We start from the raw sequence: 57,671 nt of genomic DNA on the forward strand, positions 1-57,671 counted from the left end.
TGCCAGGTAGTGGAAGCCATCACCCGGGCCACCCACGAGCGCCAGTTGATCACCCTGGTGGTGGTCCACGACATCAACCTGGCCCTGGGTTTCAGCCAGCAGGTGGTGGTGCTGCACCATGGCCGCCTGGCCGCCGCCGGGCCGGCCCTGGAGGTGATCAACCCACAACTGCTGCGCGACGTCTACGGCGTCGACGCCAGCCTGGAACAGGTACGCGGTCGACCGCTGGTGATGGTCGACGGCCGCCTGCCCTCTCACTCAGCCCTGGGATAAACCATGACCAACGCTCAACAGTTGCCCCTCGACACCCTGGACACGCCCCAGGCCGCCCCGGCCTTCGACCTGCGCCCGCTGCTGGTGGCCAACCTGGCCTGCACCATGGCGATGATGGCGTTCGTTTCGCTGATCGGCCCCATTGCGCGGATTCTCGGCCTGGCCACCTGGCAGGCGGGGATGGCGGTGACCGTCTCCGGGGTGATCTGGATGCTCCTGGCCCGCCCCTGGGGCCGGGCCAGCGATCGCCTCGGTCGGCGGCGCATCCTGCTGCTGGGCACCGGCGGCTTCACCCTGGCCTTTCTCGCCCTCAGCCTGTTTATCGACGTGGCGCTGCACGCCCTGCCTTCGGCGCTGCTGGCGTTTGCCGGGTTGCTGCTGGGGCGAGGCCTGATCGGGGTGTTCTATGCGGCAATCCCGGTTGGCGGCTATGCGCTGATCGCCGACAACATCGAACCCGAGCATCGCGCCCGGGCCATGGCGTCCCTGGGGGCGGCCAACGCCTGCGGGCTGGTCCTGGGGCCGGCGCTTGCCGCGCTGCTGGCGCGCCACAGCCTGAGCCTGCCGTTCTATGCGCTGGCGGTGCTGCCGCTGCTGGGCTTCGCCTTCCTCAAGGCACGGCTGCCGCGCCAGGAACTGCACCTCAAGCAGCCGCCCAAGCCGGTGAGCCTGGGCGACCCGCGCCTGCGCCGGCCGCTGGTGGTGGCGTTCGTCTCGATGCTGTGCGTGGCCATGGCGCAGATCACCGTGGGCTTCTTCGCCCTCGACCGCCTGGGCATGAGCCCGGCCGATGCGGCGCAGACCGCCGGCATTTCCCTGACCCTGGTGGGGGTGGCGCTGATCGCCTCGCAACTGGTGGTGCGCAAACTGGAATGGCCGCCGCTGCGGATGATCCGCATCGGCGCCCTGGTGGCGGCGCTGGGCTTTGTCACCAGCATTCTCGCGGCCCACGCCTGGGTGCTGTGGCTGGGGTTCTTTGTTTCGGCCGCCGGCATGGGCTGGATCTTCCCCTCCTTCGCCGCCCTGGCCAGCAACTCGGTGGACGCCGCCGAACAAGGCGCCACAGCCGGCTCCATCGGCGCGGCCCAGGGCCTGGGGGTAGTGGTCGGGCCCCTGGCCGGGACCCTGATCTACGGGCTGGAGCCACGCCTGCCCTACCTGCTGGCGGCGCTGCTGCTCGTACTGGTCGCCTGCTGGCCCGTAGCCCGACGCCGGTAACCTTCGGGCGAACGACGCGCATTATCGAAACCCTGCGGCCCTGTAGCCGCTGCCGAGCCTGCGGCGAGGCTGCGAAAAGGTCCGCAGGACCTTGCTTGACGATCGACCGCCGAACCTCTATCGGCCTCAAGATCGCCGCGCCCCTGCGACGGAGTGCCGCCCAGACCGTTCGCAGCCTGCGGCAGCGGCTACACGCTGGTGCGGCTCATGCGGCCCAGGGCCAGGCTGTACAACAGCAAGGCCAGGGTCGCCAGGGCGCCACCCGCCAGGCCGACATAGGCAAAGCCCAGCTGCCCGCCGACCCAACTGCCCAGCAGCGCACCGCCGCCAATGCCGATGTTGTAGATGCCGGAGAACATCGCCATGGCCACGTCGGTGGCGTCCGGCGCCAGCACCAGTACCTTGGATTGCAGGGCCAGGCCGAAGCCCATGATCGCCATGCCCCAGAACACACTCAGGGCCACCAGCGACCAGACGTGGCCATTGAGCGGCAACAGCAGGCTCAGGCACAGCGCCAGCAGCGCCACCGCGGTCAGTAGAAACCCCTGGGGGCTGTGGCGGTGCAGCCAGCTGAACAGCAGCGAGCCGATGATCCCGGCGCCGCCGAACACCAGCAGGACCAGGGTCACCACTTCGCCCCCCAGGCCCGCCGCCACCTTGATGAAGGGCTCGATGTAGCTGTAGGCGGTGAACTGCGCCGTCACCACCAGGGCGGTAAGCACATAGATCGCCACCAGCGCCGGGCGCTTGAACAGCAGCGGCAGGCTGCGCAGGGAACCGGAGTTCTGGCTCGGCAGCAGCGGCAAGGTGCGTATCAGCCACAGCACCAGCAGGCCGGCCATGGCCGCGATCACGCTGAACGTGGTGCGCCAGCCCAGGGCCTCGCCCAGCAAGCGGCCCAGGGGAATGCCCAGGACCATGGCCAGTGAGGTGCCGGTGGCCAGCAGCCCGAGGGCCTGCACCTGCTTGCCCGGCGGCGCCAGGCGCACCGCCAGGGACGCGGTGATGGACCAGAACAGTGCATGGGCCAGGGCCACGCCGATGCGGCTGAGCATCAGCAGGCCGAAGTTGCTGGCCAGGCTGGAGAACACATGGCTGACGATAAACAGCCCGAACAGCACCGTGAGCAGCTTGCGCCGTTCGATGTTGCGGGTCAGCAGCATCACCGGCAGCGAGGTCAGGGACACGATCCAGGCGTAGATGGTGAGCATCAGCCCGACCCGCTCGGTGGGCAGGTCGAAGCTGGCGCCAATGGCGCTGAGCAGGCCCACCGGCACGAACTCGGTGGTGTTGAAGACAAAGGCCGCCAGCGCCAGCGCGATGACCGGCTGCCAGTTGCCTTGGGGTGTCGCCGCGGAATCACTCATGGGGGGGCGTCATACTCTTTCGATGATGGAACGGGTCCGGGACCCGCTGGAAAAATGCACAACCCGGGCCAGCATCGCTGCTCCCGGATTGCGGGCAAAGGCTCCCAGGCGGAGCCAGGGTGCAGCGCCGCTTCAATTCCCTTGGGCGGTTCGCGCAAAGACCTGCATGGCCAGCGCCACGCCCTGCAGCAGGCGCGCCGCACTGACGCCGTCGCGGGCTTGCACCGACAGCCCGTGGAGCACCGTAGAGTAATAATCGCCCAGGGAAGTTGCATCGCTGTGGCCGGGCAATTCACCCGCCTGCTGCGCGGCTTCCAGGCGCTGGATAATGCTTGCGGTACGCGCCCGGCGATGTTCGGCCAGCCATTCGCGCACGCTGTCGTTGTCGCTTGAGCAGTTCACCGCCGAGGCCACCACCATGCAGCCACGGGGGCCGTCGGCCCGGGTGTAGAGTGCCACCGCTTCTTGCAGCATGCGCTCGATGGCGACGTAGGCGCAGGGCTCTTGCAGGGCCAGGTCGGCGAAACCGCCTTCCTGGCTTTCGTACAGCTCGATGGCCTCGCGAAACAACGCCTCCTTGGAGCCGAAGGCGGCATAGATGCGCGCCGAGGCGATGCCCAGGGCCGCCACCAGGTCGGCCATGGAGGTGGTTTCGAAACCACGGCGCCAGAACAGTTCGAGCGCCTGGCGCAGTGCCTGGTGACGGTCGAATTCGCGGGGTCTTCCAGCCATGGGGGTCGGGTATCTCGTCGGGACAGGGAAGGCGTTCGGTTGAGCCCGAACAGCCGGTTGGCGCAGGGCGCCGGGACGAAATGATATTAGATTTGCGCCGGCCGCGGCCAATTTCCGTGGCCGCGGCCTTGCCTGCGCCCTGCCTCAGTCACGGCCCTCCTGCAGAAACGGCAGCAGCAGCGCGAGAAATTCCTCCGGTGCCTCTTCCATGATGAAGTGCCCGCAGTCCTCGACAATGGCCCCGCGCAGGTCATTGGCATGGCCCTGCAGGGTCAGCAGAGGTGCATCGTTGGTGGCGTGCTCGGCACCAATGGCCAGCACCGGCATGGTCAGCGGCCGCTGCGCGCGCAGCTGATTCTGGCGCACCGTCTCGGGGATCGCCCGGTAATAGGCGAAGCCTGCGCGCAACCCGCCCGGGGCAGCGTAGGCCTCGATGTAGACTTCGGCGGCCACCGCCTCGCGGCGATGGGACCAGTGGTCGAAGATGTAATTCAGATAGGCCCGCTCGCGCCCGGCGATCAAGGCTTCCGGCAAATCCCGCAGCTGGTTGAACATGAAGTGCCAGAGAAAGATGTTCTGCTCCGGCGCGACGAAAATCGGTGGTGCATCCGCCAGCCCGGGGATCACCGCCTCGGTCAGCGCCAGGCGCTCCACCGCCTGCGGATGGTCGCTGGCCAAGGCGTAGGCGATCCACATGCCGACGTCGTGGCCGACCACGCTGTAGCGCTCGAAACCCAACTGCCCCATCACCTGGTGCAGCACCCCGGCCACATGGCCGGTGTCGTAGCCGTGCTCAGGGCGGTCGGACTGGCCGCTGCCCGGCGGGTCCACGGCAATGGCCTGGAAGCCTTGGGCAGCCAGGGCCTGGATCACCTGACGCCAGGCGTACCAGGTCTGCGGCCAGCCGGGAATCAGCAGCACCGGCCGGCCCGTGCCGGCGGTGACACAGTGGATGCGCTGGCCATCGACGCGCACGTAACGGTGAACCAGGTCGAGGCTGTCGGCCTGGAGGGTGTCAGTCAAAGCATTCATGGTGTGTTCTCGATGAAGGGTTTCAGGCAATGCCGAGCATGGCGTTGATCTGTTGGCGGTCGATCTGCGCGCCGGCGAAGTCGTCGAAGATGCGCTGGGTGACCTGGATCATGTGCCGGTTGATGAAGGCCACGCCTTCCCGGGCACCGTCTTCCTGGTCCTTGAGGCAGCACTCCCACTCCAGGGTCGCCCAGCCCGGGTAGTCATATTGCGCCAGCTTGGAAAAGATCCCCTTGAAGTCCACCTGGCCATCGCCCAGGGAGCGGAAGCGCCCGGCGCGCTCGACCCAGGCGCTGTAGCCGCCGTAGATGCCCTGGCGGCCGCTGGGATTGAACTCGGCATCCTTGACGTGAAACATGCGGATGCGCTCGTGGTAGATGTCCAGGTAACTCAGGTAGTCCAGCTGTTGCAGCACGAAGTGGCTGGGGTCGAAGAGGATGTTGCAACGCGGGTGATGGTCCACCAATTCATAGAAGCGTTCGAAGCTGGTGCCGTCGTGCAGGTCCTCGCTGGGGTGGATCTCGTAGCACAGGTTGACCCCCTGCTCGTCGCAGGCATCGAGGATCGGCCGCCAGCGCCGCGCCAGCTCGTCGAACGCTGTCTCGATCAGGCCTTCGGGGCGCTGGGGAAAGGGAAACAGATAAGGCCAGGCCAGGGACCCGGAAAAGGTCCCCAGCTCACTCAGCCCCAGGCGGCGCGAAGCCTTGGCCGCCAGCTTCATCTGCTCCATGGCCCAGGCCGTTCTGGCTTGCGGATTGCCCCGCAGCGCTGGCGGCGCGAAGTTGTCGCACATCGCGTCGTAGGCCGGGTGCACCGCCACCAGCTGGCCGAAGATATGGCTGGTCAGCTCGCTGATCTGCAGGCCCTTCTGCGCCAACTGGCCCTTGAGTTCATCGCAGTAGTCCTGGCTCTCGGCCGCCGTGGCGACGTCGAACAACCGCGCATCCCAGGCAGGGATCTGCAGCGCCTTGAAACCCAGGTCGGCGGCCCATTGGGCAATCGCCGGCAAATTGTGGAACGGCGCCGTCTCGGCGCTGAATTGCGCCAGATGCAGGCTGGGACCCTTGAGGGTTTTCATCGAACTGCTCCCTATTCTTTGTCGGTCGACAAAGAATAGGGATACGCTCTGGCCACGTCAATCATCGCCGTGCAGAAAAGTGTTTGGCCGTGAGGCCGTTCGCCCGTAGGCGCTGGCTTGCCAGCGAAGGCGTCGCAGTGGTCGACAAGGCAAAAAAAAGCCCGCGATGAAGATCGCGGGCCCGGCCGGTATCCATGCAGCATCACGGCCGGCTATACACCTCACGCCCGGCAAAGTAGGTCTTGAGCACCTGGGTTTGCGCCAGTTGCTCCTGGGGCACCTGGAACACATCGCGGTCAAGAACGATCAGGTCGGCCTGCTTGCCCGGGGCCAGGCTGCCGATCTGCTGCTCCAGGCCAATGGCCCGCGCGGCGTTGCGGGTGTAGGCGTAGAACATGGTTTCCCGGTCGATGCCTTCGTCCTTGTTCAACACGCCCTTGGGCCCCTTGCGGCTGATGGCCTGGGCGATGGCCTTCCAGGGTTCCGGGGTGCTTACCGGCCAGTCGCTGGCCCCGGCGATGGTGGCGCCGTTCTTCAGCAGCGAGCGGGCCGGGTACATGAACTGGAACTGCATGGCGCTGATGTAGGGCTGGAGCAAATCGATGCTCAGCTCATCGGCGGCGGCCCAGTACAGCTGCATGGAGGCAATCACGTCCAGTGGCTTGAAGCGGGCGAACTCCTTGGGGCTGACCATCTGCAAGTGGGTGATGGAGTGCACCACCCCACTCTGGCGATCACGTCGCGCCTGCTCGATGCCGTTGAGGGATTCGCGCACCGCGCGGTCGCCAATGGCATGCACATGCACCAGCCAGCCACGGGCATCGGCGGCGCTGACCAGCTCGCCGAAATGCGCCGGGTCGATCAGCAGTTCGCCATCCTTCTTCGAGTTCTTGTAGGGGGTCAGCAGGGAAGCGGTTTGCGCCGGAAACTCGGCGACACCGTCGGCGAAGATCTTGATCCCCGGCAGGCTCAGGTTCGGCACCCCGAGGAACTGCTGGCGCACCTGCTCCAGCACCTCCAGGTCCGCCGGGCGGCTCTTGGGATTGGCCACCATCAGGGCCGCGACCCGCTGGGTCAGCTCGCCCTTCTGCGCCAGCGCCTTGTACACCGGCAGCACACCGACGGTCTGGGCCGTGGGATGCATGGCGAACAGCGCGTCGCCCGGGGTGGCGTTGGCCGCCGGGTCCATCAGCGCGGTGATGCCCAGGCTCAGGTTGAGGTCGCGGGCGGCGCGCCCGGCGTCGAGCAACTGCTCGAAGCTCGGCGGCGGCAGCTGCGAGGTCAGGGCCGAGAGCCCGGCATCGGCGACAAAACCGTTGGGGCTGCTGTCCGGGTGATGGCCGATGGTGGCCTGGGCCTCGCCCTGCAGCGCCTTGACCCGCGCGGCGTCTATGCCGCCGCGCTTGAGCATGGCGCGGTTGGCCCAGCCGGTGTGGTAGTCCCAGCCAACGAACAGAATCGGTACATCGGCCCATTCGCCCTGGTTGAAGCGCTGTTCCAGGGCGTCCACCTGGCTCCAGTAGGTCGAGGGAAAACCGCTGACGCTGAGGATCTCGCCATGCCGCGCCTTGCCGTCATCGCGCCAGCCGCGCAGGCGCTGCTCCAGCTCGTCCAGGGGCAGCTGCCGGGTTTCCAGGTCGGCGGCCTTGAGCTTCAGGCCCCCGAAGATGGCATGACTGTGGCTGTCGATGAACCCCGGCATCAGCACCTTGCCCTGCAGGTCGATGACCTGGGTGCCCGGGGCCTTCAGCGCCAGCACCTGGGCATCGCTGCCGACCATGACGATACGCCCCTGCTCCACCGCCACCGCCTGTTGCAGGGGCTGGCCCTGCTCGGCGGTGAACACCTTGGCGTTGTGCAGCACCAGGTCCACCGCGGCCAGGCTGTGCAGCGAGACCAGGGCCAGGGCCGAGGCCAGCGTGATATTCAGCGTCTTTTTCATGGTTGTTCGCACCCTTGGCTCAGAATGCGCCAGAGACTAGCCAAGTCACCGGTGCTTAAGAATACTGCTTCGCGCAACCCATCCTTTCCAAAGAGGCAAGACTGCAATGGACCAGCTGGGCGCCATCACCATGTTCGTGACCACGGTCGATCAGGGCAGCTTCACCCGCGCCGCCGCGTGCCTGGGCAAGACCACCTCGGCCCTGACCAAGGCAGTGAGCCACCTGGAGAGCCAGCTCGGCACCCGCTTGCTGGAGCGCTCCACACGCCGGATCGCCCTCACCGAGGCCGGGCATATCTACCTGGCCAGCGCCCGGCAGGTATTGCGCCAACTGCAACAGGCCGGGGAAGACATCGAGCGCCTGCAGCAGGAAATGTGCGGCACCCTGCGCCTGGTGGCGCCGCCCTCCTTCGCCCCGGCCTTTCTCAATGGCGCCTGCTACGGCTTTCTTGAGCAGTACCCACAGATGCGCCTGGACGTGGAGCTCACCGACGAATTCGTCGACCTGCAAAGTGGCGGCTATGACCTGGCCGTGCGCGACGGGCCGGTGGAGCTGCCGGACCTGATCGCCCGCCCGCTGACGGCCAACCGCATCCTGCTCTGCGCCAGCCCGCGCTATCTGCAGCGCCAGCCCTTGCCGGTGACCCCGGCGCATTTTGCCGAGCATGACTGGCTGATCTTCCGTCACCCGGCACTGAACCCGCATTTCTGGCGCTTCACCTTGAATGGCGAGCAGCAGCGTGTGCCCCAGCCGGTGCCGCGGCTGGCCAGTGACAATTACGATTTCCTGTTCGGTGCCCTACTGGCCGGGCTGGGCCTGCAACTGTGCCCGCAGTGGAGCGCCGCGCCCTACCTGCGTCGCGGCGAGCTGGTGCAACTGCTGCCCGAGGCGCAGCTGGACCCGGAGCAGTTCGGCCCGAGGATCCATGTGATCTACCCCGCCCACCGGCGCCAGACCCGCAAGCACCAGGCGTTCATCGAATGCCTGAACCGCTACCTGGACGAGCAGCAATTGCATTGATGGGCCAGCTCCCGGCCCATCTGGCACTGGCGGCCCTGTCGAGTGCTGCCGCAGCCACCACGGGTCGGATTGCGCCAGAGCCCAGGCACACCCTCAACCAGTGGTTTGGCCGGGCAATGAATACTGGGACAAATAAGCTTTTGCGATTGAGTGAATATCTCATCATGAATGTGACTAAAGACCTGGTGAAATCAATTCATTAGTACTCAATTAATAGCTCGACATAAGATGCGCCTCAATAATAGACAACATAAAGACTACCGAGCAAAAGCAGCCAGGAACAAAGCTGGAAAGCACTGAAAGCCAACAAACAAGTTCAGGACTTATCTCGGAAATCAGGATGCCAGATCACAATGAACAACGACTTCACATTCACCATCAAGAGCATTTGCTTCGACGAAGATTATCACCCGTCCGAGAATACGCGCATCACCACCAACTTTGCCAACCTGGCCAGGGGCAAGAGTCGCCAAGAGAACTTGCGCAATACCTTGAGGATGATTGACAACCGCTTCAATGCCTTGGCGCATTGGGATAACCCCAAGGGCGATCGTTATGCAGTCGAGCTTGAAATCATCTCCGTGGAGATGGACATCGACACTCAAAGCAGTGGCCATGCCATCCCCCTGATTGAAATATTGAAAACCAATATTTTCGATCGAAAGACCAACGAACGCTTTGAGGGCGTTGTAGGAAACAACTTTTCCTCTTACGTACGGGACTACGACTTCAGCGTGCTGTTGCCGGAGCACAACAGGGAGCGACCAAAGTTCAGCATTCCGGAAAACTTCGGAGAGCTGCATGGAAAGCTATTCAAGCACTTCATCAACTCCAGCACTTACAAGGAAAACTTCAACAAGCCACCGGTGATCTGCCTGAGCGTTTCGAGCAGCAAGACCTACCATCGGACTGAAAACCAGCACCCTGTACTGGGCATTGAATACCAGCAGGACGAATATTCTCTAACAGATGAATACTTCAACAAGATGGGGTTGAAAGTTCGCTACTTCATGCCGTCCAACAGCGTTGCGCCTTTGGCTTTCTACTTTGCCGGCGATTTGCTCAGTGATTACACCAACCTGGAACTGATCAGCACCATCAGCACGATGGACACCTTCCAGAAGATTTACCGGCCAGAGATCTACAATGCCAACTCTGCAGCAGGCAAATCCTATCAACCGAGCCTGAAGCACCAGGACTATTCATTGACTCGAATTGTCTATGACCGAGAAGAACGTAGCCGCCTGGCGATTGAGCAAGGGCAGTTTGTCGAGAACAACTTCATCAAGCCATACCAGACCATTCTTGAGCAGTGGTCCGCCAATTACGCTCTTTGACTCATCAAAAATACAAGGTCACCCATGATGAAAAAGTTGTTACCCACTTCAACTGCCGGCAGCTTGCCTAAACCTTCCTGGCTTGCACAACCTGAAACACTCTGGTCGCCCTGGAAGTTGCAAGAGGAAGAACTGGTTGAAGGCAAGCAGGACGCCTTGCGCTTGTCACTGCAAGAACAACAGCAAGCAGGCATTGATATCGTCAGTGATGGCGAGCAGACACGTCAGCACTTTGTCACGACGTTCATCGAACACCTCAGCGGCGTTGATTTTGCAAAACGTGAAACCGTCAGGATTCGTGATCGCTATGATGCGAGCGTCCCCACGGTGGTGGGGGCTGTCAGTCGCCAGAAGCCGGTTTTCGTGGAAGATGCCAAGTTTCTGCGCCAGCAGACCGAGCAACCCATAAAGTGGGCGCTGCCAGGCCCGATGACGATGATCGACACGCTTTATGACAGCCATTACAAAAGCCGCGAAAAACTGGCCTGGGAATTCGCCAAGATCCTCAACCAGGAAGCCAGGGAGCTGGAGGCGGCCGGCGTGGATATCATCCAGTTTGATGAGCCCGCCTTTAACGTCTTCTTCGATGAAGTGAATGACTGGGGTGTGGCCACCCTGGAAAGGGCCATTGAAGGTCTTAAATGCGAAACGGCGGTGCACATTTGCTATGGCTATGGCATCAAGGCCAATACGGACTGGAAAAAGACCCTGGGCTCAGAGTGGCGGCAATATGAAGAGGCGTTCCCCAAGCTGCAGAAATCCAGTATCGATATAGTCTCGCTGGAATGTCACAACTCTCATGTCCCAATGGATCTCATTGAACTCATCAGAGGCAAGAAGGTGATGGTCGGGGCCATTGATGTGGCCTCCAACACCATTGAAACACCCGAGGAAGTGGCCGACACCCTGCGCAAGGCATTGCAGTTCGTGGATGCCGACAAACTCTATCCCTGCACCAACTGTGGCATGGCGCCCTTATCCCGTGGCGTGGCAAGGGGCAAGCTGAAGGCTTTAAGTGCCGGCGCAGAAATCATCCGCAGAGAACTCTCGAACCTGCGCTGAGCTAAAGCCGCAAGTGGTGTGCCAGAGGGGTGAGGCAGTGGATTGAAAAACCGCCGCTTCACCCCTCTGCGCGCTGTCGGACAGTACCCAATATTCAGGACCCGCCATGTCACTTCCCAGTACGGCTATCGAGCCAATGCGCTTTCGCGAAGCGCTCGGGCACTACGCATCCGGCATCACGGTGATTACCTCGCAGGTTGATGGCGAGCCGCTCGGCTTTACGTGCCAGTCGTTCTATAGCGTGTCGATGAGCCCGCCGCTGGTGTCATTCAGCGTCATGTCCAGCTCGGCCAGCTACCCCAAGATTCGTCAGGCGGGCCGCTTCATGGTCAATATCCTCTCAGGCGAGCAGGTCAGGATTTCCAACCAGTTCGCAAGCAAAGGCACGGACAAGTGGCAGGGAGTTCAATGGCAGGAATCGCCGCTGGGCAACCCGATCATTGCCGGCAGCCTGCACTGGCTCGATTGTGAAATTCATGCCGAACACGTCGCCGGTGACCACCTGATCGTGATCGGTGAAGTCAAGGCGCTGAACCTGCAGCAAGCGGCGGCTGCGCAGCCATTGCTGTATTTCAAAGGGCAATATTGCAACCTCGCGGCCCCGGGCGCGGTGTGAACCCTGGCCGGCGCTCCTTCGCTGAGGGCCTGTTTCAGACAGCAAGGTTGCTTGTGAATCGCAGGGACGCTGGCGCTCACTCTTGTACCGGAATCTGCCGCAACGGCTTGACCGACTTGAAGGAAAAGCTCGAATAGATCTCCTTCACCGCCGGCAGGGTCTGCAACACTTCACGGGCGAATTCGCCGAAGGATTCCAGGTCCTTGGCCAGTACTTCGAGGAGAAAGTCGTAGCGCCCGGAGACGTTGTGGCAGGCGATGATTTCCGGGATCTCCAGCAGCCTCTGCTCGAAGGCCCGGGCGGTGTCCTGGGAGTGGGATTCCATCATCACGCTGACAAAGGCGGTGACCCCATAGCCCAGCGCCTTGGGCGAGAGGATCGCCTGGTAACCGGTAATCACCCCGCTCTCTTCGAGAATCTTCACCCGGCGCCAGCACGGCGAGGTGGTCAAGGCGACGCTGTCCGCCAGCTCGGCATTGGTCAGCCGGGCGTTGTCTTGCAGGGCGATCAGCAGGGCTTTGTCGATACGGTCCAGATCAAGGGGCATGTCTTACCTTTTTATCTTATTTTTATGGTTATTTATTCCAATTATTCGGTTTTAAAGGGCCGATATTGGAAATTATTGCGCCGGATTTGAGCATAGCATTAGAGTAAATCCGGGAGCGTTCACCATGAACAATAAAAACAGTGACCTTGGTTTTTCCACCCGTGCCATCCATCACGGCTACAACCCCCAGGAGCATCAGGGCGCGCTGATCCCGCCGATCTACCTGACCTCCACCTTCACCTTCGCCACCGCCGAATACGGCGCCGGCTGTTTTGCCGGTGAAGAACCCGGCTACTTCTACACCCGCATCGGCAACCCGACCCTGGCGTTGCTGGAAGCGCGCATGGCCGCCCTGGAAAACGGCGAGGCGGCCGTGGCGTTCGGCTCCGGCATGGGGGCGATTGCCGCGACCTTGTGGACCCTGCTGCGCCCGGGCGACGAGGTCATCGTCGGCCAGACTTTGTACGGTTGCACCTTTGCCCTGCTGCACCACGGCCTTGGCGAATTCGGCGTCAAGGTACGCCATGTCGACCTGACCGACCTGGGCGAGCTACGGGCGGCCATCGGCCCGGCCACGCGGATGATCTATTTCGAAACCCCGGCCAACCCCAACATGCAACTGGTGGACATCGCCGCCGTGGCCCAGGTGGCCCGCCAGCATCCCGGCCTGCTCGTGGCGGTGGACAACACCTACTGCACACCTTACCTGCAGCGCCCGCTGGAACTGGGCGCCGACCTGGTGCTGCATTCGGCCACCAAGTACCTCAGCGGCCATGGCGACATCACCGCCGGCATCGTGGTCACCGGCCAGGCCCTGGCCGAACGCATCCGCCTGCAGGGCCTGAAGGACCTGACCGGCGCGGTGCTCTCGCCCCAGGACGCTTTTCTCCTGATGCGCGGCCTCAAGACCCTGGCCCTGCGCATGGATCGCCATTGCGCCAACGCCCAGGCCGTCGCCCAGTTCCTCCAGGACCACCCCGCCGTGGCCTGGGTCGCCTACCCGGGGCTGGCATCCTTTGCCCAACACGCCCTGGCCGCAAGACAGATGAAGCTGCCCGGCGGCATGATCGCCTTCGAACTCAAGGGTGGGCTGGCCAGCGGGCGACGCTTCATGAACGCCCTGGGGCTGTTCAGCCGCGCGGTCAGCCTGGGGGATGCCGAATCCCTGGCCCAGCACCCGGCGAGCATGACCCATTCCACCTACACCCAGGAGGAACGGGCCGAACACGGCATCGCCGAGGGCCTGGTACGGCTGTCGGTGGGGCTGGAAGACATCGCCGACCTGCTGGCCGACATCGCCCAGGCCCTGGACGCCAGCGCCGAACCCGCGCGCCCCACCCTGGAGGCCGTGAGCCGAATCGGCAAGGCCCTGCCTTGAGCAGGATCAGCACATCTGGCGGCAAAGCCGACTACAACACCCTGCCGGCGCCCGGGTGCCGGCAGTCCAGGCAACACCCGCAACACCCTTAGAACCGTAACCCACAGGAGTGGAACAACCCATGAGTCGTATCAATAACAAAGCCACCCAACTGCTCAGCGCCATGATCCTTGCCGGCCTGGCCTGCCATTCCATGGCAGCCGACAGCATCCGGATCGGCATCGCCGGGGCCAAGACCGGCCCGGTGGCGCAATACGGTGACATGCAGTTCAGCGGCGCGCGCATGGCCATCGAGCAGATCAACGCCAAGGGTGGCGTCGACGGCAAGCAACTGGTGGCCGTGGAATACGACGATGCCTGCGACCCCAAGCAAGCGGTCGCCGTGGCCAACAAGGTGGTCAACGACGGCGTCAAGTTCGTGGTCGGACACCTGTGCTCCAGCTCCACCCAGCCCGCGTCGGACATCTACGAAGACGAAGGCATCGTGATGATCACCCCGGCCGCCACCAGCCCAGAGCTGACCGCCCGTGGCTACAAGATGGTGTTCCGCACCATCGGCCTGGACAACGCCCAGGGCCCGGCGGCGGCACGCTACATCGCCCAGCTCAAGCCGACCAATGTGGCGGTGCTGCACGACAAGCAACAGTACGGCGAAGGCATTGCCAGCTCGGTCAAGGACATCCTCGGCAAGGAAGGCATCAAGGTGGCGATGTTCGAAGGCATCAACGTCGGCGAACGCGACTACTCCTCGATCCTGGCCAAGCTCAAGCAGGCCAATGTGGATTTCGTCTACTTCGGCGGCTACCACCCGGAAATGGGCCTGCTGTTGCGCCAGGCCAAGGAAAAGGGCCTGACCGCACGCTTCATGGGGCCTGAAGGCGTGGGCAACGACTCGATCTCGCAGATCGCCAAGGACGCTTCCGAAGGCATGCTGGTGACCCTGCCCAAGTCCTTCGACCAGGACCCGGCCAACAAGGCCCTGGTGGAGGCCTTCGAAGCCAAGAAGGAAAACCCCAGCGGCCCGTTCGTGCTGCCGTCCTACTCGGCCGTGGAAGTGATTGCCGGAGGCATCGCCGCAGCCAAGAGCGAAGACCCGGAAAAAGTCGCCGAGGCGATCCACAAGGGCACCTTCAAGACCCCTACCGGCGACCTGAGCTTCGACGAGAAAGGCGATCTCAAGGACTTCAAGTTCGTGGTCTATGAGTGGCACTACGGCAAGCCGAAAAGCGTAGCGGCGGAAAACGCCGGGCTCTAAGCCGGGCACCGGGTGCCGCCTGCCAGGGCAGCGGCGCCCTACCCGTTTCAGGTGCAAGGCCTGAAAGAAGCTCTGCCCAACGCTTGAACAACGCCTTTCAAGCCAGACTTAAAGCACTAATTCCCGAGTATTCTAGTTGGGAACAACTTAAAGAACAGGTAACAACAAGGACCGCTTCGGGTAACACTTTCCAAAGCCTCTGCTTATACTCCAGAACCCTCCCCGTGGAAGCGGCCCATGCTTCCCGCCCAGGAAGATCGTTAGCCTGCCTTGTTTTCTTCTGAACTTTTGACTGCCGTCTTCCGCTCAACTAGAGATCGTGATGAAAGGGCCTGAAAAGCCCGAACTAGAGGACTTTCGCGAGCAGCGCAATAACCCCCGCCCACCCGCCGCAAGCCAGCATTCGATATGCCTCAAGGCCTGTATCTTTAGTGCCAAGCCGCTAGGCATGAGGCTTACCGCGCTGCGCTTATGCAGCAACTAAAACGTTAAAGCACAAGACTGTGACGCGCATCGAATGTTACCGATCAAGATGAACTTAATGTTACCGACCAAGTAAAAAAGATAAGCCGCAAACCCACTAACACCGGGAAGTAGTTCCTCTTTTTTCATGGATAGAAATACTGTTTGCTAACTAAATTCGATTTTGTATATCGTGCGCAACATCAAATTGCCAGCTGCGGAAAGTACTTCTGCCAGGCCTTTTTTCAAGGAGCGAAGAACATGGAACCCTTTCTCGGCGAGATTCGTCTGTTCCCTTGGGCCTGGGCCCCACAAGGCTGGCTTTTGTGTCAGGGCCAGGTGCTGGCGGTAAACGACTACATGGCGCTGGCAACACTGCTCGGCAACCGTTACGGCGGCGACGGCCGAACCACCTTCGGCCTGCCGGACCTGCGAGGCCGGGCAGCACTGGGGGAGAATCTCGATGCTTCGACCGCCCCTTTGCTGGATCTGCGGGAGCTGGCCAGCATGGACGGAACCGAACTGGTCGCGCTGAATGCCAGCAACCTGGCAACCCACAGCCATATCGCCAACGTCTCAACCGCAGCAGGTGTCGCCGGGCCGGCGGGCAATATTCCCGCCATCAGTTCGAACTCCAAAGGCGCTGTCTCGAGATCCACCTATGTAGCCTTCGGCGATACAAGTCACGTGACGCTCAACATCACCACGGTGGTGAGCCCTCCCGGCCTTCCGATGTTGAACATCCAGCCGTCGATCGGCGGCAACTTCTGCATTGCCATCACTGGTACCTACCCACCTCGGTAAGCAAACGCCCACAGCCTAACGACTAAGGAAAGCAATATGTCTGATGCATACCTCGGAGAGATCCGTATGTTTGCCGGCAACTTCGCCCCCAAGGGCTGGGCCTTGTGCAATGGCACCGAGTTGCCGGTCAAGGGCAACGACGCCCTGTTCAGCTTGATCGGCAGTACCTATGGCGGCGATGGCCGGAACACCTTCAAGCTCCCGGACTACCGCGGCAGAACCCCTGTCGGTCAGGGCAGCGGACCGGGCTTGTCTAGCTGGTCCCTGGCCGAGAGGGCGGGCGTCGAGCAGATCACTCTCACAGCAGAGAACACGCCACCGCATATTCATGGATTCCAGGTCAGTGCCAACGAGGCGGCATCCGCCGTGCCGGTTGCCATCACCCCACCGATCAATAGCCTGAGTTTCGGCAAGTTCAAGCGGGTAAGCCCGACAGACAGCGTCACCGGGCTTTACAGCAAGGGAACCAACAATTCCACAATGGTCAGCTTGAACCCGAGTTTTCTCAGCCCGGCCCTGGGCGTGGCCAATAAATCGGTCGCCCCCCACAGCAACATGATGGGGTCCCTGGTGATCAACTACATCATCTGCATGACGGGCCTCTACCCATCGAAGCCCTAGTCCCTCTTTTTTCAGGAACGATCGACCATGGATGCTTTTACTGGTGAAATTCGGCTTTTTCCCTTCAACTTCGCCCCTGTGGACTGGGCCGTCTGCGACGGTCGACTGTTGCTCGTGAATGAGTATCAAGCGCTCTATTCAGTGATCGCCAACATTTATGGTGGCAGTAACGGGATCAACTTCAATCTGCCCGATCTCCGCGGCCGCGTCGCCATAGGTGAGGGTCAGGCCCCCACCCTGAGCATGCGCACCCTGGGCCAGAAACTGGGCGGCGATAAGACCATCTTGAAACCGGAAAACTTCGCCCCCCACACCCATCAGGTATTGGCCCAGGATGGTAGCGACAACGCCATGGCCCTGGACCTAGCCGATAACACGGCCTACCTGGCACAACCACGGGGGATTCGCTTGTACAACGCCAGAGTGCAGGCCACTGGCGGGCCCAGCCTGCACCCCGATACGGTGGCCCCTGCCGGGATGGACACCGCCAAGGCCGAGTCGCAGCGTTATGCGATGCAACCCTTTCTGACGCTGCGCTATTGCATCTGCCTGAACGGCGAGTATCCACAAAGGTGGTGATAAGCCCAGCCTGCGCCCCCCTCCTGCAAGCGGTGCTGCCGGTCGGTGGCGCTCTGCGCCTGCAGAACACCACCGACCAGGCCTTCCTGCGGGAGTTGTTCGTGTCTCGCCGCTGGGCCGAGGTCCGTGCCGTACCCAGCTGGAGCGACGCCCAGCGCCACGCATTCCTGCACAGCCAAGCCGAGCTGCAACGCCAGCACTATGAGCGGCACTACCCGGGGGCACAGTGGCTGATCATCGAACAGGCCGGCGAAGCAATCGGCCGCCTGTGCCTGCATCGGCAAGCCACTGACCTGCGCGTCGTCGATATCGCCCTGCTGCCTCACTGCCAGGGCCTGGGCCTGGGCAGCGCATTGCTGCGGGAAATCCTGACCGAAGCCGATACCCAGGGCCACTCTTGTAGCCTGAGCGTCGAACTCGGCAGCCGGGCCCAGGGCCTGTACCAGCGCCTAGGGTTTCTGGCCGGTGACGAAAACGGCCTGTATGTGCAAATGCGGCGCCCGGCACGGCAATTGCCTCGGGAGGAGCTGGACAACCCCTGAAAGCCCGGATGACGGCTGTAGGCAGGTCTCGCGGAACGGCGACCTGAATTTTACCCTTTGACCTTGACTCATTTAACGCTGGATGCGGCCGCGACAAAGCTGATCGCAAATGGCAGGGAGCCTTTATGAAAACATCGCGCAGTAGTTTCCACGGTTCGCTGGCACGTTCGCTGGTCCTGCTTTTTCTGCTTTTGAGCCTGCCAACGGCCGCCATGGCGCTGCTGCCGCCCCCCGTGATCACAAGTCCGGGGACGGGCACCACGCTGCCATCGGTCACGGTGGGCCAGTCGATGAGTATCCAGATCCTTTCCAGCGGCGGTGAAATGCCCCTGGATAAGTGGTACCAGTGTGATATCGACGATCCAGACGATACGGCCCCCTGCCTGCCACCGGGGCTGATCCTCGATGCCTCACCCAACAGTCCGACCACCACGCTGCATGGTGCACCTACCATCGCCGGCAACTACACCTTCAACATTTCCCTGAATGACGGCAGAAACCAGGCCGGGGTCGCCACCTATACCCTGGAGGTTACCGGCGCGGCGACCCCGACCCTGACCTCGGTTGCCCCCAACTCCGGCAGCACCGCTGGCGCCACCGCCGTCACCCTCACCGGCAGCAATTTTACCGGCGCCACCTCGGTCAGCTTCGGCGGCACGGCGGCCCCCAGTTATACCGTCAACAACGCCACGACCATCACGGCCACCACACCGGCTCATGCCGCGGGCGCAGTGAACGTAACGATCATCACCCCTGGCGGCAGCGCGACCCTGACCAATGGCTATACCTACGCCGTGCCCGCCCCCACAGTCGGCCCGGTCAGCGCCACGGTGGCCGCCAACAGCAGCGCCAACTCGATCACTCTGAGCCTCAGTGGCGGCGCCGCCACCAGCGTCGCCGTGGCCAGCGCCGCCAGCCATGGGACTGCCACCGCCAGCGGCACCAGCATCAGCTACACCCCCACCGCCGGTTTCTCCGGCACCGACAGCTTCACCTATACCGCCACCAACGCCAGCGGCACTTCCAGCCCGGCTACGGTGACCATCACCGTCACCCCGCCCACCCTGGCGATAACACCGACGACTCTGCCCAACGGCACTCAAAGCACGGCCTACAGCCAGACCCTGAGCACCTCCGCGGGCACCGCCCCCTACAGCTACGCGATCACTGCCGGCAGCCTGCCGGCCGGCATGAGCCTGAACACCGGCACCGGTACACTCAGCGGCACCCCCACTGCCGGTGGTGCCTTCAACCTGACCATCACCGCCACCGACGCCTACAGCGCCACCGGCTCTCGCGCCTACACCTTGTTGATCAACGGCCTGCCACCAGTTGCCAACGCACTGAGCACCACGGTCGCGGCCAACAGCAGCGCCAACACGATTCCCTTGAACATCACCGGTGGTGCCGCCACCAGCGTCGCCGTGGCCAGCGCCCCCAGCCATGGCAGCGCCACGGCCAGCGGCACCAGCATCAGCTACACCCCCACCGCCGGTTTCTCCGGCGCCGACAGTTTCACCTACACCGCCACCAACGCCAGCGGCACTTCCAGCCCGGCCACGGTGAGCATCACCGTCGGTGCCCCGAGCATCACCCTGAGCCCCGGCTCCCTGAGCAACGGCACCGCCGGCACGCCCTATAGCGCAACCCTCAACGCCACCGGCGGCGCTGTGCCCTACAGCTACAGCATCACATCCGGCAGCCTGCCGACCGGCCTCAGCCTGAACACCGGCACCGGTGCGATCAGCGGCATACCGAGCGCCGCTGGCACCTCCAACCTGACCATCACCGCCACCGATACCAACGGCGCCACCGGGTCCCAGGCCTACTCGATCACCATCAATATTCAGGCACCGGTTGCCAGCGCCGGCAGCGCCACGGTCGCGGCCAACAGCAGCGCCAACCCGATCCCTCTGAGCCTCAGTGGCGGCGCCGCCACCAGCGTCGCCGTGGCCAGCGCCGCCAGCCATGGGACTGCCACGGCCAGCGGCACCAGCATCAGCTACACCCCCACCGCCGGTTTCTCCGGCGCCGACAGTTTCACCTACACCGCCACCAACGCCAGCGGCACTTCCAGCCCGGCCACGGTGAGCATTACCGTCAGTGCCCCGAGCATCACCCTGAGCCCCGGCTCCCTGAGCAACGGCACTGCCGGCACGCCCTATAGCTCAACCCTCAGCGCCACCGGCGGCACTGTGCCCTACAGCTACAGCATCACATCCGGCAGCCTGCCGACCGGCCTCAGCCTGAACACCGGCACCGGTGCGATCAGCGGCATACCAAGCGCCGCTGGCACCTTCAACCTGACCATCACCGCCACCGATACCAACGGCGCCACCGGGTCCCAGGCCTACTCGATCACCATCAATATTCAGGCACCGGTTGCCAGCGCCGTCAGCGCCACGGTCGCGGCCAACAGCAGCGCCAACCCGATCCCTCTGAGCCTCAGTGGCGGCGCCGCCACCAGCGTCGCCGTGGCCAGCGCCGCCAGCCACGGGACTGCCACGGCCAGCGGCACCAGCATCAGCTACACGCCTGCCGCAGGCTTCTCCGGCGCCGACAGTTTCACCTACACCGCCACCAACGCCAGCGGCACTTCCAGCCCGGCCACGGTGACCATCACCGTCAGCGCGCCCAGCCTGGTACTGACCCCGGCGTCCCTGGGGGCCGGCACGGCAGGCAGCCCCTACAGCGCAACCCTCAGCGCTACCGGTGGCACCGTTCCCTACAGCTACAGCATCACCAGCGGTAGCCTGCCGACGGGCCTGAACCTGAACACTGCCAGCGGTCTGATCAGCGGTACGCCGATTACCAGCGGCAGCAGCAACCTGGTCATCACCGCCACCGATGCCAACGGTGCCACGGGCTCACAGGCCTATTCGATCACCATCGCTGCCGTGGCGATCACCGTGCCCGCCTCCAGCCAGATCCTCGCAGCGGGCCAGTCGGCCACCGTCGACCTGACCCAGGGCGCCACCGGCGGCCCGTTCACCCACGCCACCCTGGGCACGGTGACCCCGGCCTCGGCCGGCCGGGCGATGATGATGGGCCCCTTCTCGATGCGCTTCGTGCCATCGGCGGCCTTCGCCGGTACGGCGGTCGTCAGCTTCAGCCTGCACAACCTCAGCGGTTCCAGCGCCTCCAGCACCATGAGCTTCATCATCCAGACCCGTGCGGACCCGACCAGGGACGCCGAGGTCATCGGCCTGCTCAACGCCCAGACCCGCGCCGCGGAACGCTTTGCCAGTACCCAGATGGACAACTTCAACCAGCGTATGGAGCAGCTGCACCAGATGCGCTGCGACCGCAATTCGTTCAACGCCAGCTTGCGCAAGGACGGCAGCAACGTACCGCTGGGCGAGGTCGCCAAGGTGATCAAGGAACAACTGGGAGATTCGGCCCACCAGACCGAGCAGGAAAAACGCGAGGCCGCCGCTGCCGCGCAGGACAACTGCAAGCAGGATGACCTGGCGTTCTGGAGCGACGGTTTCGTCAACACCGGCTCGACCCACGCCCGTGGCGCCCAGGGCAACAGTTTCACCACCCTGGGCCTGAGCGCCGGCGTCGACTATCGGCTGTCGCCCACGCTGATCGCCGGGGTCGGGATCGGCTACGGCAACGACCGCAGCGAGATCGGCAGCAACAAGACCCGCAGCGATGCGGACGCCATCGGCATCGCCACCTACCTGAGCCTGAACCTGGCGCCCCAGGTGTTTGTCGACGGCCTGCTGGGCTACAACCGCATCAGCTTCGACTCGCGTCGCTACATCACGGGCAGTAACGACGACTATGCCCGTGGCTCGCGCGATGCCGACCAGTTGTTCGCCTCGCTGACCGCCAGCTACGAGTACCGCCAGGGACCACTGTCGCTGACCCCCTACAGCCGCTTGAACGCCAGCGTCACACGCCTGGACGCCTTCAGTGAAAAAGGCGGAGGCATCTACGGGCTTTCCTATGACGAGCAAAACCAGCAGAACTTCACCTCCTACCTGGGCCTGCGCACCGGTTACGACCTGATGACCCGGGTCGGCGTGGTCACCCCCAAGGTCGGCCTGGCCTGGGGTCACAACTTCAGTAGCAGCAGCGACTACAAGATGCGCTATACCGACCAGGGCGATGAAGGCCAGCTCTACCGGCTCAAGCCCGACGCCCTGGACCGCGACTTCGCCAGCCTGGACATGGGTGTTGACTTCAACCTCGGGCGTGCCTGGCAAATGGGCTTCTCCTATAAGACCGCGCTGGGTTCGGATGAACGCAACGACAGCCTGCGCATCGGTTTGAACGGGAAGTTCTAGAGGCTGACCACAGGCTAACGCCCCATCACCGGGGCATGCAGAAGGAAATGCTTCCCCTGCCGAGTGACAGGCAAAAAAAACCGCCGCAGCCAGGCTGCGGCGGGTGATGCCACTCAAGGGGGGGCGGGTCTGTGTCGCGCTTAGCTGCTCGGCAGGGTACCGGCCTCGATTTCCCCGGCGGTGCGTTCCACTGCGCGGCGGGTCTTGTCCACCAGCTCGTCAATGTCGCCACGGCTGGCCACCAGGGCCGGGGCCATGATCATCCGCCCGAAGGTCGAGCGAATGATCACCCCCTCTTCGAAGCCCAGGGTGCGGCAGCGCCAGGCGATGTCGTTCTCGTTGGCGAAACGCTTGCGGCTGGCCTTGTCCTCGGCGAACTGCAACGCCGCCACCAGCCCGGTGCCCTGGATCTCGCCGATCAGCGGGTGGTTGCCGAACACTTCCCGCAGGCACTGCTGCAGGTAGGGGCCGGTATCGTTCTTGACCTGGCTCACCACCCCTTCATCGCGCAGGGCCTTGAGGTTGGCGATGGCCACGGCCGCTGCCACCGGGTGCCCGGAATAGGTCAGGCCGTGGGCGAACACCCCGCCCTGCTCCACCAGTACCTGGGCAATGCGCTTGCTCAGCACCAGGCCGCCCATGGGGATGTAGCCGGAGGTCAGGCCCTTGGCGATGGACAGGGTGTCGGGCTCGAAACCGAAATGCTGGTGGGCGAACCATTCGCCGGTGCGACCGAAACCACCGATCACTTCGTCGGCACACAGCAGCACGTCGTACTGGCGGCAGATGCGCTGGATTTGTGGCCAGTAGCTTTCCGGCGGGAAGATCATGCCGCCCGCGCCCTGGAACGGCTCGGCGATGAAACCGGCGACGTTCTCGGCCCCCAATTCGAGGATCTTCTCCTCCAGCTGGCGGGCGCAGCGCAGGCCGAACTCGGCGGGTGTCAGGTTGCCTTCGTGGGCGAACCAGTAAGGCTCGTCGATATGCGCCACGTCCGGGATCAACCCGCCCATGTCATGCATGAACTTCATTCCGCCCAGGGCCGTGGCCGCCAGGGTCGAGCCGTGGTAACCGTTCCAGCGGCCGATCATCACCTTCTTCTGCGGCTGGCCGAGGATCTGCCAATAGCGCCGCACGCTGCGGATCAGCACCTCGTTGGCCTCGGAACCGGAGTTGGTGTAGATGGCGTGGCTGTAGTGCCCGGGCAGCAGGCTGAACAGCAACTCGGACAGCTCCACCACCGCCGGGTGGGTGGTGTGGAAGAACATGTTGTAGTACGGCAATTGCTCCAGCTGTGCGCTGGCGGCAGCGGCCAGGTCCTTGCGGCCATAGCCCAGGTTGGTGCACCACAGGCCGGACATGCCGTCCAGGTAGCGCTTGCCGTCGTTGTCCCACAGGTGCAGGCCCTCACCGCGGACGATCACCCGCGGTCCCTCGGCGTTCAGCGCCTTCTGGTCGAGGAAGGCATGGATATGGTGCGCGGCATCGGCGGCCTGGTAGTCCTGGGTGCTGCGGGGCGCGGCCGGTTGCGGCTGTTGGTTGGAGGTGCTCATGGTCATTCTCCTGCACGGTAGGCGGGTTCAAGGGAAGGTTGGGTTGCCAGGGTCGGTTCGCCGGGTAGCAGCGGCTCGGGAACGAACAGCGGCTTGCGCATCACCAGCTTGATCCAGACCACGGCGATCAGCGAAATCACCCCCAGCACCACGCCGGCACTGCCGAAGATCCGCGCGGTCATCTCGGGGGATGGGGAAACGTGGTAGATCGCAAACAGCATGCCGACGATCCCCAGCACCTGGGGCCAGGGGTAGAACGGCGAGCGGAACGGCCGTGGTGCATCGGGGTAGCGACGGCGCAGGGCGATCACGTCGATGTGCACGACGATATAGGCCAGTAGCCACGCCAGGGCGGCGGCCAACAGCAGCAGGCTGATGGAATCCGGGTCCTGGCCCAGCAGCAGGATCGGCAGCCCGGTCAGCGCCGCCACGAACAGCACCGCCACCCAGGGCGTACGGCCACGGGGGCTCAAGCGCTTGAACTGGGGAAAGGCCTGGCCGTTCTGGGCCATGCCGTAGAGCATCCGCGGCAGCGCCGCCAGGGACGAGTTGACCGTGCTGCAGGTGGCAGTGATCACCGCCCCCACCAGGAACAGCTTGCCGGCCTCGCCGAACACCGTGGTGGCGAACAGGAAATGCGGCAGCGGATCGCTGGCCAGTTGCGCCCGCGGCACACAGAGCAAGGCACCCAGGCAATAGAGGGTAATCACCAGGAAGATCACGCTCAGGCCGATGATCATCGAACGCGGGATATTGCGCTCCGGGTTGCGGGTTTCCTCCACCAGCGGGCAGACGAACTCGGCACCGACAAAGCCCCAGATGGCCATGGCCGCCAGCGCCAGGGCGCCGACTTGCAAGGGGTTCCAGCCCTGGTCCAGGGGCAGTTGCAGGTCGGCCTGGGCACTGCTCACGGCGCCCAGGCCCAGGGTCAGCAGGATCACCACCATCACCACCGCCAGCACCGTCTGCAGCTTGGCGAAGACGTCGATGCCCAACAGGTTGAGCAAGGTGAACACCCCGAGTACCCCATAGGCCACCAGCATCGGCGGCAACGCGCCGGGGTAGACCTTGCCGATGATCAGGTCCAGAAGCAGCAGCTCGGCGGACAGGGCGAACATCGCCACCACCATGTAGCCGGAGAAGGTCGCGAGGATCGCCGGGAAATGTCCGATGGCCACCTCGGTGTAGCTGCTCAGGCTGCCGGCCCGGGGCACCATCAGCGCCAGTTCGGAAAACGACAGGGCATAGGTCAGGGCCAGCAGGTAGGCCAGCAGCAGCGGGATGAAGAAGCCCAGCCCGGCCATCCCCGCCCCTTGCAGCATCAGCACCATCACCCCCTGGGACACCACCAGGCCGACAGCCACCGAGACCAGTGAACCCAGGCCCAGGACCCGGCGCAGGCCGCCCTTGCTGGTGGGGCTCAAGGCCCCCGTGGAGAGATTTGCAGTCATGGCACGCACTCCGTTCTTATTGTTGTTGTGGGCCTGCCGCCGGGGCGGCAGGTGCAGCGGCGCCAGCCCGGCGCCGCAGAGGGTTCACAGCGCTCAGCGCAGCTGGAACCAGGTGGTTTTCAGTTGGGTGTACTTGTCGAAGGCATGCAGCGACAGGTCGCGACCGAACCCCGACTGCCGGCCACCGCCAAACGGCACGGTGACGTCCAGGGCATCCACGGTATTGACCGACACCGTGCCGGCCCGCAAGCACCCGGCGACCCGGTGGGCGCGGTTGAGGTCGTCGCTCCACAGCGAGGCGGCCAGGCCGTAGACGCTGTCATTGGCCAGCGCAATGGCCTGTTCCTCGTCGTCGAACGGCGTCACCGCCAGCACCGGGCCGAACACTTCTTCCCGGGCGATGGCCATCGCCGGGCCCACGCCGGTGAGGATGGTCGGCTCGATGTAGTTGTCGCTGCCATCGATGCTCAGTTGCCGGCCGCCACAGGCCAGCTGCGCGCCCTGCTCCAGGGCCGCCGCGATATGCCCCATGACGCTGGCGGTCTGGCGCGCGTCGACCATGGCCCCGGCACGGCTGGCCGGGTCCAGCGGGTTGCCCGGCCGCCAGTCCCGGGCCTTGGCCTTGAGGCGTTCCACAAACTCTTCATGGATGCTGCGCTGCACCAGCAGCCGCGAGTTGGCGGAACACACCTCGCCCTGGTTGAAGAAAATGCCGAAGGCGGCCTTCTCTGCGGCCAGGTCCAGGTCCTGGCAGTCGTCGAACACCAGGTTCGGGCTCTTGCCCCCGCATTCGAGCCAGACCTGCTTGAGGTTGGACTGCGCCGAATACTGCATGAAGAACTTGCCCACCTCGGTGGAGCCGGTGAACACCAGGCAATCCACGTCCGGGTGCAGGCCCAGGGCCCGTCCGGCTTCGCTGCCCAGGCCCGGCACCACGTTGAGCACGCCTTCCGGCAAACCGGCCTCCAGGGCCAGTTCGGCCAGGCGCAGCGCCGAGAACGGCGACTGCTCGGCGGGCTTGAGCACCACCGAGTTGCCCACCGCCAGGGCCGGCGCCAGCTTCCAGGCGGCCATGTCCAGGGGAAAGTTCCAGGGCACCACCGCGCCGATCACCCCCAGGGGCACGCGGCTGATGCTGGCGTGGCTGTTGCGGGCGCCGGGGGCCACCTGATCGTAGAGCTTGTCGATGCTTTCGGCGTACCAGGCGAAGACATTGGCCGCGCCGGGCACGTCGATGTTCCAGGCGTCCATCACCGGCTTGCCCATGTTCAGGCTGTCCAGCAGGGCCAGTTCCTCGCGGTGGGCCAGCATCAGTTCGGCCAGGCGCAGCAAGACCTTCTTGCGCTCCACCGGGGCCATGCGCGCCCAGGGCCCGTGCTCGAAGGCCCGGCGCGCGGCGGCCACCGCCAGGTCCACTTCGGCTGCGCCACAGGCGCTGACCCGGGCCAGCACCTGGCGGGTGGCCGGGTTGATGGCATCGAAGGTAGCGCCGGATTCGGCGGACAACCGCTGGCCGCCGATCAGCGCCTGGTCAATGAATGTTTGTCGGGCAGCCCGCTGCTGCCAGTAACCGAGATCGAACACGCTGCATTCCCTCGTCGGCCGTTGCGACGGCCTGCTGGTTATTGGGTCCAGAGCGATGGTGCGTCACAGCGGGCCGGAGGAAAAATACTAAAAATATGTTCGAGTCCCATGAAAAAGCTCTGCAACCAGACGGCCTGGCGCCCCACGCAAAACGCCGCCATCCGGAGGTCCGGATGGCGGCGAATGGGCACTGTCCCGTGGCTAGGGCGCCTGGGTGGAGCGCATCCGGTTCAGGCCGGGTGCTCCAGCCAGTCGCCCAGGCGCAGCAACAGGGCGTCGCAGGCGTGCAGTTGCTCAAGGCTGATGAACTCGTCGGGCTTGTGGCCCTGGTCCATGCTGCCCGGGCCGCAGACCACCGTGGGAATCCCGGCCTGATGGAACAGCCCGCCCTCGGTGCCGAAGGCCACGGTGCCGAACTCCCGCGAGCCGCTGAGCAGCGCCAGCAGGTCGGCGGCCTCGCTGTCGGCAGCGGTGGCCAGCCCCGGGTAGGCACTCAGAGGTTGCAGGGCGATCCCGGTGTCGGCCTGCACCGCCTGCATCTGCGGCAGCAGCTGGTCCCGGGCATAGCCTTGCAACTGGTCCACCACCGCCTGGGCGTCATAGCCCGGCAGGGTGCGCACCTCGAAATCGAACTGGCACTCGGCCGGCACAATGTTCAGGGCCCGACCGCCCTGGATGGTGCCGGTCTGCACCGTGGAGAACGGCGGATCGAAACGTGGGTCGTGGTGCTCGGGTTGCGCCAAGCGGCTGCCGATCTCCCCCAGCTTGCCGATCAGCCGCGCCGCGTACTCGATGGCATTGACCCCATAGGGCGCATAGGCGGAATGGCAGGCCGCGCCGCGCACCTGGCAGCGCATGGCCAGCTTGCCCTTGTGGCCGAGCACCGGGCGCAGCTCGGTGGGCTCGCCGATCAGGCACAGCAGCGGTTTGTGCGGCCGCTGCTGCATTCGCTCAAGCATCGGCCGCACCCCCAGGCACCCCACCTCCTCGTCATAGGAAAAGGCCAGGTGCACCGGCAGCCGCAAGCGGCGCCGGGTCAGGCCCGGCACCGCAGCCAGCACCGAGGCGATGAAACCTTTCATGTCGGCGGTACCGCGGCCGTACAGGCGCCCTTCGCGCTCGCTGAGGACAAAGGGCTCGACACTCCATGCCTGGCCGTCCACTGGCACCACGTCGGTGTGGCCGGACAGCACCACACCGCCACGATCCTCGGGGCCGATGCTGGCAAACAGGTTGGCCTTGGTCCGCTCCGGGTTGTAGATCAGCTCGCTGTGCACGCCATGGCTGGCCAGGTAATCGCGGATGAAGCCGATCAGCTCCAGGTTGGAGTCGCGGCTGACCGTGGCAAAACCCACCAGCCGCGCCAACAACTCGCGGCTCGATTGTTCACTCATTGCCCGGCACTCCGTAGCTGGGCGCCGCCGTCGGGTCCAGGGCGCGGGTCAGGTAGTCCTGCATCTGCGGCCGGTAGGCCTGCCACAGGCCGGCGAGCTGGCCGATGGGGTCGGCGTCGGCCCAGTCCACCCGCAAGTCGACGATGGGCCAGGTCAGGTCGTCCACCACGCTCAGCGCCGCCGAATGCACCGGCCCCGCCTCGCCCCCCGCCGCCATCGCTGCCTGCATCGCCGCCAGCAGGCGCTCCACCAGCATGCCCGGGGTGTTTTCAAAGGCCTGGACCATGGCCTCGATCACCTGCGGGCCTGCCAGCAGGTTGCCGGCCGCCACGCACTGCTCCCCCGCCACAGCGTTGTGCTGGCCCAGGGCTTCCTGGCCGCTGAACAACGCGGTGCGGCCCTGGCTGTCGATCACCGTGACCTGGCGATACTGGCTCCAGCCGTTGCTGCCCAGGGCCCGGTCCAGGGCGCTGGCCGGGTCGAGCTTCTGGCCCTCCAGCAGGTCGAGGATCTGCGGGCCCAGGGCCGGCAAGGTGACGTTCTGGGTCGCCACCGCGCCCACTCCGGCCCGCACCCAGGGGCAGCGCGCGCCCACGGCGATGCTGGAAGAACTGATGGCGATGCCCAGCTGGCCGGTTTCGGCGCAGCGTCCAATGATGGAAAAAGTCATGCAAACTCCCTGGCCCACAGGGCCTTGTGGCAAGCGCGGCACAAGGCCGCTGGAACCTTCGGCAACCCCCTCACTCGGGGATCACCGCGATCACGTCGATCTCCATCAGCCACTGCGGCTGGCCGAGGGCCGAGACCACCAGCCCGGTGGAGATCGGGAACACCCCCTTGAGCCACTTGCCTACCTCCTGGTAGACCGGCTCGCGGTAGCGCGGGTCGGTGAGGTAGGTGGTGGTCTTGACGATGTGGCTCAGATCGCTGCCGGCCTCTTCCAGCAGTTGCTTGACGTTTTTCATCGCCTGCTCGGCCTGGGCCCGCGGGTCGCCGAGGCCGACCAGCCGGCCGTCGAAGTCGGTGCCGACCTGGCCGCGCACATACACCGTGTTGCCGGCGCGCACGGCCTGGCACAGGTCGTTGTCCAGGGACTGGTTGGGGTAGGTGTCCTTGGTGTTGAACATGCGGATGCGAGTATGAGTAGGCATCAGTGGGCTCCCACGGGGCTGAGGTTGAGGGCCGGTGCTTCGGCGGTAGCCACCGGCTGCCGGGCGTCGCTGTAGGCCTGGTACTTGCGCTGGGTGGCGATGTGGTCGGCGACATGCTTGGCGTCGTGCCACACCCCCCAGATAAACGACGAGCCACGGCGCGACAGCCAGGGCAGGCCGAGGAAGTAGATCCCCGGCTCGCGGGACACGCCGCGCTGGTGCAGGGGCTTGCCCTGTTCGCTGAAGGTGTCGACCTGCAGCCAGGAAAAGTCCACGGCGTAGCCGGTGGCCCAGATGATCGAGGTGATGCCGGCCTGTTGCAGGTCGAGTTCGAGGATCGGCTGCTTGACGCAGTCCGGGTCCGGCAGGCGCCGGCGGGCTTCGGGCTCCAGGGGCAGGTCGAGGCCGTTGCGGGCGATGTAGGCATCCGCCGCGTCCAGCAATGCCAGGTAGTTCTCGTCGCCCCGGGCCAGGTTGTCCAGCAGGTCGGCCTGGAAGGTCACGTGCTCGCCGGCAAAGGCCTTGGTCAGCCCCACCAGGGTGATGCCCTGGTGCGCCAGGGCGCGGAAGTCGATGGTCTGGCCGCCGCGGGCGCCGCTGACGGCAATGGTCACGTGCTCGCGCCCCGGCTTGGCGATCTCGGCGTCCCACTCTCCCAGCACCCCGAGCCACCAGCAGAAATCCCGGTTGCGATAGGAGCGCGGTGGCCGGTCGTGGGCCCCCACCGACAGGTAGACCCGGCGCCCCGCACGCTGCAGCTCATCGGCGATCTGCACCCCGGACGACCCCGCGCCCACCACCAGCACCGCGCCCTCGGGCAGTTGCTGCGGGTTGCGGTATTCGGCGGAGTGGATCTGCGTCAGCCGGTCATTGGCCGGGGCAATCGGCGGGATCACCGGACGCTGGAAAGGCCCGGTGGCGGCCACCACCCGTTGGGCCTGGATCAGCCCTTCGGAGGTTTCCACGGTGAAGCCCGGGCGGCCGACATTGCGCAGTACCTTGCGCACTTCCACGCCGGTGCGGATCGGCGCATTGAACTTGCGCGCATAAGCTTCGAAATAGTCCGCCACCTGGTCCTTGGCCGGGAAGGCATCGGCGGCGACATCGAATTCCATCCCGGGAAAGCGGTCGTGCCAGGCCGGCCCGTTGGCCACCAGGGAATCCCAGCGCCCGGTGCGCCAGGCCTCGGCTACTCGGCTGCGCTCCAGCACCAGGTGCGGCACCCCGAGCTTGCTCAGGTGCTCGCTCATGGCCACGCCGGCCTGGCCTGCGCCCACCACCAGGGTGTCCACTTGTATGGGTTGTTCTACGGTCATGTCTGTGTCCTTCTGCGAGACGAATGGCGCCGGCCGGAAGGCTGGGCGCACGCTGTTCAGAACCCGGGGGTAAGTCGGATGCCACAGATGGTGCGACAGACGCCTGAGAAGGAAAAATATTAAAAATGTGCTCGCTGGATAAGAAAAAGCGAGGCAGCGCGCGAGCACGCTAAACCACGGCTGCCGCGGCCTGCCGCAGGTTGTCGGGACAGTGACAGGGCACTGGAGCACGCCACGAAATAGCCCATCGATGCTCAGCGATCGATCAAAAAAGATGATTTTTCAACCCACCGGGCCGGCTTCAATCCAACAAATTTTCAGCTGCGTTTTTTTGCAGTCCCTGCCACCCGGGGCGAGTCAGATGGTTAACGGCGACATGACAGCCGACAGCGCTGCGAGGCCGGCGCTTTTCGTCACCACCTGAACCAGGGATGTGCACCATGACCACCAGCACCCACCAGCGTTTCCAGATCCGCGCCTGCAGGAAGTTCGCCCTAGAACAGAACCAGCGCCTGTTTCGCCAGGCCCAGGCGCTTGATAGCCAGGCCTATGGATTGCTTGACCAGGAACACTTGGAAATCGACACCTTCGAGCGCTATCGCCTCTTGCGCAACAAGGCCCAGGCCAAGTACCAGGAGGCCGTCGAGCACCTGCGCCTGATCAATCGCGAGTTCGTCGACCCGCAAAGCCCCCAGGACCACCCCACCTTCGCGGACACCGCGCAACCGCTGCTGCGGCTCAGCGGACGCTAAGCAGCCTGCCGCCAGTCAGACCGCCGCAGACTGCGCCAGGACCTGGGCCAGGGCGTCCCTCAACTGCGCCTGGCTGAAGGGCTTGAAGATCCGTGGCAGCTCCGGCACCGGGCCGTCCTGGCGCTGGGCATAACCGCTGGCCAGGATGATCGGCAACTGCGGGTGCAGGCGCCGCACCGCTTCGGCCAACTGGCGGCCATCCATGTGTGGCATGGCCATGTCGCTGATCATCAGCTGGATGTCCCGGTGCTGCTCAAGACACTGCAGCGCCTGGGCCCCGCTGGCGGCGCGGATGACTCGATGGCCCAGGTCCTCCAGCAGCAGCGTGGTGCTGTCCAGGACCAGGCTGTCGTCATCCACCAGCAGCACGCACAGCGGCGGGTGGTCCGGGCCCGGGGCCGGCATGGCCTCACTGCCCGGCGAACCCTTGGCCGCGCTCGCCAGGGGCAGCCACAGCTCGGCGCGGGTGCCCTGGCCCAGGCGGCTCTGGAGCACCAGGCGCCCGCCCAGTTGCTCGGCCAGGCCGTGGACCATCGACAGGCCCAGGCCGGTGCCCTTGCCCAGGCCCTTGGTGGTGAAGAACGGATCGGCGGCGCAGGCCAGGGTCTGTTCGTCCATGCCCTGGCCATCGTCGATCACCGCCAGGCAGACGTACTGCCCCCGGGCCAGGTTGCCCGTGGCCCCGCGCAATTGCGCCTCGATCAGGATCGAACCGCCCTCGGGCATCGCATCCCGGGCATTGCTCACCAGGTTCAGCAGCGCCAGTTCCAGCTGGTTGAGATCAGCCTGCACCGCCGGCAGGTCCGGCGCCATCTCCACCCGCAGGGCAATCCTGGGCCCCACCGAACTGCACAGCAGGCCGCTGAGGCTGGCCACCAGTTGGCCCAGGTCCAGGGCCTGGGATTTCAACTCCTGGCGCCGGGCGAAGGCCAGCATGCGCTGGGTCAGGGTCACGCCGCGCTCGGTGCCCTGCAGCGCGTTGTCCAGCAGGCGCCGCAGCCTGGGGTCATCGCCGACCCGTTTGTGCAGCAGCTCCAGGTTGCCGCGGATCACCGTCAGCAGGTTGTTGAAGTCATGGGCGATGCCGCCGCTGAGCTGGCCGATGGCCTGGAGCTTCTGCGACTGGAACAGCGCTTCGCGGGCGACCTCCAGTTCCTTCTGCGCCTGGACCACCTCGGTGATGTCGCGGGTGATCTTGGCGAAACCGATGATGGCCCCGGAGTCGGCGCGGATCGGGTCGACAATCACATGGGCCAGGAACCGCGTACCGTCCTTGCGCAGGCGCCAGCCCTGCTTCTCGAAACGGCCTTCGCGGGCGGCGGCTTCCAGGGCCTTGCGCGGCTCGTCGCTGGCCCGGTCCTCGGCGGTATAGAACAGTGAAAAGTGCTGGCCGATGACTTCCTCTGGGGCATAGCCCTTGATCCGCTGCGCCCCCAGGTTCCAGCTGCTGACCCGGCCCTGGGCATCGAGCATGTAGATCGCGTAGTCGGTCACGCTCTGCACCAGCAGGCGGAACTGCTGTTCGCTCTGTTTCAGGGTCTGCTCGGCGGCCCGCTGCTCGGTCATGTCCCGGGTGACCTTGGCAAAGCCGATCAGCCCGCCGGCGCTGTCGCGGATCGGGTCGATCACCACATGGCACCAGAACCGCGTGCCATCCTTGCGCAGGCGCCAGCCCTCGCCTTCGAAACGCCCGCACTGCGCGGCACTGTCCAGCGCCCTCTGGGGCAAACCGGCCTGGCGATCCTCGGGGGTATAGAAGCAGGAAAAGTGCCGGCCCAGCACTTCCTCCTGCCGGTAGCCCTTGAAGCGCCGGGCACCGCTGTTCCAACTGGCGACCCGGCCCTGGGCGTCGAGCATGTAGATCGCGTAGTCCACCACCGCATCGACCAGCAGGCGGAAGCGATCGTCAGTAAGAGGGTGGTACGGCTCGGGCAGATCAGGCATGGCAGTTTCCGTCGGGTATTTTTTTCATCGAATCGGCGAAACGTTGCAGCGCCGCAGCATTCATCGACCTGGGCTCGGGCCAGTGTGCACCGCCTGCAGCTGTCTGTGTGGAATCGCATGCCTGGCTCGACAACGCAAGGGACAGACGGTTGACCGTGGAAAATATATTTCCGAGCTTTCGATCTAGTGGCACTGCGGGCACAATGCGTACCTTTTTGGCTGGCCCTGCCGGAGACCCTGAAATGATCAAGACGCCGTACTACCTCATCGACAAGCAGAAGCTTTTGAGCAACATGCAGAAGATCGCCTACGTGCGCGAGCAGTCCGGCGCCAAGGCCCTGCTGGCCCTCAAGTGCTTCGCCACCTGGTCGGTGTTCGACCTGATGCAGCAGTACATGGACGGCACCACCTCCTCGTCGCTCTACGAGCTCAAGCTCGGCCGGCAGAAGTTCGAAGGCGAGACCCACGCCTACAGCGTGGCCTGGGCCGACGACGAAATCGAGGAGATGCTCGCCAACTGCGACAAGATCATCTTCAACTCCATCAGCCAGCTGCAGCGCTTTGCCGACGCCAGCGCGGGCAAGGTGCGCGGCCTGCGGGTCAACCCCCAGGTCAGCAGTTCGGACTACCTGCTGGCCGACCCGGCGCGCCCGTTCAGCCGCCTGGGCGAGTGGGACCCGGCCAAGATCGAGCAGGTCATCGAGCAGATCTCCGGCTTCATGTTCCACAACAACTGCGAGAACGGCGACTTCGGCCTGTTCGACCAGATGTTGACCACCATCGAGGAACGCTTCGGCCACCTGCTGCACAAGGTCGAGTGGGTCAGCCTCGGCGGCGGCATCCACTTCACCGGCGAGGACTACGCCCTGGACGCCTTCTGCGCGCGCCTCAAGGCCTTCTCCCAGAAGTACGGCGTGCAGGTCTACCTGGAGCCGGGCGAAGCGGCGATCACCCAGAGCGCCTCCCTGGAAGTGACCGTGCTCGACACCCTGTACAACGGCAAGCACCTGGCCGTGGTGGACAGCTCCATCGAAGCCCACATGCTCGACCTGCTGATCTATCGCCTGAACGCCAAGCTGTCACCAAGCGCGGGCGAACATACCTACATGGTGTGCGGCAAGTCCTGCCTGGCCGGGGATATCTTTGGCGAATACCAATTTGATCGTCCGCTGGCCATCGGCGATCGACTGTCGTTCATTGATGCGGCGGGTTACACCATGGTCAAGAAAAACTGGTTCAACGGTCTGAAAATGCCGTCCATTGTCGTGAAACAACTCGATGGCAGCATCGAGGTGGTACGCGAGTTTGGTTTCGAAGACTACCTGTCCAGCCTTTCCTGAGCGGACAGGTCACGAGGAGAAGTAAATAAATTGAAGAAGAATGTTCTTATCATTGGTGCAGGAGGTGTCGCCAAGGTGGTGGCCCACAAGTGCGCGCAGCACAACGACGAACTCGGTCGTATTGCTATCGCGTCGCGCAACATCTCCAAATGCCAGGCCATCATCGACAGCGTCAAGGCCAAGGGCAGCCTCAAACAGCCCGCTGAAATAAAAGCCTATGCGCTCAACGCGCTGGACATCGAGGCAACCAAGGCGCTGATCCGCGAGACCGAGTCGCAGATCGTCATCAACGTCGGTTCCGCCTTCCTCAACATGTCGGTGCTGCGTGCCTGCATCGATACCGGTGTGGCCTACCTGGACACCGCGATCCACGAAGAACCGGGCAAGATCTGCGAGACCCCGCCCTGGTACGGCAACTACGAGTGGAAGCATCTCGAAGAGTGCCAGCAGAAGAACATCACCGCGATCCTCGGCGTCGGCTTCGACCCGGGCGTGGTCAACGCCTATGCGGCCCTGGCCCAGCAGGAACATTTCGACCGCATCGACTCGATCGACATTCTCGACGTCAATGCCGGTTCCCACGGCAAATATTTCGCCACCAATTTCGACCCGGAAATCAACTTCCGCGAATTCACCGGGCAGGTGTGGAGCTGGCAGGACAGCCAGTGGACCAGCAACACCATGTTCGAAGTCAAGCGTACCGACGACCTGCCTGTGGTCGGTTCGCAAAACCTGTACCTGACCGGCCACGATGAAGTGCACTCGCTGTCGAAGAACCTCGACGTGCCCAACGTGCGGTTCTGGATGAGCTTCGGCGAGCACTACATCAATGTGTTCACCGTGCTGCGCAACCTGGGCCTGCTCTCCGAGCAACCGGTGAAGACCGCCGAAGGCCTGGAAGTGGTGCCGCTCAAAGTGGTCAAGGCCGTGCTGCCTGACCCGGCCTCCCTGGCCCCGGGCTACACCGGCAAGACCTGCATCGGTGACCTGGTCAAGGGCAGCAAGAATGGCCAGCCGCGCGAAGTCTTCATCTACAACGTGGCCGACCACGAAGAAGCCTACGCCGAGACCGACAGCCAGGGCATTTCCTACACCGCCGGCGTACCGCCCGTGGCCGCCGCCCTGCTGGTGGCCCGTGGCGAGTGGGACGTGCAGCGCATGGCCAACGTCGAGGAACTGCCGGCCAAGCCGTTCCTCAAGGCGCTGGACCTGATGGGCCTGCCGACCCGCATCAAGGACGAACAGGGCGACCGCCCATGGGACGCCAAGGCTTGATGCACTAGCCACGACAGGAGGCGCCGATGCAGGCGCCTCCTGCCTGGATGAATGTTTCGTTTGTGCGTCGCTTTTGCGTTTCTGTGCGACAGATCCCACTTCAGGGGCTCCCGCCCTGCTCCTTCGCAGTGTTAGCTTGGCAAGGTTTCTGACTAACAGCTCAGATAATCCTTACCCCCTGCAAAGGAATGCCCTCCGCAATGGATTTTTCTCTCAAGCACCTGGCTGCGGCCACCCTGATGCTCGCCAGCCTGTCGTCCTACACCTCGATCGCCCAGGCCAACATTACCCCGCAACAAAGCGCGGCCATCCTCAAGACCTTCAATGACGCCACGGTCACGGATTTCCGCCAGTTCCTCGGCACCCTGGCCAAGAGCGACCAGCTCGCCCCGACCATCGAGGCCTTCCTGGCCAACAAGCCCCTGAACGCCGAACAGCAGAACGAGATCCACCGCCTGCTGGGCCTCTACGCCCGGATCAAGTACGGCAAGGCCGCCACCGAAACCCTGCGCGAGCTGGTGGCCATCCCCACCTTCAACATCGACGGCGTGCCGCAGTACAAGAACCCCGAGTTCCTCAAGATCGCCGCCAAGATCCAGGACCTGGCCAAGGCCTTCAACCTGAACTTTCGCAACATCGACAACCGGGTCTACGAGATCTCCCTGGAAGGCAGCGGCGATGAAGTCGTCGGCATCCACGCCCACGCCGACGTGGTGCCGGTGACCCCGGAAAACTGGGTGCTCGAAGACGGCACCCGCCTCGACCCGTTCAAGGTCACCCTGATCGGCGACCGCATGTACGGCCGCGGCACCGAAGACGACAAGAACGGCATCGTGGTAGCGCTCTACGCGATGAAGATCATCAAGGAAGAGAAGCTGCCCCTGGCGCGCAACTTCAAGCTGCTGGTGGACACCACCGAGGAAACCAGCGGCGACGCCATTCCCTACTACTTCGAACACAACCCGACGCCCAACTACAACCTGGCGCTGGACGGCGGCTACCCGGTGGTGATCGCCGAGAAAGGTTACGGCACGGTCATGGCCAGCTTCGCCCGGCGCGCCGCCGAGGGCAAAGGGGCGGAGATCACCCACCTCACCGGTGGCCTGGCCACCAACCAGATCCCCTCGACCTCGGTAGCCACCCTGGTCACCGAGCAGCCCGCGGAACTGGCCGCCAGCCTGCAAAAGGCCGGCGCCGAATATGCCAAGCAGCACGGCGGCAACTTCCAGGTCGCGGCCAAGGTGGTGGGCAAGGATGTGCAACTGACGGTCACCGGCGTCTCGGCCCACTCCTCCGAGCCCGAGTCCGGGGTCAACCCGGTGGCGCGGATGCTGGACTTCATCAACAGCCAGGACGGCAAGATCGCCTTCAAGCACAACGCCTTCACCGATGGTGCCCGCTACGCCGCCGACAACTGGGGCCTGGACTACCTGGGCAACAAGCTGGGTATCGGCTTCTCCGACGACTTCATGGGGCCGCTGACCACCTCCCTGACCCAGGTCAGCGTGGATGACAAGACCTTCAAGCTGGCGGTCAACCTGCGGGTGCCCAAGGGCAAGACCCCGCAAGTGCTGAAGGGCGAAATCACCGACAAGCTGGCGGCCTGGAGCAAGAAGACCCAGGTGGCGGTGAACATCGACACCAAGATCGCCGAACCTATGTACCGCAACCCCGAGGGTGAATGGGTCAAGGCACTGCTGGCGGTGGCCAGCGAGAACCTGGGCATGGCGCACAAGTTCGGCACCTCCGCCGGCGCCACCTCGGTGCACGAGTTGCCCAACGGCGTGCAGTTCGGCCTGGCGCGGCCCGAGGTCAAGTACACCGGCCACACCGACAACGAGTTCAAGACCGTGGAGCAGTTCCTCCTGGACCTGCAGATCGTCACCGAGATGGTCGGCCGCATCGGCCAGTTGCCCAAGCTCTGACCGCCCTCACGGGCCCGCCACCCATGGCGGGCCCGTTCTCCCCTTCCTCCACGCCTCAGCGCGCCGCTGACGTCCAGTCGGGGTCGCTGACATCTCGCAGTACCCCGCCATACCCCTGGTAGAGGTTGCCCTCGGGCAGCAACTGCGCCGTGGCCAGTTGCCGGTGCAGGCCGCCCAGGTGGTAGAACGGCACACGCACATAGAGGTGATGCTCGATGTGGTAGTGGATGGCGTGGGGGCCGAACAGGAAGGTCTGCACGCTGGGCCGTACGATGCTGCGGGCGTTGCGGCTCTGGTCGGCGGCAACCGGCAGGCCGGCATGCTCCATGATGGCTCGTACCCGGCCCAGCAAGGGCAGCAGGGTAATCGCCGGCAACAGCCACAACCCCAGGTACAGCCAGGGGTGGCCGCTCCAGGCCAGCAGGCCGAACAGCAGGCCGTTGCTGACCAGCATGGACAGCACTTCCTCCAGGGCCTGGCGCGGCGACTTGTCGACCCGGGGCATGATCGCGCGGTAGTCACCCCGGGCGAACCTCAAGGCGCTGATGAAATAGCCCACCCCGCACAGGTCCGCCAGCAGGCGCAGGGCCAGCTTGCCCCGGGGCAAGGGGTAATCCCCCAGGCCGAAGACCGCCACCACCGGGTCGTCATGCTCCATCGGATGCAGGTGATGCTTGAGGTGGCCGGCGCGGTAGGTGCAGAGGGACAGGAACAGCGGGCCGGCGGCCAGCCACTGGCCCAGCCGATCATTGGCTTTCTGCCCGCGCAGCAGCAGGCCGTGGGCGCTCTCGTGCATCAGCACCGCCAGCGCCAACTGGCTGCGGGCGATCAGCAGCGCGGCCAGCAGGTAGGTGACGGGGTGCGGCCAGAGCGCAGCGCAGGCGAACGCGGCGGCGATCAGCCCCCAGTCGGCCAGCAGCGCCAGGCCACCGGTCCAGGGCTTGAGCAGGAACAGCCCCGCATCGGGGGCAAAGGCACGCAGGGCCCGATTCTCTCCGGCACGGGGTTCAGGCTGGGACACGGGCAGGGTTTCCTTGTCGTTGGGTGGCCAGGGCACAGGCCAGGGCCAGGAACAGGCCGCCCGCCACATCGATCAGCGTGTGCTGCTTGAGGGTCAGGGTCGAGAGGCAGATCAGCAGGCCGATGACAGCGCTCAGCTCTTTGCAAGGGCGGCGCCAGAGCGCGCGACAGGCCAGGCAGGTCACGGCCACATGCAGGCTGGGAAAACCGTTGCAGGCCAGGTCCAGCTGCCACATCCGGCCCAGCCGCTGTTGCAGGAAGCCATTGTCGAGGGCGGCGATATCCGGCCTCGGCACATATTCGGGGAACAGCCAGAAGCACAGCAGCCCAACGGCGAAGGCCATGCCGGTGGCGTTGCGCAGGGCCCTGAAGCCCTCCTGGCTGGCATAGGCCGCCGCCAGCAGCACAAAGGGAAAGAACAGCACATAGACGAACCAGGACTGGGCGATAAAGGGGATCAGCTCATCCAATGGCGTGACCCAGTTGTAGCGCGGCGTCACCAGACGCTGCAGACCCATGAACGCGCCCAGCCCCAACAGCAGGGCGAACACCGCAGCCAGGGCCTGCCGAAGGTTGGCGGCGGCTATCAGGCGCTGCAAGGTGCCGGTCATGGCTGCTGGCCCGGTGCGGGCATCGAGCGGTGACGACTCAAGGCCGCGCCCTCACAAGCCGAGCAAGCGGCTGGCCCAGGCATCAATCCGTGCCTGGGCCCGCTGGTTGCCCGAGATCACGTCGGGCGCTGGCGCCGCCGCGCTCAACTGCCGCGCCGCCTCGGCCACCTGACGGCGAAAATCGGCAGGGTCGCCGCGCCAGGTCACCACCCGGTGCAGCAACTGCAATTGCCGGGCCCGGGCGGCGTTGCTGGTCTGTTCCGGCTGGTCGCTCACCACCAGGATGATCGGCCGCTGGTAGACCCGGGCGATGGACAGCGCCGCCATGCCCGGTGCCGAGACCAGGAGTTGCGCCCGGGCAGCCCGGCTGGCCCAGAGCGGATCGACCTGCAGCCAGCCACTGCGCCCGGCATAACCCTCGCCCACGCGGTGAGCGTCCAGGCCGGCATCCTCCAGGCCACGGCTCAAGGCATCGGCCAGGTCGGGCTCACGAAAATGCGGGTTGAGGTACACCGCGGCGCCCACGACGGCCTGTTCCGGCAAGGCTTCGGCCAGGGCCACCGGGGTCGGCAGGCGATACAGTGCCGGGGCCTGGGTATCGTCGACTTCATAGGCGAAATCGTGCTCGATGCGCGCCCGCGCCGTATCGATCTGGCGCCCGACAATCCAGCCGAACAGGCGCCCGAACTGGCGCGGCCACATGCCGGCAAAGTTGTTCAGCAGCGCCACCTTGAGGCTGGCCCCGTACACGTGCACCACCTGGCGCCGCCAGCCCGGCAGCATGCCCATGTAGAGCAGCGCCGGGTGGAAGGAATCGTTGATCACCAGGTCCACGCCGCGCAGCCAGCGCCGCAGTTGGAGGATGTCCCGCAGCATGCGCCCGGGGCGGAACAGGTAGTGGGCGACATTGCGGTTGGTGGCCTGGCGCAGCATGTTCTGCTGGCTGTCGAACTGCACCGCGTAATGCAGCGAGAGAATCTGCGCCGCAATGCCGAAGCGCTGCAGGAAGTCCTGCCCCTGCTGCGAGGTGGTCAGCACCTCGACCTCGGCCCCGGCCGCACGCAAGGCATGTACCAGCAGTTGGGCACGCATCAGGTGCCCGCGGGCATCGGCGGTCGCCAGGTAAAGAATCCGTGCACTCATCGCCCCACTCGGCCCCGACCACCGAGCAGCCAGCCGGCACCATACATCGCCAGGGCACCGGTCACGCCAAAGCTCGCATCGACGCGGCGAATGTCCTTGAGCAGGCGCGCCAGATGGCCCGCCTCATGGGGCGCCACGATGCGCCGCAAGGTGTTCTCGCACAAGCGCACGTGGGCTTTCTCGTCGGCCAGCACCCGCGCCAGCAACGGATACAAGCCATGCCCGGCATCCAGCACCGCACAATGGCGGGTCAATACCCGCTCGGCCATCTGCTCGGCACACAGCCCGGTGGCGTAGGCCGGCACCAGCAGGCCCTGTTCGAAATGCCCCGCATAACGACGGGCCAGGCGCTGCCAGCGCTGGATCTTGCGCCGGCTCAGCCAGTCCGGCTCCAGGCGGGCTTGAGCGTCGTCGCCCCGCTCGCGCAGGGCCTCGGCAAACAGGGTCACGTGGCGCTGCTCATCGGCCAGGTGCTGTGCTACCTGCCGTTCGAGCCAGGGTGGCGACTGCGGCAACAACTCATCGAGCAACGCACGCTCGGTGGCGTCTTCACCGGCCAGGTACATGCGCAACAGCAGGCGTTCGCCTCGCGGGCTGCGGTGCAGGCGCAACAAGGCGGCGCGCTTGATACGGTCCACCAGCCTCGCCTGCAGCGCCCCAAGTCCCTGGGGCCGGGGCATGCTCAGGCAGTCGAAGTTGGCCTCGCCGGCAACCGCTGGCCCCGCACTCATTGCACGGGCTGCGCGGCGCTGGCGGTGGCCGTCCTGGCCCCGTGCGAATGGCGCTGCCAGGCCAGGATCAGGCCGATAAAGCTGTCACGCATGAAGGCCATGCCGCTGGCCGCAGCGCCGGGAAAGCTCTCCTCCTGGCCGTTGTAGCGCAGGTAACCCTGGCCGTTGACCGCACCCAGCTCCAGGCTGTCGCCCTTGTTCAAGCCCCGCTGACGCACCTCCCTGAGCAACGGGCTGTCCTCCAGCGCAAAGACAAACAGCTGGCGCTGTACCACCCACAGCGGGATCTGCCCGCTCAGGGCCTGCAGGTCGAGGTTCCAGGTGCCCTGCTGCAGCACCTGCTCCAGCGTTTCGCTGCCCGGCTGCCTGGCACTGAAGCTGGCACGCATCAGCGACTTCGACACTCGGCCGACGCCCAGGCCGATGGTGATGTCGCCCGCTGTCGGGTGCTGCGCATCGCTGGGGCGCACCACCACGAAATAACTGGCCAGGCGCGCCGCGATCGACGGCTGGGCCAATACGTTGCGCGCCTGTTCGGGGCTGAACAGCACGCGCTCACGGGTGCCTTCACGGACGCTGATCTGATAGGGATCGAGGCTGATGTCACGGAACTTGCCACGCACCGGTGCGTGCACATAGGTATCGGATTTCCACACCTTGCCCGAACGGCGCAGCAGCACCTGCAGGCTCAGGGGTACACGCTGGCCGTCGCTGGCGATGCCGCTGCCGTGCAGCAGAATGTCGCCGATCACGGTCTTGCTGTCGTGGTTGCTGTCGGCGTCGATGACGATGGCATGGGTTTGCCGGTCGACACTGGCCCGCGCATCACTCACGTCCAGGGCGATGCGGTTGCAGTCGAGGTTGCTGGAGGCGAACGTGGCGCAGCCACTGTCCGAAGCGAAGTGGTACACCCCGCGACCGGCGAACTCGCTGGGAGCGGCCTGGGTCTGGCCACCGAGTGCCAGCAAGGCCAGGCACGCCAGGGAACGGCCGAATGAGGCAAGAGAAGGGTTCTGCATGGGGACTTCCTCTGGGCACGCGAACGGCGTGCGACGATACGGCGCGACGCGGATCAATCCAGGTTGCGGTGGTAGGACAACGCTTCACTGTGCCGGGCACTGGAGCGGCCGATGGACAGCCCGCAGCCACGCACCACGGCGCCGGCAGTGTCGAGCAACGAGATGGCAGTGACCATGGCCATGGCCCCCAGGCGCCGGGCTCCGTGCAGGGGCGGCAGGTCCTGGTGGTTGAGGGCCCGCAGGCTGTAACCCAGGCGCCCGACCATCACGCACAAAGGCCCCAGCGGCCCACTGCGCCCGAGCCATTGCAACCAGCCCGGCATGTAGGCGCGCACCAGATACGGGGTCAGGCCGACGCTGTCGCCGCCCCTGAGCCAGCGCAGCTTGAACACCTCGCCCTGGCTGTCGGGCAGCCGGTGCTCGGTGTGTGCCGCCGGCGCATAGGCCACCGCCACCCCCGCCGCTTGCAGGCGCAGGCCCATGACCTGGCAATGGGCGCGATAGATGCCATCCAGGGGCTCGTAGCGATACTTCTCGAAGGTGGCACAGCGAAAAGCCACGTTGTTGGCGTAGAAGTTACGCGTGGCGCCGTGGCGCAAGGGGCTGGGGAAATACATGAAGTCGATGGCGGTCAGTGCGCTGCCGGCGACGCTCGGCGCGTAGCTGGTGCGCCCGGCCACCGCCACGGGCGCCTCGGGTTGCACAAAGGGCAGCAGCAATTCTTCCAGCCAATGGGCATCGGGCAGGCAGTCGGCATCGGCGAATACCACGTACTGGCAGCGCGCCTGGTCGACGCCATCGAAACCGACATTCTTGGCATCGTAGTAACCGGTGCCGGCATCGATCTCGATGAACTCCAGCGCACAGCCGGCCAGGCTGCACAGCGCCTGGCGCGCCTCAAGGTCGAGGCCGTCATGGGTGATGATCCACTGGGCAAAAGCCTGGGGCGCCAGACTTTGCAGGGCCAGCCGGGCAATCAACCGCTGGAGGCTGCTCAAGGCTTCGCCTGCATTCTTGCCGCCGCGCAGATTGTTGGTTTCCAACACCAGTGCGGTCTGGGCAGCAATCCCTTGCAGGCGCGTGAACAGGTCATCGCCGGGAGGCAACTGCGACATCCTGGCTGTCGTTTCTTGGCTATCCATTTCGCGGTGTCTCTGAAAAAAGCAGGGCCGCCCGGGGGCGTGACGGGCGCAATCACAGCATTATTCCGAGGATTATTCAAACACCGGCTGCGTCGGCTGTGATGCCCCGCGCAATCGCTTCTGGCCACCCATGTCATCCGCCAGGTAAGCCGCTGTCTGGCATCGCTGCAACGATTGAGGCTCTGACGGCAGAACTCGCTCCCCCCCTAGAAGCGCGCCGCCAGCTGCTGATACAGCGCCATGGGCAAGCTGATTCCTTCTATTTGCGCCCGGGCCGAATTGTTCGATTCACAATTCGAGTTCGCCATGCGCAGCTGGGCCCTGCAATCCCCCGAAGTAGCGCACGAGATCCGCCAGGCCGATGCACAGCGGGTGCAGGCCCTGGCACAGATGTTCGACGGTTTCGGTTTCGCCCATGACGCCGCCGTCACCCGCGCGCGCTCGATCTACCTGACCCAGATCGGCTACATCAGCATGAACACCCAGGAACCGATGGCGCAGCGCATGCGCTACATCCCCGAGTACTTGAAGATCTTCACCGGCGTGGAGCCCCTGCCCCGGGAGCTGGACCGATTCTTCCAGCGCAACGGTTTTTCAGCGGCCGAGCTTTAGAACCGAGGCGGGCCGCCGCTTGGCCCGCCGGCGTTGCTCAATACCCTGTTCAGCCTGGGCCGGTTCGGCCGGGGACTGAGCAATCTCGACCAGGCATCCCGATGACGCCCCCCAACCCCGTGTAAAAAACCAAGCCTGCACGCATTGACAAGGCAGAGGCAAAAACTCAACATGCCAGCACTTGTAGGACAACCAACAACCAACAACTAACAAGTGCCGCTTTTCAACCGTGATGACGCGCGAAAGGCTGTCGAGGGGATGAAATCCATGTCTCACTTGCGACCCGCCACCGACTCGCCGCCTTTGTGCGCGCCCCCTGGAGCAGAGGTCCGGGCCCCGAGCTTCGTAATGCCGGCCGGGGCATGCGACACCCATGCACACGTAATCTCCGGCGATCTTGAGCGCTATCCACTGGTACCCGACCGTAGCTACACCCCGCCTCCGGCACCTGAGGCGCTGTATCTGGAGGTGTTGCGGGCGATGGGGATGCAGCGAGGGGTTTTGGTGCAGCCGAGCGTCTATGGCACCGACAACCGGTACATGCTCGAAGTGTTGCAACGTCATCAGGAGCAACTGAGAGGGGTCGCGGTAGTAGACGAACACGTTGGCGACGACGAACTGGCGCATATGCATGCCTTGGGTGTACGTGGTGTTCGCATCAACGTTCTGTTTCGAGGCGGAGTGAATCTGGACTTGATGGAGCACCTGGCCCATCGAATTGCCGACCTTGGCTGGCATATGCAGTTTCTGATTGATGTTCGGCTTCTAAGTGAGATTGAGGCTCGGATGGCCAAGTTGCCTTGCGCTGTCGTGATTGATCACTTCGGGCACTTCCCGGCCCATCTGGGCATTAAGGAACCGGGGTTTGAGTTGCTGCTGAGGAACGTGGCGGAGCACGGTTGGTGGGTCAAGTTGTCGGGCGCTTACCGCCTGAGTGATCAGCGTCCGGACTATGCCGATACAGATGCGCTCGCCCATGCCTTGCTGGCCGTTGCCCCGGAACGAATGGTGTGGGGCAGCGACTGGCCTCACGTAGCACTCGAAAGTACGCCCGACACAAGTTCATTGCTGGATCGCTTGCTTTCATGGGCGCCCAGCGAACGCCAACGACAGAGCATTCTGGTTGATAACCCTGGCGCCCTGTACGACTTCAAATAACAAAAACAATAACCAAGCAGAACTGCGGTGCTGCCCGGAGAATAATAATGAGTTGGTTTAGCGAACTTAATACCGTTGAAAAACGCACCTTCTATTCCGCATTTGGTGGCTGGGCCTTGGACGCCCTGGATTTCATGGTGTTCACCTTTGTCATCGCCTCGCTGATGACCCTTTGGCACATTGACAAGGGTTCAGTGGGGCTACTGAGTACCGTGACGTTACTTTTCTCGTCCATTGGCGGATGGGGAGCGGGCATTCTGGCAGACCGATACGGTCGTGTGCGGTTGCTGCAGATCAGTATTCTGTGGTTCTCGATCTGCACCGTATTGATCGGCTTTGCGCAAAACTTCGAACAGTTATTTGTCCTTCGGGCACTGCAGGGGCTCGGGTTCGGAGGTGAGTGGGCCGTGGGATCGGTACTGATCGGCGAAATGGTTCGAGCGCAACATCGCGGCAAAGCCGTGGGTATCGTGCAAAGCGGATGGGCCATTGGCTGGGGCGCCGCCGCACTGCTCTACACACTGTCTTTCAGCTTGCTTCCCGAAGATATTGCCTGGCGGTCGCTGTTTTGGATCGGCATCGTTCCGGCACTTCTGGTCCTCTACATTCGTAAATATGTACCAGAGCCCGAGGTATTCCTGCGGACTAAAAAGCACCAGAGCGAAACAGGCAACTCGGTTCCTTTCTGGCACATTTTCTCACCCTCGCTCCTGCGCACCACGCTGCTATCTGCCCTGCTCTGCATGGGCGTTCAAGGTGGCTACTACGCAATCACCACGTGGTTGCCGGCCTATCTGAAACTGGAAAAGGGCCTGTCGGTCTTTGGCACCGGTAGCTATCTGATGGTGGTCATCATCGGTTCATTCTTTGGCTATGTCTGCGGCGCCTTCCTGTCTGACCGCCTGGGGCGGCGCCCCAACTTCATCATCTTCGCCGTTCTGTCGGCCATCAGTGTGGTCTGCTACATGCAACTGAACTTGACCAACACTCAAATGCTGTTTCTCGGCTTTCCACTGGGCTTCGCAGCTTCAGGTATCTACAGCGGCATGGGCGCCTTTTTGACTGAGCTTTATCCTTCAGCAGTGAGGGCCAATGGCCAGGCATTCTCCTATAACTTTGGGCGAGCGGTAGGCGCTCTGTTTCCCGGACTCGTAGGCTTTATAAGCGCCAAATACAGCCTCGGCACCGCCATCGCGATCTTCGCGGGAGGAGCCTACTGCCTTGTCCTGGTGGTGACCTTCTTCCTCCCGGAAACCAAGGGCAAGCAATTACACTGAGCCAGCCATCATTTGTTAGAGTAACGCCCACGCAATGTTCGTTACGTGGGCGTTTGACGTTTCAAGCTTTTGAAACTGACATTTGATGACTGAGTAAAATGACTATAAAAGCAATTGGCCGACGCGATCACTTCTCGGTTGAAATTTTTCGTCACCTGGAAAGCGAAATACGTGAAGGTCGACTCCGCCCAGGTGATCGCATCCCCACGGAAAGCCGGTTGGCAGAGGCTTTTGCCGTTAGCCGAAATGTAGTGCGTGAAGCTGTCGCTCGGCTCAATTCGGCCGGCCTCGTCGTCAGTCGCCAGGGGCTTGGGGTATTTGTTGCAACCGAAGCCAACCAAAGCAGTTTCCGGATTACTCAAGAGGAGCTCACCGATAGCACCAAGCTGCGTCAACTGTATGAGCTGCGCCTGGACCTCGAAGTCGCCGCGGCCGCCATGGCCGCCAGACGCCGGTCACTCAGTCAGTTGAACAAGATTGAAGCGGCACTGGACACCCTGCGCGCCAGTATCCAAAACCGTCAGGACATGGTGGAACACAGCCTGCAGTTCAAGCGCGCAATTGCCGATGCCACAGGCAATGAATACTTTCGCAACTTCATCATTTTTCTGTGCAGCCACGTCTACGAAGCGGGGTTACTGGAGAACCACCTGGTTCGCTCCAGCGACCTTGGCGAGACGCTACTGGCTGAGCATCAGGCGATCTTCGAAGCGATCAGGCTCGGCGATCCCGACCTTGCCAGACGAGTCACCTGGCAACAAATCATCAACTCCGCCGAACGCAACGGATTGCGAGGATTGCAAGGTTGGGAAATCACTCGGATGAGTTCGCTGGGAGAGACCTACGCACCGCAATGCGCAGGCCCGGACCCTGAACCTCGTACATTGCCACGCACCTTGCCTGACGGCGCGTGCGACTGCCACTTCCACGTTTTTGGTGACGAGAATGGCCAACCCTTCTCTCCTCACCGCTCCTACACGCCGCCGCCCGCTCCACTGGAGGCATTTCAACGCGTCCAAAAAACCCTGGGGCTAAGTCGCGGGGTCATCGTCCAACCCAGCGTCTATGGGGCGGACAACAGCACAACGCTCGCGGCCCTGAAAGAAGCGGGCAGCGCATTCCGCGGCGTTGTGGTGATCGATGCCGATACCGATACAGAAACCTTGTGGGCAATGCATCGCCTCGGGGTGCGCGGCGTGCGCGTCAACCTGATCTTCAAAAGCGGTGTCGAGGTATCGGATGTTGCAGCGCTGGCAGATAAAGTCGCGCCACTTGGCTGGCACCTACAGCTACTGATCGATATCACCGAGTTCGCCGACTTGTACGAGACCGTGGCCAGCCTGCCCGTCGCAGTCGTCATCGACCACATGGGGCACATGCCCACCAGTTGCGGGCTGGGACATCCAGGATTCACCGACCTGCTGCGGCTGTTAAAAGAAGGTCGTGTGTGGGTCAAGCTTTCGGGGGCTTATCGCTTTACAGCATCGAAGGACTTCCCTTACGACGACGTAACGCCCTACGCTCGGGCGTTGATCGAAGCGAATCCAAACCGCTTACTGTGGGCGAGCGACTGGCCACATCCTTGTATACCGGTACCCATGCCCAACGATGCCAGTCTGCTGGAGATGCTGTTTAACTGGGTTGAAAACGATGACGCGCTCATCAAGCAGATTTTGGTTGATAACCCTGCAAAGCTCTATGGGTTCTGATACCGCTCGACGATCTGCGCACATCGGTTTTCGCTGGGCCGATGGCCTCCAATCAATACTTGGAGAAACGCGAGGCGGCCAAGCCGCCTCAGGCTCGCGCCAATCAGCATCCTGAAGATGGGGTGGCGGTGTCGCGCAGGAACCTCAGCAACGCCTGGAGCGGGTGCAGGACAAGCTGCCCGTCCTTGCGCTTGACCTGGCTTCGACACGAGTACCCATCCGCCAGCAGGCGCCCTGCCCCATTAAGACGGGCCACCAATGGCCCCCAGGACTGTCGGTAAATAACCTCGGACGTCTCGGCATTTTGTGTTTCGTGCCCGTAGGTTCCGGACATTCCACAACACCCACTGGCTTGCACCTGCAACCTCAAGCCGACTCGCGCATAGATCGTCTGCCACAGGCCCACACTGCCCGGCTCGTTGGTTTTCTCGGTGCAGTGCGGCAGGAAGTAGTAAGTACCTTCGTCGGCGCTCACCGCTGATTGCACAAGCACCTCCACAAGCCATTCCTGCGGCAGCAGGACCGCTGGGGCCTGGTCCTCACCCAGGGTCTTGACGTACTCCTGGCGGTAAACCAAGGTCATCGCTGGATCAAGCCCCACCAACGGAATCTGATATTGATGCAATTCGCGAAGCGATCGGGCGTTGAAATGCGCGGCTTGTTCGAATGCCTTTAGAAAGCCCTGAACCTGCAGCGGCTTGCCATTGGCCGCGAACGGCGCGATGTACACCTCAAACCCGAGCCTGGAAATCAACTCGATCCAGTCCGCGAGCAGCGGTGTCTCGAAATAACGGGTGAAGGCGTCCAGCACGAGAATAACGCTGCGTTTACGCTGCGCCTCGTCCAGCCCTTCAAGAAGCGCTGGCGACGCCACGCGCACCTTCCAGCGGCGGCAAACGTCATCAAAATTCAGCAAGCTCAGCAGCGGGCTGTCGACCATACCGGCAACGCGCCGAAGAAACGCCCCCACCATCCCAGAACCGATGATCCCGTTGTACAAGCGCGGCACACGGGCCAAGTAGGGAATCGTGTACTCCAGAGAACCGATGAGGTAATCCTTCAATGGGCGCAGATATCGGCTGTGGTATAGCTCGAGGAATCGCGAGCGAAAGTCGGGCACGTTGACTTTCACCGGGCACTGACCCGCACAGGACTTGCAGGCGAGGCACCCTGCCATCGCCTCGTAGACCTCATGGGAAAAGTCTTTCTGGCCCATCTTGTGCGCAACCGTATTGGCAGCACGCCTGGCGAAGCGGATCACCGTGGCCGCTAAAGGGCGAGCCCCTTGTGAAACCAACACATCGACACCTTGCTGCCCCTGCAAGCGCAGCCACTCCCGGACCAGAGAAGCGCGCCCCTTGGGCGAGTGAATTCTATTTCGAGTGCCCTTCCAGGAAGGGCACATGGCGTCATCGGGGTCGAAGTTGTAGCAGGCGCCATTGCCGTTGCAATGAACCGCGGCGTCGTAATGCAACCACACCCGCTCATCAATCGTACGATCCAGCTCGCCACGCAACGTGACCTCATCAACTCGAGTCAACCGAGCGTCAGGTAGCGTGTGTGGCGTGGCGATTTTCCCCGGGTTGAGTTGGTTGTACGGGTCAAAAGCCGACTTGAGTTCCTGCAGCGCCGGATAGAGTTCGCCGAAGTAGTCCGGCACATATTGCGACCTCAACCCTTTGCCATGCTCCCCCCAGAGCAAGCCACCGTGCTTTTGCGTCAGCTCGGCGACGGCATCGGAAATGGGCTGGACCAAGGCCGCCTGGGCGGGGTCTTTCATATCCAGAATCGGCCGCACATGCAGGACCCCGGCGTCAACGTGGCCGAACATGCCATATTCCAAACCATGGCTATCCAAAAGCGCCCGAAATTGCGCAATGAAATCAGCCAGGTTCTCGGGAGGAACCGCAGTATCTTCAACGAACGGCTGGGGCCTGGCGGAACCTTTGACATTCCCCAGCAGCCCCACCGCACGCTTGCGCATCGCGTAAACCCGCTTCAATGCCTCTGCACCGATGGCAAGGGTGTGCCCCAATCGCACCACACTGGTGTCCTGCTGAAGGTGCCGGACAAACTCATGAACACGCAGCTGAACCACTTCCTCATCGTCGCCGCTGAACTCCACCAGGTTGATTCCCAGGGTTGGCACATCGGGGTCTTGGGGAAAGTACTCGGCGACTCCGTGCCAGACGATGTCGTTCATGGCCAGCCCGAGGACCTTGGAGTCGACCGTCTCGATGGACAATGGCTCGAGCTGCATCAACGCCTTGGCATCGCGCAATGCATCCATGAAGCCCGCGTAACGTACGTTGACAAGGATCGAGTACTTGGGAATGGGCAACACATTCAGCGTGGCTTCAACAATGAAACCCAGTGAGCCTTCGGACCCACACAGGACACTGTTCAGATTGAATCGGTCATTCGGCTCACGCAGATGCGCCAGGTCATATCCCGTCAAGCAACGGTTCAACTTGGGAAAGGTATGCTCGATGAGTTCGGCGTAATCATGGGCGATCTGCGAAGCACATCGATAAATTGCCCCAACCTTGTCGTCGCGATGTGCTTGCGCCTGCCAGCAATCTCGCTCCAGGACTGCACTATCGAGCCGCTCCCCGCCTATCAGAATGGTAGAAAGCGCCAGGACGTGGTCACGGGTTTTTCCGTAGGTACAGCTTCCCTGACCGCTTGCGTCGGTATTTATCATCCCGCCGATCGTGGCCCGATTCGACGTCGACAACTCCGGTGCAAAAAACAGTCCGTGCGGTTTCAACGCCGCATTGAGCTGGTCCTTGACCACACCGCTTTGCACACGCACCCAGCGCTCCTCGACGTTGATCTCAAGGATGCCGTGCATATGACGCGACAGATCCACCACAACGCCGCTCGTCAACGATTGGCCATTGGTTCCGGTTCCGCCGCCACGCGGCGTGAGTACCACCGAACTGAACGACGCCAGCGCCGCAAGACGGGCCAAGAGCTCGACATCTTGCACATTTCTGGGGAACACCGCGGCTTGAGGCAGACGCTGATAGATCGAGTTGTCGGTTGCCAGCGCTGTCCTCACAGCATGATCGCGAGCAATTTCACCCTGGAATCCTTCTTTCTCAAGGCGAGCCAGGAACAACTCACAGGGTTCGTTTTTAGTTTCGTGGGGAGGCAACCTGGCAATCATGGTGGAATTCCTAGCGGCGATACGGCTAATCTGAGCATTCTCGTTATGTATGCTTCCTAGCCCGAGGCCTGGCTCAGGACAAAGGCCTTTCCACCGATTTTGTGGGGACAAGACAATTCACACAAACGTAAAACCTGCAGCTTTTCCATGAGCTTTATGAATGAACCCACGAAGACTGACCCCCTCGATGTCCCTGCTGATCGCTTTCGAGGCAGCAGCCCGACATTGCAGCTTTACCAAAGCGGCAGACGAACTTGCCCTGACTCAAAGCGCTGTCAGTCGGCAAGTGCAGGCTCTGGAATCACAGCTTGAGGTCTCGCTGTTCAAACGTGAGGGAAGAAGAATCGAACTCACCGCTGCCGGCGCGCTTTACCAGCATGAACTCACTGCCGCACTGGGCCGAATTCGAAGCGCTACCCTGCAGACAATTGCCTTCAAGGAGGAAGAAGGCCCATTGAACCTCGCGGTACTGCCGACCTTCGGTTCAAAATGGCTGCTGCCCAAAATGCATGAATTTTATGCGCGTCATCCCAGGAGCCTGGTGCACGTCCACTCGAGGATCATTCACGCCGACAACCCATCCAGCGTGAGCGACATGCAGGCCATCATCTACGCGGGAAAAGGCGACTGGCCGGGCTACGTATCGCACCTTTTGCTACAAGAAAAACTGGTGGTTGTCGCCAGCCCCAAAGCGCTGCCGGACAGCCTTGAGATGTCGCTCAACGATGTCACCAATCATTTGTTGTTGAATGTCGTTTCTCGACCCAATAGCTGGTCCGATTGGTTTGACCTCAACAAGCTGGACCACCAGAAAATGCGGACAGGCCCAAGCTTTGAGCTCACGGCTCACCTTATACAGGCGGTATCCGCTGGCGTCGGCATTGGGCTGGTTCCCGATATTCTGGTGCAAGACGAAATCAAATCCGGGGCACTGGTAAAACTGTTTGGCCCTATGGAAAGCGGTCGCAATTACTATCTGACCTGCGCGGCGCGCTATCAGCATTATCCGGCGCTTGAAACATTCAGCGCCTGGCTGTTATCCGAGAGCGCCATCGTGAGTGCCTGAACAGGCCAGGGGCCGGATGTTCATCACCGCTCCAGCAACGAACCGATTCAGCGCTGCCCGGATTCAAGCCTTTTGAGAAGGACTCAATTCCTGGATTTGAAGGCGCTGGATGGTGCTGGATTTCAGTGAAACCCGCAGAAACGAAAAAAGGACCCGGAGGTCCTTTTTCGATCGCTGCAGAATTCGTGGAACTCTGCAGCGCTATGTTTGGAGCGGGAAACGAGACTCGAACTCGCGACCCCGACCTTGGCAAGGTCGTGCTCTACCAACTGAGCTATTCCCGCAACGTCTTGGTGTTGCGCATTCTATAGAAATCCGAATGCGCGTCAAGCCTTTGATTCAAAAAAACTTATTTTTTCTCGTTATCAGTTTTCAGGTGCGGCCAGGCGGCTCGCAGATACTGCAGCATGGACCACAGGGTCAGGCCCGCTGCGGCCAACAGCAAGGCGTAACCTACCAGCACCCAGAAACTGAAGTCCGAGGGATTGGCCAGCAAAATCACCAGCGCCAGCATTTGCGCCGCCGTTTTCCACTTGCCCATGTTCGACACCGCCACCTGCGCGCGGGCGCCGAGCTCGGCCATCCACTCGCGCAGCGCCGAGATGACGATTTCACGACCGATGATCACCGCGGCGGGCAAGGTCAGCCACAGGTTGTGATGCTCCTGCACCAGCAGCACCAGGGCCACCGCCACCATCAGCTTGTCGGCCACCGGGTCGAGGAACGCACCGAACGGCGTGCTCTGCTGCAGGCGCCGCGCCAGGTAGCCGTCCAGCCAGTCGGTGGCGGCCGCGAAGGCAAACACTGAACTGGCGGCCATGTAGCTCCAGCTATAGGGCAAATAGAACAGCAAAATGAAAATCGGGATGAGCAGGACGCGTAGAACGGTGATCAGATTAGGGATATTCATCGGCACAACTGGCTACGAGGTGATTGGGCATTCTACTCGCTGTGCAGGTTTGCATAAATCAACTCTGCGAGCTTTTTACTGATTCCCGGTGCTTTGGCAATCTCGTCGATGCTTGCACGGGACAGTTCCTGCAATCCACCAAAATGTTTGAGAAGGTCCCGCCGACGCTTCGGCCCGACGCCCGCCACCCCTTCCAGGGTCGAGGTACGCCGGGTCTTGCCACGCCGTGCGCGGTGACCGGTGATCGCGAAGCGGTGAGCCTCATCGCGGATTTGCTGGATCAGGTGCAGCGCCGGCGAGTCACCCTTGAGGGTGAATTCGTGGGCTGCGTCGTTCAGGTACAGGGTTTCGAAACCGGCCTTGCGGGTCGCGCCCTTGGCCACGCCGAGCAGGATCAGGTCCGGCACCGCCAGCTCATTGAGCACATCCCGAGCCATGGACAACTGGCCCTTGCCGCCGTCCACCAGAAGGATGTCCGGCAGCTTGCCCTCGCCGTCCTTGAGCTTGCTGAAGCGCCGGGTCAGGGCCTGGTGCATGGCGGCGTAGTCGTCGCCGGCGGTCACGCCTTCGATGTTGTAGCGCCGGTAGTCGGACTTCAGCGGCCCTTCCGGCCCGAATACCACGCAGGAGGCTACAGTGGCCTCGCCGCTGGAATGGCTGATGTCGTAGCACTCCAGGCGCTGCGGCGGCTCGTCCAGGTTCAGCACCTCGGCCAGGGCTTCGAAACGTGCGGCCACGTGCTGGCGGTTGGCCAGGCGCGCGCTCAGGGCCTGCTCGGCGTTGGTTACCGCCAGTTGCTGCCAGCGGGCGCGGGTACCGCGTACCCGGTGGCTGATGGTCAACTCGCGCCCGCGCAGCTCGTCGATGGCGGCGATCAGGGTCGGGAAGTCCTCATGGACCACGTTGACGATCAACTCGGAAGGCAGGTCGCGTTCCGGGCTGCTGACAAAATACTGGCCGAGGAACGCCGACATGACTTCGGCCACGTCCTCCTCGATACCCACCTGGGGAAAGAAGTTCTTGCTGCCCAGTACCCGGCCGCCGCGCACGCTGATCAGGTGCACACAGGCGCCGCCCGGGTTGACGAAGGCCGCCACCACATCCACATCGCCCGTGCCACCTTCCATGCTCTGCTGGTCCTGGACCCGACGCAGCAGGGAGATCTGGTCCCGCAGTTCGGCGGCCTTTTCGAAATCCAGGGTGCTGGCGGCGGCTTCCATGGCGGTGGAGAGTTCGTCGGTCAGGGCATTGCTGCGCCCCTCCAGGAACATCACCGAGTGGCGCACGTCCTCGGCATAGACCTCAGGCTCCACCAGGCCGACGCAGGGCGCCTTGCAGCGTTTGATCTGGTACTGCAGGCAGGGCCGCGTACGGTTCTTGTAGTAGCTGTCCTCGCACTGGCGGACCATGAAGGTCTTCTGCAACAGGCTGAGGCTTTCGCGGATGGCGCCGGCGCTGGGATAAGGGCCGAAATACTTGCCCTTCTGCTTCTTCGCCCCGCGATGGATGCTGAAACGCGGAAAGTCGCCGTCCGAAAGAAACACGTAGGGGTAGGACTTATCGTCGCGCAGGAGAATGTTGTACGGCGGCCGCCACTCCTTGATCAGCGTCTGCTCCAGCAGCAGCGCTTCGGTTTCATTGGCGGTGATGGTGGTTTCGATCTGCGCGATGCGCGCCACCAGGGCGGCGGTCTTCGGCGCCTGGCCGGTCTTGCGGAAATAGCTGGAGAGCCGGTTCTTCAGGTTCTTGGCTTTACCGACGTAAAGCAGGCGTGCATCGCTGTCGAACATGCGATACACACCGGGGCGGCCACTGCAGGTAGAAAGAAAGGCACTGGGATCAAACTGTTCGGTCATTTCAGAGGCTGGCATCAACCATGCCGTGACGAACCGCCAATAGCGTCAACTCGACATCGCTGCTGATCGAGAGTTTCTCGAAAATGCGATAGCGGTAGGTATTCACGGTTTTCGGCGACAGGCACAGCTTGTCGGAGATGATCTGCACCTTCTGGCAGCCGACAATCATCAGCGCAATCTGGATCTCCCGTTCCGACAGGGCGTCGAACGGTGAATCACTGGAAGGCTGGAATGACTTGAACACCAATTGCTGAGCGATCTGCGGGCTGATATAGCGCTGGCCGGCAAATACCAGGCGGATGGCCTGGACCATTTCGTTCAGACCGGCGCCCTTGGTCAGATAGCCCGCCGCACCCGCTTGCAGCAAGCGGGTAGGAAAGGGATCTTCCTCGCAGACGGTGACCGCCACGACCTTGATGTCCGGATGACTGCGCAGCAGTTTGCGCGTGGCTTCGAGGCCGCCGATGCCTGGCATCTTGACGTCCATCAGGACCACATCGGGCTTCAGCTCCCGCGCCTTGAGCAGGGATTCTTCCCCTGACTCCGCCTGCCCGACTACTTGCAGGCCATCGATGTCAGCCAACATTCGTGTAATGCCCGTACGAACGAGATCATGGTCATCGACTACTAGCACCCTTATCAAGCAGACACCTCGCGATATGGTCTTTACAGGTTGCCCGACACCTTAGCAAAAAAGCGGCGTACAAACCTAATCACAAGCGCTATATAAAAAACATCCGGGCGCAATAACGGTCCTCCCCCCGTGCGCATCGAAAGAGGCCAGCGCCCCTCACTCTCGTGCCTGGGCCTTGCGCCTCTCGCCCTGGCTTGCCGAAAGCTCGGCCAGGGTACTGGTCAGGCGGCAGATAGCATCCTGATCCTCCTTGAACAGCGCCCGATAGCAATCCAGGACCTTTTCCTCGGTCTGACTCAGCCCGCCGCTCTGGATCGGGATCCGGCTGCCGGTCAGCACATACAGCACATCCACCCCTTTTGCCGCCACCCGGGACAGATAATCCGCCTTGGGTGCACGATCACCACTTTCATATTTACCCTGGGCGTTGGCTTCAACCCCGCCTATTTCACCAAAAACTTTCTGCGACAGTCCCAGGCGTTCTCGCTCCTGCCTCAACCGCGAACCGATTCCACTCATTTGGATGTATGATCCCATCTGATACACCCCAAGGGGGTGTCATACTCTTCAAGCATTGAACAAATTTGAACGGTTTTGAACTATGCCCGGTATCCGCACTGCCGCACAAGCCAAGGCCTGGCTGGAACATCAAGGTAAATCGGTTCAACAATTTGCTCGTGAACACGGGGTTGACCCGGCCACTACCTATCAGGTGCTGGCAGGCCGCAAGAAAGGCAAACGAGGGGAAGCGCACAAGGTCGCGGTGCTACTGGGAATGAAGGACGGCATCATCCTCGAGGATGCGCCCGCGATAGATCCCAACGCACAGTAAAGCCTGCGGAACGGCGTTGCGCTCAGGCGTCGCCAAGCCTTCCGGCAAGCGAATCAGACAAGCGCTCCATGCGCCAGAAGCAATCATCCTCTCCCACCACCCGCAACCCCATCCGCTCATACAGCCGCTGTGCGGGATTGCCCTTGAACACAGTCAGGCGCAACAACCCTCGGCGCTCCTGGCGGGCCAGCTCCAGCACCTGCTCCAGCGTCCAGGCACCGGCGCCCTGCCCCCGGAAAGCCTCCAGCACATGCAATTCGCGGACATACAGCGCCTGCGCATCCCGGCTCAGGCTGACAAACCCCAGCACCCGGGCACCCTGGCAGATCAGCAGGTTCCTGCGGCCGGCCCAGGCCACATCGAAGGCTTCGTCCTGCCACAGCAAGTCGTTACGAATGTAATAGCCGAGCATGGTGGAACGGGTCAGGTCGCGGGCGAACGCCAGGTCCGAATCAACCGCCGGGCGTAATGAAAAGCCGTCCATCAATGGCTCACCTCCAGCACCTGCGCCTGCCATTGCCCAGTACCACCCCGGACAATCAACAAAGCCTCGCCCACACCCTCGACGGCGCCCATTAACCGGCCCCGGGCATCCCAGGCTGCGCTGCGTCCGGCGCAGGCCCACCCACCGCTGGGGCCACCGTGGTTGGCCATCAGCACCAGCATCCCGTGTTCCTGGGCGTATCCCTGGAGCAGCATGCTATCGGCAGCGTAGCCACCTTCGCTGATCAAGACCCCGGCAGCATAGATCCCGGCGCCGGCATCGGCCGCCGCCTGCACATGGCTGGCGTGGCAGAAGTCCGCGCAGACCGCCAAAGCCACGGTTTCGCCACCGATAGGCAAAGGGGTGCCGCCCTGGCCTGCGACAAAAGCGCGCTCCTCTCCTGCATGCAGGTGCTGCTTGGTGTAGACCGCCAGCGAACCGTCGCCGCC

General features: G+C 63.4%; 49 protein-coding genes, 1 tRNA gene and 1 pseudogene (2 of these 51 cut by a window edge). 23 read left to right on the forward strand and 28 right to left on the reverse strand.

Features of this window, described 5'->3' with window-relative positions; all coding sequences use genetic code 11:
- Both A9971_RS03925 and A9971_RS03930 read left to right on the forward strand, forming a co-directional pair.
- Window positions 1-273: the 3' end of an ABC transporter ATP-binding protein gene (locus A9971_RS03925; RefSeq protein WP_227454026.1), read on the forward strand. Its footprint begins 546 nt before the window's first position; the window shows 273 of its 819 coding nt (coding positions 547-819); its start codon lies beyond the left edge, outside the window; the stop codon is at window positions 271-273.
- A gap of 3 nt (window positions 274-276) precedes the next feature.
- The gene (locus A9971_RS03930) at window positions 277-1,491 is read left to right on the forward strand and encodes an MFS transporter (RefSeq protein WP_019094505.1); all 1,215 of its coding nucleotides are present in this window, start codon (window positions 277-279) and stop codon (window positions 1,489-1,491) included.
- A gap of 188 nt (window positions 1,492-1,679) precedes the next feature.
- On the opposite strand, the gene A9971_RS03935 is transcribed toward A9971_RS03930, so the two are convergent.
- The 5 genes from A9971_RS03935 to A9971_RS03955 all read right to left on the reverse strand — a co-directional run bounded on the left by A9971_RS03935 (window position 1,680) and on the right by A9971_RS03955 (window position 7,642).
- A complete protein-coding gene (locus tag A9971_RS03935; RefSeq protein ID WP_011061784.1) occupies window positions 1,680-2,858 on the reverse strand; it encodes a sugar transporter in 1,179 nt (392 codons plus the stop codon).
- A 132-nt stretch (window positions 2,859-2,990) separates the two neighbouring features.
- A complete protein-coding gene (locus A9971_RS03940) occupies window positions 2,991-3,590 on the reverse strand; it encodes a TetR/AcrR family transcriptional regulator (protein WP_011061785.1) in 600 nt (199 codons plus the stop codon).
- A 144-nt stretch (window positions 3,591-3,734) separates the two neighbouring features.
- Complete coding sequence (locus A9971_RS03945; RefSeq protein ID WP_015635972.1) at window positions 3,735-4,622, reverse strand: alpha/beta fold hydrolase; 888 nt, start codon at window positions 4,620-4,622, stop codon at window positions 3,735-3,737.
- 22 nt (window positions 4,623-4,644) lie between these two features.
- Window positions 4,645-5,700: a sugar phosphate isomerase/epimerase gene (locus tag A9971_RS03950; RefSeq protein WP_093403813.1), complete on the reverse strand. Its 1,056-nt coding sequence runs from the start codon at window positions 5,698-5,700 to the stop codon at window positions 4,645-4,647.
- Between the two features lie 202 nt (window positions 5,701-5,902).
- The gene (locus tag A9971_RS03955; protein WP_183001445.1) at window positions 5,903-7,642 is read right to left on the reverse strand and encodes an amidohydrolase; all 1,740 of its coding nucleotides are present in this window, start codon (window positions 7,640-7,642) and stop codon (window positions 5,903-5,905) included.
- Between the two features lie 106 nt (window positions 7,643-7,748).
- Here A9971_RS03955 and A9971_RS03960 point away from each other — a divergent pair, with 106 nt between their 5' ends.
- The 4 genes from A9971_RS03960 (at window position 7,749) to A9971_RS03975 (ending at window position 11,678) form a co-directional block, all read left to right on the forward strand.
- A complete protein-coding gene (locus tag A9971_RS03960; RefSeq protein WP_011061789.1) occupies window positions 7,749-8,663 on the forward strand; it encodes a LysR family transcriptional regulator in 915 nt (304 codons plus the stop codon).
- Between the two features lie 353 nt (window positions 8,664-9,016).
- Window positions 9,017-10,000 carry a DUF1852 domain-containing protein gene (locus A9971_RS03965; RefSeq protein ID WP_103290081.1) on the forward strand — a complete coding sequence of 328 codons (984 nt, stop codon included), beginning with the start codon at window positions 9,017-9,019 and terminating at the stop codon, window positions 9,998-10,000.
- Between the two features lie 27 nt (window positions 10,001-10,027).
- Window positions 10,028-11,062: a methionine synthase gene (locus tag A9971_RS03970; protein WP_026020140.1), complete on the forward strand. Its 1,035-nt coding sequence runs from the start codon at window positions 10,028-10,030 to the stop codon at window positions 11,060-11,062.
- 106 nt (window positions 11,063-11,168) lie between these two features.
- Window positions 11,169-11,678, forward strand: coding sequence for a flavin reductase family protein (locus tag A9971_RS03975; protein ID WP_011061792.1), 510 nt, complete (start codon window positions 11,169-11,171; stop codon window positions 11,676-11,678).
- A 76-nt stretch (window positions 11,679-11,754) separates the two neighbouring features.
- On the opposite strand, the gene A9971_RS03980 is transcribed toward A9971_RS03975, so the two are convergent.
- Complete coding sequence (locus A9971_RS03980; protein WP_011061793.1) at window positions 11,755-12,225, reverse strand: Lrp/AsnC family transcriptional regulator; 471 nt, start codon at window positions 12,223-12,225, stop codon at window positions 11,755-11,757.
- A 124-nt stretch (window positions 12,226-12,349) separates the two neighbouring features.
- Between A9971_RS03980 and A9971_RS03985 the strand changes: the two genes are divergently transcribed.
- The 7 genes from A9971_RS03985 (at window position 12,350) to A9971_RS04015 (ending at window position 22,161) form a co-directional block, all read left to right on the forward strand.
- Entirely contained in the window at window positions 12,350-13,603 is a 1,254-nt protein-coding gene (locus tag A9971_RS03985) for a methionine gamma-lyase (RefSeq protein WP_011061794.1), read from the forward strand.
- A 121-nt stretch (window positions 13,604-13,724) separates the two neighbouring features.
- Window positions 13,725-14,858, forward strand: a complete 1,134-nt coding sequence (locus A9971_RS03990; protein ID WP_011061795.1) for a branched-chain amino acid ABC transporter substrate-binding protein — start codon at window positions 13,725-13,727, stop codon at window positions 14,856-14,858.
- A gap of 723 nt (window positions 14,859-15,581) precedes the next feature.
- Entirely contained in the window at window positions 15,582-16,124 is a 543-nt protein-coding gene (locus A9971_RS03995; RefSeq protein WP_125063030.1) for a phage tail protein, read from the forward strand.
- A 36-nt stretch (window positions 16,125-16,160) separates the two neighbouring features.
- On the forward strand, window positions 16,161-16,745 hold the full coding sequence (locus A9971_RS04000) for a phage tail protein (RefSeq protein ID WP_015635979.1): 585 nt from the start codon (window positions 16,161-16,163) through the stop codon (window positions 16,743-16,745).
- Window positions 16,746-16,772: 27 nt separating this feature from the next.
- A complete protein-coding gene (locus tag A9971_RS04005; protein ID WP_015635980.1) occupies window positions 16,773-17,324 on the forward strand; it encodes a phage tail protein in 552 nt (183 codons plus the stop codon).
- A complete protein-coding gene (locus tag A9971_RS04010) occupies window positions 17,318-17,866 on the forward strand; it encodes a GNAT family N-acetyltransferase (protein WP_310889324.1) in 549 nt (182 codons plus the stop codon). Before A9971_RS04005 ends, A9971_RS04010 begins: the two co-directional genes overlap by 7 nt.
- A gap of 290 nt (window positions 17,867-18,156) precedes the next feature.
- Window positions 18,157-22,161, forward strand: coding sequence for a putative Ig domain-containing protein (locus A9971_RS04015; RefSeq protein ID WP_259652364.1), 4,005 nt, complete (start codon window positions 18,157-18,159; stop codon window positions 22,159-22,161).
- A 140-nt stretch (window positions 22,162-22,301) separates the two neighbouring features.
- Here the strand turns inward: A9971_RS04015 and A9971_RS04020 are convergent, their stop codons facing one another.
- The 7 genes from A9971_RS04020 to A9971_RS04050 all read right to left on the reverse strand — a co-directional run bounded on the left by A9971_RS04020 (window position 22,302) and on the right by A9971_RS04050 (window position 30,610).
- Window positions 22,302-23,714, reverse strand: coding sequence for an aspartate aminotransferase family protein (locus A9971_RS04020; protein ID WP_011061801.1), 1,413 nt, complete (start codon window positions 23,712-23,714; stop codon window positions 22,302-22,304).
- A gap of 2 nt (window positions 23,715-23,716) precedes the next feature.
- Window positions 23,717-25,165, reverse strand: a complete 1,449-nt coding sequence (locus A9971_RS04025) for an APC family permease (RefSeq protein ID WP_011061802.1) — start codon at window positions 25,163-25,165, stop codon at window positions 23,717-23,719.
- Window positions 25,166-25,258: 93 nt separating this feature from the next.
- Window positions 25,259-26,749 (reverse strand): aldehyde dehydrogenase, encoded by a 1,491-nt coding sequence (locus tag A9971_RS04030; protein WP_011061803.1) that lies wholly within the window; start codon window positions 26,747-26,749, stop codon window positions 25,259-25,261.
- A gap of 230 nt (window positions 26,750-26,979) precedes the next feature.
- Entirely contained in the window at window positions 26,980-28,143 is a 1,164-nt protein-coding gene (gene argE / locus A9971_RS04035) for an acetylornithine deacetylase (protein WP_065364273.1), read from the reverse strand.
- Window positions 28,136-28,813: a DUF1028 domain-containing protein gene (locus A9971_RS04040; RefSeq protein WP_161467014.1), complete on the reverse strand. Its 678-nt coding sequence runs from the start codon at window positions 28,811-28,813 to the stop codon at window positions 28,136-28,138. The genes argE and A9971_RS04040 overlap by 8 nt, the downstream gene beginning before the upstream one ends.
- Window positions 28,814-28,883: 70 nt before the next feature.
- Complete coding sequence (locus tag A9971_RS04045) at window positions 28,884-29,294, reverse strand: RidA family protein (protein WP_011061806.1); 411 nt, start codon at window positions 29,292-29,294, stop codon at window positions 28,884-28,886.
- Window positions 29,294-30,610, reverse strand: coding sequence for an NAD(P)/FAD-dependent oxidoreductase (locus tag A9971_RS04050; protein ID WP_183001447.1), 1,317 nt, complete (start codon window positions 30,608-30,610; stop codon window positions 29,294-29,296). The genes A9971_RS04045 and A9971_RS04050 overlap by 1 nt, the downstream gene beginning before the upstream one ends.
- A gap of 440 nt (window positions 30,611-31,050) precedes the next feature.
- Here A9971_RS04050 and A9971_RS04055 point away from each other — a divergent pair, with 440 nt between their 5' ends.
- Entirely contained in the window at window positions 31,051-31,362 is a 312-nt protein-coding gene (locus tag A9971_RS04055) for a hypothetical protein (RefSeq protein ID WP_155499942.1), read from the forward strand.
- 15 nt (window positions 31,363-31,377) lie between these two features.
- Here A9971_RS04055 and A9971_RS04060 read toward each other — a convergent pair whose 3' ends face one another.
- Window positions 31,378-33,306 (reverse strand): PAS domain-containing sensor histidine kinase, encoded by a 1,929-nt coding sequence (locus A9971_RS04060; protein WP_183001448.1) that lies wholly within the window; start codon window positions 33,304-33,306, stop codon window positions 31,378-31,380.
- 242 nt (window positions 33,307-33,548) lie between these two features.
- Here A9971_RS04060 and A9971_RS04065 point away from each other — a divergent pair, with 242 nt between their 5' ends.
- The 3 genes from A9971_RS04065 (at window position 33,549) to A9971_RS04075 (ending at window position 37,846) form a co-directional block, all read left to right on the forward strand.
- The gene (locus A9971_RS04065) at window positions 33,549-34,646 is read left to right on the forward strand and encodes a carboxynorspermidine decarboxylase (protein ID WP_011061817.1); all 1,098 of its coding nucleotides are present in this window, start codon (window positions 33,549-33,551) and stop codon (window positions 34,644-34,646) included.
- A 30-nt stretch (window positions 34,647-34,676) separates the two neighbouring features.
- Window positions 34,677-35,921, forward strand: a complete 1,245-nt coding sequence (locus tag A9971_RS04070; RefSeq protein WP_011061818.1) for a saccharopine dehydrogenase family protein — start codon at window positions 34,677-34,679, stop codon at window positions 35,919-35,921.
- Between the two features lie 200 nt (window positions 35,922-36,121).
- Window positions 36,122-37,846 (forward strand): dipeptidase, encoded by a 1,725-nt coding sequence (locus A9971_RS04075; RefSeq protein ID WP_077934380.1) that lies wholly within the window; start codon window positions 36,122-36,124, stop codon window positions 37,844-37,846.
- 55 nt (window positions 37,847-37,901) lie between these two features.
- Here A9971_RS04075 and A9971_RS04080 read toward each other — a convergent pair whose 3' ends face one another.
- From A9971_RS04080 to A9971_RS04105, 6 genes are read right to left on the reverse strand one after another with little or no spacing between them, the layout of a single operon-like run.
- Window positions 37,902-38,867: a fatty acid desaturase family protein gene (locus tag A9971_RS04080; RefSeq protein WP_041752323.1), complete on the reverse strand. Its 966-nt coding sequence runs from the start codon at window positions 38,865-38,867 to the stop codon at window positions 37,902-37,904.
- The gene (locus tag A9971_RS04085; RefSeq protein WP_053152341.1) at window positions 38,854-39,477 is read right to left on the reverse strand and encodes a phosphatase PAP2 family protein; all 624 of its coding nucleotides are present in this window, start codon (window positions 39,475-39,477) and stop codon (window positions 38,854-38,856) included. Before A9971_RS04085 ends, A9971_RS04080 begins: the two co-directional genes overlap by 14 nt.
- 51 nt (window positions 39,478-39,528) lie before the next feature.
- Window positions 39,529-40,620 (reverse strand): hypothetical protein, encoded by a 1,092-nt coding sequence (locus A9971_RS04090; RefSeq protein ID WP_183001449.1) that lies wholly within the window; start codon window positions 40,618-40,620, stop codon window positions 39,529-39,531.
- Window positions 40,617-41,351, reverse strand: coding sequence for a diiron oxygenase (locus A9971_RS04095; protein WP_145711814.1), 735 nt, complete (start codon window positions 41,349-41,351; stop codon window positions 40,617-40,619). The genes A9971_RS04090 and A9971_RS04095 overlap by 4 nt, the downstream gene beginning before the upstream one ends.
- Complete coding sequence (locus A9971_RS04100; RefSeq protein WP_183001450.1) at window positions 41,348-42,370, reverse strand: hypothetical protein; 1,023 nt, start codon at window positions 42,368-42,370, stop codon at window positions 41,348-41,350. Before A9971_RS04100 ends, A9971_RS04095 begins: the two co-directional genes overlap by 4 nt.
- A 53-nt stretch (window positions 42,371-42,423) precedes the next feature.
- Window positions 42,424-43,485 carry a glycosyltransferase family 2 protein gene (locus tag A9971_RS04105; protein ID WP_053159190.1) on the reverse strand — a complete coding sequence of 354 codons (1,062 nt, stop codon included), beginning with the start codon at window positions 43,483-43,485 and terminating at the stop codon, window positions 42,424-42,426.
- Between the two features lie 300 nt (window positions 43,486-43,785).
- On the opposite strand from A9971_RS04105, the pseudogene A9971_RS04110 reads away from it, so the two are divergent.
- The 4 genes and pseudogenes from A9971_RS04110 to A9971_RS04125 all read left to right on the forward strand — a co-directional run.
- Window positions 43,786-44,124, forward strand: a pseudogene (locus A9971_RS04110) (TetR/AcrR family transcriptional regulator); the annotation flags it as partial.
- Between the two features lie 348 nt (window positions 44,125-44,472).
- Window positions 44,473-45,282 (forward strand): amidohydrolase family protein, encoded by an 810-nt coding sequence (locus A9971_RS04115; RefSeq protein ID WP_228102359.1) that lies wholly within the window; start codon window positions 44,473-44,475, stop codon window positions 45,280-45,282.
- Window positions 45,283-45,329: 47 nt separating this feature from the next.
- Window positions 45,330-46,559 carry an MFS transporter gene (locus A9971_RS04120; protein WP_011061835.1) on the forward strand — a complete coding sequence of 410 codons (1,230 nt, stop codon included), beginning with the start codon at window positions 45,330-45,332 and terminating at the stop codon, window positions 46,557-46,559.
- A gap of 98 nt (window positions 46,560-46,657) precedes the next feature.
- The gene (locus A9971_RS04125; RefSeq protein ID WP_183001451.1) at window positions 46,658-48,268 is read left to right on the forward strand and encodes an amidohydrolase family protein; all 1,611 of its coding nucleotides are present in this window, start codon (window positions 46,658-46,660) and stop codon (window positions 48,266-48,268) included.
- 103 nt (window positions 48,269-48,371) lie between these two features.
- Here the strand turns inward: A9971_RS04125 and A9971_RS04130 are convergent, their stop codons facing one another.
- A complete protein-coding gene (locus A9971_RS04130; protein WP_183001452.1) occupies window positions 48,372-51,440 on the reverse strand; it encodes an FAD-binding and (Fe-S)-binding domain-containing protein in 3,069 nt (1,022 codons plus the stop codon).
- Between the two features lie 160 nt (window positions 51,441-51,600).
- Between A9971_RS04130 and A9971_RS04135 the strand changes: the two genes are divergently transcribed.
- Entirely contained in the window at window positions 51,601-52,506 is a 906-nt protein-coding gene (locus tag A9971_RS04135; RefSeq protein ID WP_015636008.1) for a LysR substrate-binding domain-containing protein, read from the forward strand.
- A gap of 208 nt (window positions 52,507-52,714) precedes the next feature.
- Here A9971_RS04135 and A9971_RS04140 read toward each other — a convergent pair.
- From A9971_RS04140 to A9971_RS04160, 5 genes are all read right to left on the reverse strand, one after another.
- A tRNA-Gly gene (locus tag A9971_RS04140) sits at window positions 52,715-52,790 on the reverse strand.
- A gap of 65 nt (window positions 52,791-52,855) precedes the next feature.
- Window positions 52,856-53,416: a CDP-diacylglycerol--glycerol-3-phosphate 3-phosphatidyltransferase gene (gene pgsA / locus A9971_RS04145; RefSeq protein ID WP_011061839.1), complete on the reverse strand. Its 561-nt coding sequence runs from the start codon at window positions 53,414-53,416 to the stop codon at window positions 52,856-52,858.
- A 32-nt stretch (window positions 53,417-53,448) separates the two neighbouring features.
- Window positions 53,449-55,272 carry an excinuclease ABC subunit UvrC gene (gene uvrC / locus A9971_RS04150; protein WP_011061840.1) on the reverse strand — a complete coding sequence of 608 codons (1,824 nt, stop codon included), beginning with the start codon at window positions 55,270-55,272 and terminating at the stop codon, window positions 53,449-53,451.
- A gap of 1 nt (window position 55,273) precedes the next feature.
- A complete protein-coding gene (uvrY, locus tag A9971_RS04155) occupies window positions 55,274-55,915 on the reverse strand; it encodes a UvrY/SirA/GacA family response regulator transcription factor (RefSeq protein ID WP_011061841.1) in 642 nt (213 codons plus the stop codon).
- Between the two features lie 147 nt (window positions 55,916-56,062).
- Entirely contained in the window at window positions 56,063-56,425 is a 363-nt protein-coding gene (locus tag A9971_RS04160) for a helix-turn-helix domain-containing protein (RefSeq protein WP_183001454.1), read from the reverse strand.
- Between the two features lie 82 nt (window positions 56,426-56,507).
- On the opposite strand from A9971_RS04160, the gene A9971_RS04165 reads away from it, so the two are divergent.
- Window positions 56,508-56,738 (forward strand): DNA-binding protein, encoded by a 231-nt coding sequence (locus A9971_RS04165; RefSeq protein WP_011061843.1) that lies wholly within the window; start codon window positions 56,508-56,510, stop codon window positions 56,736-56,738.
- A 22-nt stretch (window positions 56,739-56,760) separates the two neighbouring features.
- Here the strand turns inward: A9971_RS04165 and A9971_RS04170 are convergent, their stop codons facing one another.
- Window positions 56,761-57,222, reverse strand: a complete 462-nt coding sequence (locus A9971_RS04170; protein ID WP_011061844.1) for an N-acetyltransferase — start codon at window positions 57,220-57,222, stop codon at window positions 56,761-56,763.
- A protein-coding gene (locus A9971_RS04175) for a carbon-nitrogen hydrolase family protein (RefSeq protein WP_183001455.1) crosses the window boundary here: on the reverse strand, window positions 57,222-57,671 show its 3' portion. 306 nt of this gene lie beyond the right edge of the window; 450 of the gene's 756 nt are visible here — the last part of the coding sequence; its start codon lies off the right edge, out of view; it ends in the stop codon at window positions 57,222-57,224. The genes A9971_RS04170 and A9971_RS04175 overlap by 1 nt, the downstream gene beginning before the upstream one ends.

The organism is Pseudomonas sp. UME65 (assembly GCF_014170225.1).
In the GTDB taxonomy this organism is placed as follows: domain Bacteria; phylum Pseudomonadota; class Gammaproteobacteria; order Pseudomonadales; family Pseudomonadaceae; genus Aquipseudomonas; species Aquipseudomonas protegens.

Bases quoted from the DNA above. Each gene is read 5' to 3' on its own strand.
- A9971_RS03930 (WP_019094505.1), top strand. From the start codon at position 277: ATGACCAACGCTCAACAGTTGCCCCTCGACACCCTGGACACGCCCCAG.
- A9971_RS03935 (WP_011061784.1), bottom strand. From the start codon at position 2,858: ATGAGTGATTCCGCGGCGACACCCCAAGGCAACTGGCAGCCGGTCATC.
- A9971_RS03940 (WP_011061785.1), bottom strand. From the start codon at position 3,590: ATGGCTGGAAGACCCCGCGAATTCGACCGTCACCAGGCACTGCGCCAG.
- A9971_RS03945 (WP_015635972.1), bottom strand. From the start codon at position 4,622: ATGAATGCTTTGACTGACACCCTCCAGGCCGACAGCCTCGACCTGGTT.
- A9971_RS03950 (WP_093403813.1), bottom strand. From the start codon at position 5,700: ATGAAAACCCTCAAGGGTCCCAGCCTGCATCTGGCGCAATTCAGCGCC.
- A9971_RS03955 (WP_183001445.1), bottom strand. From the start codon at position 7,642: ATGAAAAAGACGCTGAATATCACGCTGGCCTCGGCCCTGGCCCTGGTC.
- A9971_RS03960 (WP_011061789.1), top strand. From the start codon at position 7,749: ATGGACCAGCTGGGCGCCATCACCATGTTCGTGACCACGGTCGATCAG.
- A9971_RS03965 (WP_103290081.1), top strand. From the start codon at position 9,017: ATGAACAACGACTTCACATTCACCATCAAGAGCATTTGCTTCGACGAA.
- A9971_RS03970 (WP_026020140.1), top strand. From the start codon at position 10,028: ATGAAAAAGTTGTTACCCACTTCAACTGCCGGCAGCTTGCCTAAACCT.
- A9971_RS03975 (WP_011061792.1), top strand. From the start codon at position 11,169: ATGTCACTTCCCAGTACGGCTATCGAGCCAATGCGCTTTCGCGAAGCG.
- A9971_RS03980 (WP_011061793.1), bottom strand. From the start codon at position 12,225: ATGCCCCTTGATCTGGACCGTATCGACAAAGCCCTGCTGATCGCCCTG.
- A9971_RS03985 (WP_011061794.1), top strand. From the start codon at position 12,350: ATGAACAATAAAAACAGTGACCTTGGTTTTTCCACCCGTGCCATCCAT.
- A9971_RS03990 (WP_011061795.1), top strand. From the start codon at position 13,725: ATGAGTCGTATCAATAACAAAGCCACCCAACTGCTCAGCGCCATGATC.
- A9971_RS03995 (WP_125063030.1), top strand. From the start codon at position 15,582: ATGGAACCCTTTCTCGGCGAGATTCGTCTGTTCCCTTGGGCCTGGGCC.
- A9971_RS04000 (WP_015635979.1), top strand. From the start codon at position 16,161: ATGTCTGATGCATACCTCGGAGAGATCCGTATGTTTGCCGGCAACTTC.
- A9971_RS04005 (WP_015635980.1), top strand. From the start codon at position 16,773: ATGGATGCTTTTACTGGTGAAATTCGGCTTTTTCCCTTCAACTTCGCC.
- A9971_RS04015 (WP_259652364.1), top strand. From the start codon at position 18,157: ATGAGTATCCAGATCCTTTCCAGCGGCGGTGAAATGCCCCTGGATAAG.
- A9971_RS04020 (WP_011061801.1), bottom strand. From the start codon at position 23,714: ATGAGCACCTCCAACCAACAGCCGCAACCGGCCGCGCCCCGCAGCACC.
- A9971_RS04025 (WP_011061802.1), bottom strand. From the start codon at position 25,165: ATGACTGCAAATCTCTCCACGGGGGCCTTGAGCCCCACCAGCAAGGGC.
- argE (WP_065364273.1), bottom strand. From the start codon at position 28,143: ATGAGTGAACAATCGAGCCGCGAGTTGTTGGCGCGGCTGGTGGGTTTT.
- A9971_RS04040 (WP_161467014.1), bottom strand. From the start codon at position 28,813: ATGACTTTTTCCATCATTGGACGCTGCGCCGAAACCGGCCAGCTGGGC.
- A9971_RS04045 (WP_011061806.1), bottom strand. From the start codon at position 29,294: ATGCCTACTCATACTCGCATCCGCATGTTCAACACCAAGGACACCTAC.
- A9971_RS04050 (WP_183001447.1), bottom strand. From the start codon at position 30,610: ATGACCGTAGAACAACCCATACAAGTGGACACCCTGGTGGTGGGCGCA.
- A9971_RS04055 (WP_155499942.1), top strand. From the start codon at position 31,051: ATGACCACCAGCACCCACCAGCGTTTCCAGATCCGCGCCTGCAGGAAG.
- A9971_RS04060 (WP_183001448.1), bottom strand. From the start codon at position 33,306: ATGCCTGATCTGCCCGAGCCGTACCACCCTCTTACTGACGATCGCTTC.
- A9971_RS04065 (WP_011061817.1), top strand. From the start codon at position 33,549: ATGATCAAGACGCCGTACTACCTCATCGACAAGCAGAAGCTTTTGAGC.
- A9971_RS04075 (WP_077934380.1), top strand. From the start codon at position 36,122: ATGGATTTTTCTCTCAAGCACCTGGCTGCGGCCACCCTGATGCTCGCC.
- A9971_RS04085 (WP_053152341.1), bottom strand. From the start codon at position 39,477: ATGACCGGCACCTTGCAGCGCCTGATAGCCGCCGCCAACCTTCGGCAG.
- A9971_RS04090 (WP_183001449.1), bottom strand. From the start codon at position 40,620: ATGAGTGCACGGATTCTTTACCTGGCGACCGCCGATGCCCGCGGGCAC.
- A9971_RS04095 (WP_145711814.1), bottom strand. From the start codon at position 41,351: ATGAGTGCGGGGCCAGCGGTTGCCGGCGAGGCCAACTTCGACTGCCTG.
- A9971_RS04100 (WP_183001450.1), bottom strand. From the start codon at position 42,370: ATGCAGAACCCTTCTCTTGCCTCATTCGGCCGTTCCCTGGCGTGCCTG.
- A9971_RS04105 (WP_053159190.1), bottom strand. From the start codon at position 43,485: ATGTCGCAGTTGCCTCCCGGCGATGACCTGTTCACGCGCCTGCAAGGG.
- A9971_RS04115 (WP_228102359.1), top strand. From the start codon at position 44,473: ATGCCGGCCGGGGCATGCGACACCCATGCACACGTAATCTCCGGCGAT.
- A9971_RS04120 (WP_011061835.1), top strand. From the start codon at position 45,330: ATGAGTTGGTTTAGCGAACTTAATACCGTTGAAAAACGCACCTTCTAT.
- A9971_RS04125 (WP_183001451.1), top strand. From the start codon at position 46,658: ATGACTATAAAAGCAATTGGCCGACGCGATCACTTCTCGGTTGAAATT.
- A9971_RS04130 (WP_183001452.1), bottom strand. From the start codon at position 51,440: ATGATTGCCAGGTTGCCTCCCCACGAAACTAAAAACGAACCCTGTGAG.
- A9971_RS04135 (WP_015636008.1), top strand. From the start codon at position 51,601: ATGAACCCACGAAGACTGACCCCCTCGATGTCCCTGCTGATCGCTTTC.
- pgsA (WP_011061839.1), bottom strand. From the start codon at position 53,416: ATGAATATCCCTAATCTGATCACCGTTCTACGCGTCCTGCTCATCCCG.
- uvrC (WP_011061840.1), bottom strand. From the start codon at position 55,272: ATGACCGAACAGTTTGATCCCAGTGCCTTTCTTTCTACCTGCAGTGGC.
- A9971_RS04160 (WP_183001454.1), bottom strand. From the start codon at position 56,425: ATGAGTGGAATCGGTTCGCGGTTGAGGCAGGAGCGAGAACGCCTGGGA.
- A9971_RS04165 (WP_011061843.1), top strand. From the start codon at position 56,508: ATGCCCGGTATCCGCACTGCCGCACAAGCCAAGGCCTGGCTGGAACAT.
- A9971_RS04170 (WP_011061844.1), bottom strand. From the start codon at position 57,222: ATGGACGGCTTTTCATTACGCCCGGCGGTTGATTCGGACCTGGCGTTC.